At 63.2% G+C, this 56097-nt stretch carries 56 protein-coding genes and 1 pseudogene (2 of these 57 running past the window's edge); 20 read left to right on the top strand and 37 right to left on the bottom strand.

Annotation, left to right across the window (positions count from 1 at the left end):
- The 5 genes from CGLAU_RS07700 to CGLAU_RS07720 form a co-directional block, all read left to right on the top strand.
- Positions 1 to 58: the 3' end of a YaaA family protein gene (locus CGLAU_RS07700; RefSeq protein ID WP_095660183.1), read on the top strand. It extends 614 nt beyond the left edge of the window; 58 of the gene's 672 nt are visible here — the last part of the coding sequence; its start codon lies off the left edge, out of view; it ends in the stop codon at positions 56 to 58.
- Positions 59 to 139: 81 nt separating this feature from the next.
- Positions 140 to 1261, top strand: coding sequence for an ATP-binding protein (locus CGLAU_RS07705; protein WP_095660184.1), 1122 nt, complete (start codon positions 140 to 142; stop codon positions 1259 to 1261).
- Positions 1262 to 1298: 37 nt separating this feature from the next.
- Positions 1299 to 2033, top strand: coding sequence for a DUF1648 domain-containing protein (locus CGLAU_RS07710; protein ID WP_095660185.1), 735 nt, complete (start codon positions 1299 to 1301; stop codon positions 2031 to 2033).
- A 12-nt stretch (positions 2034 to 2045) separates the two neighbouring features.
- Positions 2046 to 2720 carry a thermonuclease family protein gene (locus CGLAU_RS07715; RefSeq protein WP_095660186.1) on the top strand — a complete coding sequence of 225 codons (675 nt, stop codon included), beginning with the start codon at positions 2046 to 2048 and terminating at the stop codon, positions 2718 to 2720.
- A gap of 21 nt (positions 2721 to 2741) precedes the next feature.
- On the top strand, positions 2742 to 3485 hold the full coding sequence (locus CGLAU_RS07720) for an NAD-dependent deacylase (protein WP_095660187.1): 744 nt from the start codon (positions 2742 to 2744) through the stop codon (positions 3483 to 3485).
- On the opposite strand, the gene CGLAU_RS07725 is transcribed toward CGLAU_RS07720, so the two are convergent.
- The 4 genes from CGLAU_RS07725 to cobA all read right to left on the bottom strand — a co-directional run bounded on the left by CGLAU_RS07725 (position 3486) and on the right by cobA (position 5751).
- Positions 3486 to 3740, bottom strand: a complete 255-nt coding sequence (locus CGLAU_RS07725) for a Txe/YoeB family addiction module toxin (RefSeq protein WP_095660188.1) — start codon at positions 3738 to 3740, stop codon at positions 3486 to 3488.
- Entirely contained in the window at positions 3740 to 3991 is a 252-nt protein-coding gene (locus CGLAU_RS07730) for a type II toxin-antitoxin system Phd/YefM family antitoxin (RefSeq protein WP_095660189.1), read from the bottom strand. The genes CGLAU_RS07725 and CGLAU_RS07730 overlap by 1 nt, the downstream gene beginning before the upstream one ends.
- A 64-nt stretch (positions 3992 to 4055) precedes the next feature.
- Complete coding sequence (locus CGLAU_RS07735) at positions 4056 to 5027, bottom strand: class I SAM-dependent methyltransferase (protein WP_095660190.1); 972 nt, start codon at positions 5025 to 5027, stop codon at positions 4056 to 4058.
- Entirely contained in the window at positions 5011 to 5751 is a 741-nt protein-coding gene (cobA, locus tag CGLAU_RS07740) for a uroporphyrinogen-III C-methyltransferase (RefSeq protein ID WP_095660191.1), read from the bottom strand. The genes CGLAU_RS07735 and cobA overlap by 17 nt, the downstream gene beginning before the upstream one ends.
- 24 nt (positions 5752 to 5775) lie before the next feature.
- Between cobA and CGLAU_RS07745 the strand changes: the two genes are divergently transcribed.
- Positions 5776 to 7005, top strand: a complete 1230-nt coding sequence (locus tag CGLAU_RS07745) for a protein adenylyltransferase SelO family protein (RefSeq protein WP_095660192.1) — start codon at positions 5776 to 5778, stop codon at positions 7003 to 7005.
- Here the strand turns inward: CGLAU_RS07745 and mqo are convergent.
- A complete protein-coding gene (mqo, locus tag CGLAU_RS07750) occupies positions 7002 to 8531 on the bottom strand; it encodes a malate dehydrogenase (quinone) (RefSeq protein ID WP_095660193.1) in 1530 nt (509 codons plus the stop codon). The two genes, CGLAU_RS07745 and mqo, sit on opposite strands and share 4 nt — an antisense overlap.
- 135 nt (positions 8532 to 8666) lie before the next feature.
- On the opposite strand from mqo, the gene CGLAU_RS07755 reads away from it, so the two are divergent.
- The 4 genes from CGLAU_RS07755 (at position 8667) to CGLAU_RS07770 (ending at position 12082) form a co-directional block, all read left to right on the top strand.
- Complete coding sequence (locus CGLAU_RS07755) at positions 8667 to 9662, top strand: alpha/beta hydrolase (protein WP_095660194.1); 996 nt, start codon at positions 8667 to 8669, stop codon at positions 9660 to 9662.
- Positions 9644 to 11056: a mycothione reductase gene (mtr, locus tag CGLAU_RS07760; protein WP_095660195.1), complete on the top strand. Its 1413-nt coding sequence runs from the start codon at positions 9644 to 9646 to the stop codon at positions 11054 to 11056. The genes CGLAU_RS07755 and mtr overlap by 19 nt, the downstream gene beginning before the upstream one ends.
- A gap of 153 nt (positions 11057 to 11209) precedes the next feature.
- On the top strand, positions 11210 to 11593 hold the full coding sequence (locus CGLAU_RS07765) for a hypothetical protein (protein ID WP_095660196.1): 384 nt from the start codon (positions 11210 to 11212) through the stop codon (positions 11591 to 11593).
- Between the two features lie 51 nt (positions 11594 to 11644).
- Entirely contained in the window at positions 11645 to 12082 is a 438-nt protein-coding gene (locus CGLAU_RS07770; RefSeq protein ID WP_095660197.1) for a hypothetical protein, read from the top strand.
- Positions 12083 to 12186: 104 nt separating this feature from the next.
- Here CGLAU_RS07770 and map read toward each other — a convergent pair whose 3' ends face one another.
- The 5 genes from map to dxr all read right to left on the bottom strand — a co-directional run bounded on the left by map (position 12187) and on the right by dxr (position 18607).
- Positions 12187 to 13092: a type I methionyl aminopeptidase gene (gene map, locus CGLAU_RS07775; protein WP_095660198.1), complete on the bottom strand. Its 906-nt coding sequence runs from the start codon at positions 13090 to 13092 to the stop codon at positions 12187 to 12189.
- Between the two features lie 50 nt (positions 13093 to 13142).
- Entirely contained in the window at positions 13143 to 14966 is a 1824-nt protein-coding gene (locus CGLAU_RS07780; protein ID WP_095660199.1) for a penicillin-binding transpeptidase domain-containing protein, read from the bottom strand.
- Between the two features lie 61 nt (positions 14967 to 15027).
- Positions 15028 to 16191 carry a flavodoxin-dependent (E)-4-hydroxy-3-methylbut-2-enyl-diphosphate synthase gene (ispG, locus tag CGLAU_RS07785; protein WP_095660200.1) on the bottom strand — a complete coding sequence of 388 codons (1164 nt, stop codon included), beginning with the start codon at positions 16189 to 16191 and terminating at the stop codon, positions 15028 to 15030.
- Between the two features lie 29 nt (positions 16192 to 16220).
- Positions 16221 to 17429 (bottom strand): M50 family metallopeptidase, encoded by a 1209-nt coding sequence (locus CGLAU_RS07790; protein ID WP_095660201.1) that lies wholly within the window; start codon positions 17427 to 17429, stop codon positions 16221 to 16223.
- A 2-nt stretch (positions 17430 to 17431) separates the two neighbouring features.
- Positions 17432 to 18607: a 1-deoxy-D-xylulose-5-phosphate reductoisomerase gene (gene dxr, locus CGLAU_RS07795; protein WP_095660202.1), complete on the bottom strand. Its 1176-nt coding sequence runs from the start codon at positions 18605 to 18607 to the stop codon at positions 17432 to 17434.
- Positions 18608 to 18718: 111 nt separating this feature from the next.
- Here dxr and CGLAU_RS07800 point away from each other — a divergent pair, with 111 nt between their 5' ends.
- The gene (locus CGLAU_RS07800) at positions 18719 to 19258 is read left to right on the top strand and encodes a DUF2631 domain-containing protein (protein WP_095660203.1); all 540 of its coding nucleotides are present in this window, start codon (positions 18719 to 18721) and stop codon (positions 19256 to 19258) included.
- Positions 19259 to 19334: 76 nt separating this feature from the next.
- Here the strand turns inward: CGLAU_RS07800 and rlmN are convergent, their stop codons facing one another.
- From rlmN to frr, 3 genes are all read right to left on the bottom strand, one after another.
- Entirely contained in the window at positions 19335 to 20450 is a 1116-nt protein-coding gene (rlmN, locus tag CGLAU_RS07805) for a dual-specificity RNA methyltransferase RlmN (RefSeq protein WP_095660204.1), read from the bottom strand.
- Between the two features lie 62 nt (positions 20451 to 20512).
- Positions 20513 to 21466 carry a phosphatidate cytidylyltransferase gene (locus CGLAU_RS07810; RefSeq protein WP_415877121.1) on the bottom strand — a complete coding sequence of 318 codons (954 nt, stop codon included), beginning with the start codon at positions 21464 to 21466 and terminating at the stop codon, positions 20513 to 20515.
- A 67-nt stretch (positions 21467 to 21533) separates the two neighbouring features.
- The gene (frr, locus tag CGLAU_RS07815; protein WP_095660206.1) at positions 21534 to 22091 is read right to left on the bottom strand and encodes a ribosome recycling factor; all 558 of its coding nucleotides are present in this window, start codon (positions 22089 to 22091) and stop codon (positions 21534 to 21536) included.
- Between the two features lie 72 nt (positions 22092 to 22163).
- Here frr and CGLAU_RS07820 point away from each other — a divergent pair, with 72 nt between their 5' ends.
- Positions 22164 to 23246 carry an amidase family protein gene (locus CGLAU_RS07820; RefSeq protein WP_095660207.1) on the top strand — a complete coding sequence of 361 codons (1083 nt, stop codon included), beginning with the start codon at positions 22164 to 22166 and terminating at the stop codon, positions 23244 to 23246.
- Here the strand turns inward: CGLAU_RS07820 and pyrH are convergent.
- The 3 genes from pyrH to rpsB form a co-directional block, all read right to left on the bottom strand.
- Positions 23243 to 23986: a UMP kinase gene (gene pyrH / locus CGLAU_RS07825; RefSeq protein ID WP_095660208.1), complete on the bottom strand. Its 744-nt coding sequence runs from the start codon at positions 23984 to 23986 to the stop codon at positions 23243 to 23245. The genes CGLAU_RS07820 and pyrH overlap by 4 nt on opposite strands.
- A gap of 109 nt (positions 23987 to 24095) precedes the next feature.
- Entirely contained in the window at positions 24096 to 24914 is an 819-nt protein-coding gene (gene tsf / locus CGLAU_RS07830) for a translation elongation factor Ts (RefSeq protein ID WP_095660209.1), read from the bottom strand.
- A 226-nt stretch (positions 24915 to 25140) separates the two neighbouring features.
- Positions 25141 to 26121 carry a 30S ribosomal protein S2 gene (rpsB, locus tag CGLAU_RS07835; protein ID WP_232507078.1) on the bottom strand — a complete coding sequence of 327 codons (981 nt, stop codon included), beginning with the start codon at positions 26119 to 26121 and terminating at the stop codon, positions 25141 to 25143.
- 300 nt (positions 26122 to 26421) lie between these two features.
- Between rpsB and CGLAU_RS07840 the strand changes: the two genes are divergently transcribed.
- A complete protein-coding gene (locus CGLAU_RS07840) occupies positions 26422 to 26979 on the top strand; it encodes a M23 family metallopeptidase (RefSeq protein ID WP_095660210.1) in 558 nt (185 codons plus the stop codon).
- Here the strand turns inward: CGLAU_RS07840 and CGLAU_RS07845 are convergent.
- The 13 genes and pseudogenes from CGLAU_RS07845 to rimM form a co-directional block, all read right to left on the bottom strand.
- Positions 26942 to 27844 carry a tyrosine recombinase XerC gene (locus CGLAU_RS07845; protein WP_232507079.1) on the bottom strand — a complete coding sequence of 301 codons (903 nt, stop codon included), beginning with the start codon at positions 27842 to 27844 and terminating at the stop codon, positions 26942 to 26944. The genes CGLAU_RS07840 and CGLAU_RS07845 overlap by 38 nt on opposite strands.
- Before the next feature lie 11 nt (positions 27845 to 27855).
- Positions 27856 to 29025 carry a DNA-processing protein DprA gene (gene dprA, locus CGLAU_RS07850; RefSeq protein WP_095660211.1) on the bottom strand — a complete coding sequence of 390 codons (1170 nt, stop codon included), beginning with the start codon at positions 29023 to 29025 and terminating at the stop codon, positions 27856 to 27858.
- Positions 29022 to 30575, bottom strand: coding sequence for a YifB family Mg chelatase-like AAA ATPase (locus CGLAU_RS07855; protein WP_095660212.1), 1554 nt, complete (start codon positions 30573 to 30575; stop codon positions 29022 to 29024). Before CGLAU_RS07855 ends, dprA begins: the two co-directional genes overlap by 4 nt.
- Positions 30562 to 31005: a YraN family protein gene (locus CGLAU_RS07860; RefSeq protein WP_095660213.1), complete on the bottom strand. Its 444-nt coding sequence runs from the start codon at positions 31003 to 31005 to the stop codon at positions 30562 to 30564. Before CGLAU_RS07860 ends, CGLAU_RS07855 begins: the two co-directional genes overlap by 14 nt.
- A gap of 118 nt (positions 31006 to 31123) precedes the next feature.
- Positions 31124 to 31579, bottom strand: a complete 456-nt coding sequence (locus CGLAU_RS07865; protein ID WP_095660214.1) for a nuclear transport factor 2 family protein — start codon at positions 31577 to 31579, stop codon at positions 31124 to 31126.
- 85 nt (positions 31580 to 31664) lie between these two features.
- The gene (locus tag CGLAU_RS07870; protein WP_095660215.1) at positions 31665 to 31976 is read right to left on the bottom strand and encodes a DUF2469 domain-containing protein; all 312 of its coding nucleotides are present in this window, start codon (positions 31974 to 31976) and stop codon (positions 31665 to 31667) included.
- Complete coding sequence (locus CGLAU_RS07875) at positions 31973 to 32620, bottom strand: ribonuclease HII (protein WP_232507080.1); 648 nt, start codon at positions 32618 to 32620, stop codon at positions 31973 to 31975. Before CGLAU_RS07875 ends, CGLAU_RS07870 begins: the two co-directional genes overlap by 4 nt.
- A gap of 4 nt (positions 32621 to 32624) precedes the next feature.
- Complete coding sequence (gene lepB, locus CGLAU_RS07880) at positions 32625 to 33368, bottom strand: signal peptidase I (RefSeq protein WP_232507260.1); 744 nt, start codon at positions 33366 to 33368, stop codon at positions 32625 to 32627.
- 201 nt (positions 33369 to 33569) lie between these two features.
- Positions 33570 to 33917, bottom strand: coding sequence for a 50S ribosomal protein L19 (rplS, locus tag CGLAU_RS07885; protein ID WP_095660218.1), 348 nt, complete (start codon positions 33915 to 33917; stop codon positions 33570 to 33572).
- A gap of 109 nt (positions 33918 to 34026) precedes the next feature.
- On the bottom strand, positions 34027 to 36297 hold the full coding sequence (locus tag CGLAU_RS07890; RefSeq protein ID WP_095660219.1) for a Tex family protein: 2271 nt from the start codon (positions 36295 to 36297) through the stop codon (positions 34027 to 34029).
- 61 nt (positions 36298 to 36358) lie between these two features.
- Positions 36359 to 37744 carry an anaerobic C4-dicarboxylate transporter gene (locus tag CGLAU_RS07895; protein WP_095660220.1) on the bottom strand — a complete coding sequence of 462 codons (1386 nt, stop codon included), beginning with the start codon at positions 37742 to 37744 and terminating at the stop codon, positions 36359 to 36361.
- Positions 37745 to 38150: 406 nt separating this feature from the next.
- A pseudogene (gene trmD, locus CGLAU_RS07900) lies at positions 38151 to 38993 on the bottom strand (tRNA (guanosine(37)-N1)-methyltransferase TrmD); the annotation flags it as partial.
- A gap of 5 nt (positions 38994 to 38998) precedes the next feature.
- On the bottom strand, positions 38999 to 39499 hold the full coding sequence (gene rimM, locus CGLAU_RS07905) for a ribosome maturation factor RimM (protein WP_095660221.1): 501 nt from the start codon (positions 39497 to 39499) through the stop codon (positions 38999 to 39001).
- Between the two features lie 97 nt (positions 39500 to 39596).
- On the opposite strand from rimM, the gene CGLAU_RS07910 reads away from it, so the two are divergent.
- Positions 39597 to 40178, top strand: coding sequence for a hypothetical protein (locus tag CGLAU_RS07910; RefSeq protein WP_095660222.1), 582 nt, complete (start codon positions 39597 to 39599; stop codon positions 40176 to 40178).
- An 88-nt stretch (positions 40179 to 40266) separates the two neighbouring features.
- Here CGLAU_RS07910 and rpsP read toward each other — a convergent pair whose 3' ends face one another.
- On the bottom strand, positions 40267 to 40818 hold the full coding sequence (gene rpsP / locus CGLAU_RS07915) for a 30S ribosomal protein S16 (RefSeq protein ID WP_095660223.1): 552 nt from the start codon (positions 40816 to 40818) through the stop codon (positions 40267 to 40269).
- Positions 40819 to 41025: 207 nt separating this feature from the next.
- Here rpsP and CGLAU_RS07920 point away from each other — a divergent pair, with 207 nt between their 5' ends.
- A complete protein-coding gene (locus tag CGLAU_RS07920) occupies positions 41026 to 43140 on the top strand; it encodes an acyltransferase family protein (RefSeq protein ID WP_095660224.1) in 2115 nt (704 codons plus the stop codon).
- Here the strand turns inward: CGLAU_RS07920 and ffh are convergent.
- Together ffh and ftsY are read right to left on the bottom strand one after the other, a co-directional pair.
- Positions 43137 to 44756, bottom strand: a complete 1620-nt coding sequence (gene ffh, locus CGLAU_RS07925) for a signal recognition particle protein (RefSeq protein WP_095661122.1) — start codon at positions 44754 to 44756, stop codon at positions 43137 to 43139. The two genes, CGLAU_RS07920 and ffh, sit on opposite strands and share 4 nt — an antisense overlap.
- 159 nt (positions 44757 to 44915) lie before the next feature.
- Positions 44916 to 46679 carry a signal recognition particle-docking protein FtsY gene (gene ftsY, locus CGLAU_RS07930; protein ID WP_415877122.1) on the bottom strand — a complete coding sequence of 588 codons (1764 nt, stop codon included), beginning with the start codon at positions 46677 to 46679 and terminating at the stop codon, positions 44916 to 44918.
- Positions 46680 to 46777: 98 nt separating this feature from the next.
- On the opposite strand from ftsY, the gene CGLAU_RS07935 reads away from it, so the two are divergent.
- The 3 genes from CGLAU_RS07935 to CGLAU_RS07945 are packed head-to-tail and all read left to right on the top strand — an operon-like array spanning position 46778 to position 48964.
- Complete coding sequence (locus tag CGLAU_RS07935) at positions 46778 to 47359, top strand: META domain-containing protein (protein WP_095660225.1); 582 nt, start codon at positions 46778 to 46780, stop codon at positions 47357 to 47359.
- A 20-nt stretch (positions 47360 to 47379) separates the two neighbouring features.
- Positions 47380 to 47922 (top strand): hypothetical protein, encoded by a 543-nt coding sequence (locus CGLAU_RS07940; RefSeq protein ID WP_095660226.1) that lies wholly within the window; start codon positions 47380 to 47382, stop codon positions 47920 to 47922.
- A 19-nt stretch (positions 47923 to 47941) separates the two neighbouring features.
- Positions 47942 to 48964 carry an META domain-containing protein gene (locus CGLAU_RS07945; protein ID WP_095660227.1) on the top strand — a complete coding sequence of 341 codons (1023 nt, stop codon included), beginning with the start codon at positions 47942 to 47944 and terminating at the stop codon, positions 48962 to 48964.
- A 257-nt stretch (positions 48965 to 49221) separates the two neighbouring features.
- Here the strand turns inward: CGLAU_RS07945 and CGLAU_RS07950 are convergent, their stop codons facing one another.
- Both CGLAU_RS07950 and smc read right to left on the bottom strand, forming a co-directional pair.
- Positions 49222 to 49596 carry a hypothetical protein gene (locus CGLAU_RS07950; RefSeq protein ID WP_157731291.1) on the bottom strand — a complete coding sequence of 125 codons (375 nt, stop codon included), beginning with the start codon at positions 49594 to 49596 and terminating at the stop codon, positions 49222 to 49224.
- Positions 49597 to 49620: 24 nt separating this feature from the next.
- Positions 49621 to 53058, bottom strand: a complete 3438-nt coding sequence (smc, locus tag CGLAU_RS07955; protein ID WP_095660229.1) for a chromosome segregation protein SMC — start codon at positions 53056 to 53058, stop codon at positions 49621 to 49623.
- 81 nt (positions 53059 to 53139) lie between these two features.
- On the opposite strand from smc, the gene CGLAU_RS12275 reads away from it, so the two are divergent.
- Positions 53140 to 53325, top strand: a complete 186-nt coding sequence (locus CGLAU_RS12275) for a hypothetical protein (protein ID WP_157731293.1) — start codon at positions 53140 to 53142, stop codon at positions 53323 to 53325.
- 104 nt (positions 53326 to 53429) lie between these two features.
- Positions 53430 to 53975 carry a Fic/DOC family protein gene (locus CGLAU_RS07960; RefSeq protein WP_232507082.1) on the top strand — a complete coding sequence of 182 codons (546 nt, stop codon included), beginning with the start codon at positions 53430 to 53432 and terminating at the stop codon, positions 53973 to 53975.
- 6 nt (positions 53976 to 53981) lie between these two features.
- On the opposite strand, the gene CGLAU_RS07965 is transcribed toward CGLAU_RS07960, so the two are convergent.
- The 3 genes in view from CGLAU_RS07965 to CGLAU_RS07975 are tightly spaced (each overlapping or abutting the next) and all read right to left on the bottom strand, a layout consistent with a single transcriptional unit that may run on beyond the window.
- The gene (locus tag CGLAU_RS07965; RefSeq protein ID WP_095660231.1) at positions 53982 to 54485 is read right to left on the bottom strand and encodes a flavin reductase family protein; all 504 of its coding nucleotides are present in this window, start codon (positions 54483 to 54485) and stop codon (positions 53982 to 53984) included.
- Complete coding sequence (locus CGLAU_RS07970) at positions 54486 to 54770, bottom strand: acylphosphatase (protein WP_095660232.1); 285 nt, start codon at positions 54768 to 54770, stop codon at positions 54486 to 54488.
- A protein-coding gene (locus CGLAU_RS07975; RefSeq protein ID WP_095660233.1) for an alanine/glycine:cation symporter family protein crosses the window boundary here: on the bottom strand, positions 54763 to 56097 show its 3' portion. The gene runs 222 nt beyond the window's last position; the window shows 1335 of its 1557 coding nt (coding positions 223-1557); its start codon lies beyond the right edge, outside the window — the gene reads right to left on this strand; the stop codon is at positions 54763 to 54765. Before CGLAU_RS07975 ends, CGLAU_RS07970 begins: the two co-directional genes overlap by 8 nt.

Here is a 56097-nt window from a genome sequence, read left to right on the forward strand (position 1 = left end):
TCGCGCCGCCGGAATGAACGTTGTTGTCGACGGAACGCAGCTCACGCTCGCCGTCTGATTTATCAATTTATCGATTTATCAACCGGGGCCGATTTATCAATTTATCAATTTATCAATCGCGCCGAGTATTCTCAGGTTCATGGATAACCCGTTCCGCCCCACTTTCGGTGCCAGCCCGCGGGTCTGGGCCGGCCGCGATGCTGTGCTGGAGGATTTCGCTCGCGCAGTCGACGGCGCACCCGGCAACCCAGACCGCTCCATTCTCATCTCCGGATCGAGGGGCATTGGAAAGACGGTGCTGCTGACTGAGCTTGAGGATATCGCGAAGCAGCGCGGCTGGTTGGTGCTGCGAGCATCTGCACGAGAAGACATTGCACGAGTCCTCGTTGAGTCGGCCATTCCAGAAGCGATCGAGAGCCTGGACCGAACTACCCGCCGCAAAGTCACCGGCATCTCCATCGCAGGTATCGGGTCTGTGAGCACCCAGGTGGAAAGCCAGGAACCCTCGAAGCGACTCACTACCCAGCTCCGCGACCTCATCGATCGGCTGCAAGGCGCCGGAGTGCTGATCACCATCGATGAGATCCAGGACGTCTCCGCTGAAGACCTCACCCAGGTAGCAATCGCGTACCAGGATCTGGTCCGAGATGACCTCCCTGTCGCCGTCGCCATGGCCGGTCTGACGCTGGGGATAAACGACCTTCTGAACTTGCCCGGCGCGACCTTTCTTCGGCGCGCCCGACATTATGAACTCGGCCCGTTGACGCTCGCGGACGCGGAACAAGCCTTGGCGGGCACCGCCAAGGAAGGTGGCCTCGAGTTCCCCAGCGCCGCAGATGCCGCCGCGTTTAGTCAGGGCTACCCCTACCTCGTGCAGCTGACGGGGTATCTGGCGTGGGAAAGCGCAGTTGGAATGGGGCTCGATGCGCTAGACAACCGCGCCCTTGAGGATGCAATGCCGCGTGCAATCGACCGCCTCGGTACCCAAGTGCACCAACCCGCACTGCGGGAAGTACCGCACCGCCAACGGGAATACCTTGAAGCGATGGCCTCCATCGCCTTGCGCACACCCGACGGGGTTGTAGCTACCGCCGAAATTTCAGAAGAGCTGGGTATCTCGGCGACGTCGCTGAGCGATACACGCAGCAAGCTCATCGACCGCGACCTCATCACTCCCGCGGGCTGGGGCAAAGTGGAGTTTGCGCAGCCATATCTCGGCGAATACATCCGCGACCAGCGCCGACCGCGCCGAGTGCAGTAGCGAAGCGCGTGTAGGAGGCGCTGCTACCGTAGGTTCCATGCGCGCGAAACCCCTGTATACCGCTGCTGTGATCATTTACCTCGCGGTACTGGCCTATGTGTTTCTGCGGTGGGACGCCATCCCGGATCCAGTGCCGATGCACATCGGCCCCGCCGGCGAGATCGACAGTTGGGCGCCGAAAACTTGGCTGTCGGTCACGGCTGTGACGCTGATCGGCTTAGTGATCACGGTTGGGGTGGCGGCAACGCTGCCGTCGATAAGCTTGGCCCGCATTGGACACGATCAACCTGCAGGCGGCGAACTACCTTTCTCCGAGACTGCCTCGCAACGTGTGGAGCGGTTGCATGAGACGACCAACCTGATGCTGGCCCAGATTGTGCTGGGTACCGCTGTCCTTCTAGCTGTGGTCCAGATCATGCTCATCTTCCCTGACGCGCCGATCTCGACCTGGTCCTTTCTTATTCTGTTTGGCGCGTTCATGGTCTTCACACTCGTGCTTACGTGGCGCTTGCACCGGACCACGAAAGAGAGCTTCGCCCGAATCGAACCGGATCAGGAAGAGCGGATCCGCATTGAGCGCCTGGGAATGAAGGCAGGGATGGGCGTGTACTCAGCGCCGAAGGACACAATGGCCGTGGCTGTGTTGCCGGGTGAACCGAGCAAGCTGCAGATCAACACCTCGCACCCGGCCGGCAAACGTGCGTTGACGCAGATCGCGCTCTCGCTGGGAGGTATGATGATCGGCATTCTTGTCATTTCGATTCTGGCGTAGTGCGGTGAACCAGTGAGCACCCGCAAACCTTTCAACCGCAAGCGGCGCAACGCGAAGCGCGATGCGCTCGTGCTCGGTGCGCTGCTTCTTGTTGTGTTTGCCGTGACCGCAGTGTTGGCAGTGCTGGCAAAGTTTGGCCCGAAGCCCGACCAGGAACTGGTGCTTCGGGTCATCGACGGTGACACCATCGATATCCAGCCCGCCGACGACCCGACGCGAGTGCGCCTGATCGGCATCGACGCCCCCGAGCAGGGCGAGTGCCTGTATGAGGAATCGAAGGAGTTCCTCTCCACCACGCTGTGGCCACGCACGGACATTCGCCTGAAATATGACGTGCAGCGGCAAGACCAGTACGGGCGCGATCTCGGCGCTGTGTTCATGCCGGACGGCACGTTCATAAACGAGGAGATCGTCAAAGCGGGCTGGGCCCGAGCCGTGGAGTACCCGCCGAACGTGAAGTACACCGCCCGCCTCCAGGCGGCCGAGGCTTACGCGAAGCAGCACAACCTGGGCATTCACGCGGTCCCGGACGAGTGCTTGCTCCCGACCGAAGTAGCCAGGGAGGCCAAGGCCCGTTACGAGCAGGACCCGGACCCCTTCTACAAGGACGTGATGCGCGACGCAGTGGAGCGCACGAAGAACTTCACCTACCGCGAGCAGGCGCTGGACTACATCGACTCGCTGTAATTTCGCCCTACACTCGGGGCCATGAGCACCCCCAGCACCCACGACCAAGCACGCGAGATCCTGAGCAAGGCCATCCACATCGAGGTTTTCACCGGCGCTGGCATGAGCGCGGATAGCGGCATCGCCACTTACCGCGACGCCGTGACCGGGCTCTGGGAGAACGTCGACCCGCAGGCCATGGCTTCCATCGACGCGTGGCATATCGACCCGGACACGATGTTCGCCTGGTACCTCTGGCGCGCTCACCTCGCGCAGCAGGCGGAGCCCAACGCAGGCCACATCGCGATCGCGAACACGCCCGGGGCCACGGTCACCACCCAAAACATCGACAACTTGCACGAGCGGGCAGGCAGCAAGGAAGTCGCGCACCTGCACGGTTCGCTGTTCGAGTTTCGCTGTTCGCTTTGCGACGAACCGTACGACGCCCCGATCGACATCCCAACCGAGCAGGTGCCAACCGTCCATCCACCGGAGTGCCCCGTCTGCGGCGGGTTGGTTCGCCCCGGTGTCGTGTGGTTCGGTGAAGCGCTGCCTCAGGAGGAGTGGCAGATCGCCGAGGAACGCATGAATACCGCAGACGCAGTGCTGATCGTCGGCACGTCCGGCGTGGTCTTTCCTGCCGCAGGTCTGCCAATGATGGCGCACGCCCGGGAAATCCCGATCATCGAAGTGACCCCGATGCGCACGGACCTGTCGCGCCTGGCCACCGTGGTGGTCGAGGACACCGCTGCCAGCGCCCTCCCGCAGATTCTTCCGGTGAGCTAGCTAGTAATGGTAACGCACCTGAAGGATCACAAGGTCATTTTCCTGCACGACATACACCAGGCGATGTTCTTGCGTAATCCTGCGAGACCAAGCGCCCTCTGCTCCATACTTGAGCGGTTCGGGCTTACCAATTCCCTCAAATGGGTCGCGAAGAGTCTCAACAATTAGCTGGTTGATGCGTTTGAGAACCTTACGGTCTTCTCGCTGCCAGTACGTGTAGTCCTCCCACGCGTTCCTTTCCCAGACGAGACGCATTAGTCAGTGAGGTCGAGATCGTGGGGTTCAAACCGTCCCGCACGGGCATTTTCGAAAGATTCCATGAGTCTCTTGGCGTTTGCAGGAGATCGGAAGAGGTGCGCAGTCTCCTGCCACGCAGAAAAATCGTCCGCCGACATAATCACCACGTTTCCATGACGCGACTCCACCTCGATAGGCGTTCTGTCTTGATTAACCCGTTCGATCAAAGGAAAGAACGTCCGACGGGCTTCACTCGCGCTGATAGACATTAGCCACCTCCCAAACTGCTGGTACAAGGTTACGGTACAGGTTGGCGGCAAGCGGACGCAATACTTACCGCACCGCGTGCAGCACGGTGAACGTGGCGTTGCGGGCGACTTGCTCCACAGCGCTGAACCGGCGTTCCACCTCTCCCCGGTAACGCAGGTGCGAATTATGCACCATGAAAAGTTGGCCGCCCGGCGCAAGCAGCCGCGCTGCGGCATCGAGCAAGTGCTGCACCTGCGTGGCATCGACCGCGGCACGGTCGTGGAATGGTGGATTCAGCGCGATCGTGTCAAAGGACGCGGCTTCGAATCGCGCACCTGCGTCGTCCCACGTTGCATCAATGCCAATCGCCCGCGCAGACAGCACCGCGTCCGCGTCCGAGTCAGTCGCGGTGACGGACACCGCCCCTTCAAGCCCGCGCGAGACCGAACCGCTGCCGCATCCCAAGTCCAGGAACCGACCCAGCTCTGCCGGCAGTGCCCGCCGCAGCATTGCGCCACCGCGATCCTCTTTCGCCCCCGAGAACACACCGCCGAACGCGACGAACCCATCTGCCCGGCGCGGTTCGTATGCTACGTCCCGCGGCCCGGAGGCGACCAGGCAGCGGAACTTGCCGCGCCCACGCGACGCAGCAACGTCGGTGAACGACGCCGCCAACGTGTCATTCATCGAGCGAGACAGATGTTTGTTGTTTCCACCGAAAACGACCGTGGCGTCAGCAACGCCCGCGGAAGCAATCGATGCCGCAAGGTAGTTCACCCGCCCGAGGGATTTCGACATCTCCCCTACCGCCACCCACGGCCCCTCTACACCCGCGCCGGCAAGGAACTCGTCGAGCCGCGTGTCGCCGGCGACTTTAACCCCATCCGCCGCCGCTTGGCAGCGGGTGTAATCCGAATCCAGCAGCAGCACCTGCGCGCCGGTCTCAAGCGCGGCGCGCTCGAGGTCCCCGGTCGGGTCATCGCAGACCAGCACTGTCCTAGCCTGAGAAAGCGCATCGGCCGCGGTGTCCAGAATGAGGCTATCCAGCGTGCGCAAGCCCAGCCACCTCCCCAATCACGTACACAGCTGGCGAGGTGATGCCTTCGCGTTCCATCACATCCGCCAACGTCGCTGCATCCGCGAAGTAGACCCGTTGAGCGGTGGTCTCGCCATCTTGAATCACTGCCGCGGGTGTCTCCGGGCGCAGTCCGCCGTCGATAAGCGCTTGCGTGATGGCCCGCACGTTGCGCACCCCCATGATCACCACGATGGTCCCGCCGAGCCGAGCCAGCGCGTCCCAGTCCACCAGCGAGCCCGGATGCTGCGGCGAAAGGTGGCCGGTAACCACGCTGAACCCGTGGGTCACACCGCGCTGCGTAACCGGGATGCCGGCAGACGCAGGAACGGAGACCGCGGAGGTCACGCCGGGCACCACGGAGCATTCCAACCCGGCGGCGGCGCACGCCTGGAGCTCCTCGAACCCGCGGCCGAACACGTACGGGTCGCCGCCCTTGAGCCGCACCACGTGCTTGCCTTCGCGCGCGTACGCCACCAGCAGCTCGTTGATCCGTTCTTGGGTCACCTGCCGCGCGTACGGCAGCTTCGCAACGTCGATGACTTCCTTGCCCGCCAAGTCCACAAACTCGGCCAGCTGGTCAGCCGGGCCGAGGTGGTCGGCGAGAATCACGTCCGCGGCCTGCAGCGCCCGAAGCCCGCGCACGGTGAGCAGATCCCACGCGCCTGGCCCACCGCCGACGAGGGTGATGTGTCCGTTCTCCATAGCGAACCAGTTTAGGGTGGAGCCATGACCCGACCTGAGCTCACCCACACGCTTGCCGACACCTTGCCGGACATGACCGTCGCCGTCGACGGCACCAACTTCCCCGAGGCGCGCCTCGTCTTGCTCAACGAGCCACTCGCGCGCGAACTCGGCATCGATCCCGAGTGGTTGCGTACCCCGGAAGGCATCCAGTGGCTCGCGGGCAGCGAAGGCGGGCACGCCACAGCGTATGCAGGCCACCAGTTCGGCCAGTTCGTCCCTTTGCTTGGCGACGGCCGCGCCCTCCTCCTCGGCGATCTTCCCGCAGCCCCTGGCGGGATTGATAGCAGCCGCTACGAGATCCAGCTCAAAGGCTCCGGGCTCACGCCATTCTCTCGGCGCGGCGACGGGATGGGGGCGATCGGCCCGATGCTCCGGGAGTACCTGGTCTCCGAGTTCATGGCCGCCATCGGCGTGCCCACCACCCGCTCACTCGCGGTGCTCGACACCGGCGAGACGGTGATCCGCCAGCAGGGCAAAGTCCCCGCCGGCATCGTTGTACGCGTTGCGCAGTCGCATCTGCGCGTCGGTTCGGTGCAGTATGCCGCGACCCGCAGCGCTGAGCTGGTGCAGGCGGTCGTGGAGGCGGCCGGCTACGACGACGGTGCGCGTCTGCTTGACGACGTGATTACGCGCCAACTCGATTTGGTGTGCCAGTGGATGCGCATCGGGTTTGTGCATGGTGTGATGAACACCGACAACACTGCCCTATCCGGGGAAACCATCGATTACGGCCCGTGCGCGTTCACGGAGCGCTTCGCTAGCGACGCAGTCTTTTCTTCCATTGACACTGCCGGGCGCTACCGGTTCGGCAACCAGCCGAACATCATCGCGTGGAACCTCGCGAGGCTCGCAGAGGCGCTAACCCCAGTGATGGACCACCAAGAGGCGCAAGACATCGTGCTCACCATCCCGGACCGCTTCGCGCAGCACTGGGATACGTGGATCGGCGAGCACCAAACTGGGCTTGAGCAGGCCGAGGACATCGCGACGTACAACCAGGAGCACGGAATCGTCGATAAGCCTGGGCCCCTGTTTCTTCCGCGCAACCGCATGCTTGAAACTGCCATCCAGGAAGCGGAGCAGCGCGGCAACCTCGAACCCTACCTGGAGCTTTTGGCCGCGGTGACGGACCCGTACAACCCTGAAGCAGGCCAGGAATGGATGAAAGCGCCCGAAGGCGCCTTCACATACACAACGTTCTGCGGCACTTAGTCGTGCGCGCCCACCGTCTCGTCGAGGTGGTGGTCCTCATCCAGCTGCAGCGTTTTCTGCGTCATCTGCCACTGCTCGTCGTACGCGCGCTTGTCGCGCTTGAGCGACTTGCCGTAGGTCGGGAACATGTCGTGGAGCTTGTCGCCCCAGTCGATCATGCGCTCGCCGAAGCAGCGCTCGAGCAGCTCCAGCATGGCGGCCGGGGTGATCGATGCGCCCGGGGACGCACCGAGGATGCCTGCGATAGTGCCGTTCTGGTCATTGACCAGGGCGGTGCCGAACTCGAGGGTGCCGAAGTTCGGCGCCGCGGCGGGCTTGATCACCTGCACGCGCTGGCCGGCGACAACCTCGTCCCAATCCTTCGGGTCGGCTTCCGGGTAGTACTCCCGCAGCACGTCCATCTTGCCGTCGAAGTCGCGGAAGACCTCCTGGACCAGGTAGGTCACCAGGTTCAGGTTGGTTGCGGCGACACCCAGGTAGGACGGGATGTTGTCCGGGCGGATGGACTTGAACAGGTCCAGGTAGGAGCCTTCTTTCATGAACTTCGGGGTCCAGCCACCGTACGGGCCGAACAGCAGCGACTGCTCGCCGTCCACCACGCGCAGATCCAGGTGCGGCACCGACATCGGCGGAGCACCGACCTTTGCCTTGCCGTAGACCTTGGCCTGGTGCTTCTCCACCAGCTCCGGGTTGGTGGAGCGCAGCCACATGCCGGAGATCGGGAAGCCGGCGTAGCCGCGGACTTCCGGAACACCAGCCTTGCGCAGCAGGTCGAGAGCGTAGCCGCCGGCGCCGACGAACACGAAGCGTGCGCGGGTGACCTTCTTGTCGCCGGTTCGCAGGTTCTTGACGCTGACCTTCCAGAAATTGCCTTCCCGCTTGAGGTTGGTCACCTCGTGGCCGTAGCGAATCTCGGTGCCGTTTTCCTTCGCGGCGTTGAAGAACTGCTTAGACAGCTCACCGTAGTTGATGTCGGTGCCGGCGTCGGTCCAGGAAATCGCGACTGGCTCGGCGTCGAAGTCGCGGCCCTCAGCCATCAACGGCAGCATGCGGGCGAACTTGTCGTGATCGTCGGTGAACTGCATGTTCGGGAACATGTGGTTCTTTGACAACGCGTCGTACCGGCGGCGCAGGTAAGCGATCTGGTCCTCGCCCTGGCCGAAGGACACGTGCGGCACCGGGTTAATAAAGCCGCGCGGATCCGGGAGCACACCCGCGTTCACTTGGTGAGACCAGAACTGGCGCGACAGCTGGAACTTCTCGTTGATCGCCATCGCCTTCGAAACGTCGATGCGGCCGTTCTTCTCCGGGGTGTAATTCAGCTCGCAGAGTGCTGAGTGTCCGGTACCTGCGTTGTTGAACGGGTACGACGACTCCTGAGCCGGTCCCTCGAGGCGCTCGTAGACCACCTGGCTCCAGCCCGGTTCGAGGGCATGAATCATTGCGCCCAAGGTGGCACTCATAATGCCGCCGCCGATGAGGAGGACATCTACCTCGTCATCGTATTTATCCCGCTTGTTAGCCATTTCTGGTCACCTTTTCGTATGTTTACCGTCCGTCGTGAGTGTGTTTTGCGCAACATTTTGCGTAAAACATTCATGCTTCAGCCACAATACGCTGCCCCGCCCGAGTGCTCCGCAAAGGTGGCTAGTATCGGGGTCATGAGTTCAAAAAACCTGGAGCCGACGTGGATGCCGGACATCTTGGGAGACGGCTATGAGCAGGCCGCGCTTGAGCTCGGTGAGGATCCGGACACCGGGAAAGATGTGCGCGCAGTCCTCGTACGCGCCACCGCAGGCAATGCAAATGCGAAGGCGGACAAACCCGCACTGTTATGGATCCATGGGCTCTCGGATTACTTCTTCCAAACCCACGTTGCGGAGTACTTCACTTCGCAGGGCTACCCGTTCTACGCGATTGATCTGCGTCGTTGCGGACGGGCCCGCACCCGCGGCCAGCGCTGGCACTACACCACAGAAATGGCGCACTACTTTCCGGAACTGACCTGGGCGCTCGAGATCGTCGCCAAGCAGCACGGTTCGGTGGTACCGTTCGCCCACTCCACCGGCGGCCTCATCGCGCCGCTCTGGGCAGATCACCTGCGCCGCGAAGACCCGGCCAATCACGCGAAGCTGAAGGGCATGATTCTCAACAGCCCGTGGCTGGATCTCCAGTTCAATCCGCTCGCAGTCCGTCTCGGACGTCCAGTGATCAAGCTTCTCGGTCGAGCCATTCCGCTTATGCCTCTGCCCAACGGCGGCCTTGGTGCCTACGGTGCTTCGATCCACGAGAGCCAGCACGGCGAGTGGAGGTTCAACACGGAGATGAAGCCGCTCGACGGGCACCGCAAATATATGGGGTGGATCCGCGCGGTCGTGAAGGCCCAGGAAGAGATCCACAGCGGCGAGGTCGATACCGGCGTCCCCACCTTGACCATGATGTCTTCGCACTCCTACCTCGGCGAGGACTACTCTCCCGCTGCAGACGCCGCAGACACAGTTCTCGACGTCGAGCAGATCCGCAAGTGGGCCCCCAAGGTGGCCGAAGTAACGGAAACCAAGACTATCGACGGCGCGCGCCACGACGTTTTCCTTTCGGAACCCTTCGCGCGCGAGGTCGCTTACAAAACCACGACTGAATGGCTGGAGCAACTGTGAGCGCAACGCATTACGACCTGATCATCATCGGCACCGGGTCCGGCAACAGCATCCTGGACGAGCGCTTCGACGACAAACGGGTCGCCATCGTGGAACACGGCAAGTTCGGCGGCACGTGCCTCAACGTCGGCTGCATCCCCACGAAGATGTACGTCCTTGCCGCAGACACCGCGTTCGAAGCCCGCGACTCGGCCCGACTCGGCATCGACCTCGAATTCAAAGGGGCCGACTGGCCCGCAATCGTCGACCGCGTATTCACTAACCGCATCGACCTCATCGCTGCCGGTGGCGAGGAATACCGCCGCGGCGACTCCTGCCCCAACGTCGACGTCTACGACATGCCCGCCCGTTTCATCGGCGAACGCACGCTCTCCACCGGCCAGGCCGGCGAAGCGGCCACCATCACCGCAGAACAAATCATCATCGCTGCGGGTGCGCGCCCGCGCATCCCCTCCTGGGCCGAGGGCGTGAGCTACCACACCAACGACGACATCATGCGTCTGCCGGAGCAACCGAAATCCCTCACTATCGTCGGCGGCGGCTTCATTGCCATGGAGTTCGCGCACGTCTTCGAGGCACTGGGCACCGACGTCACCATCGTCTCCCGTTCGCCCTTCCTGCGCACCCTCGACGCCACCATCGGCGAGCAGTTCAACGACATCGCCCAAAAGCGGTTCAACGTCAAGCGGGGCAGTGTCGTCTCCGCCCGCGAGGTTTCCGGGGGCATCGAGCTTGTGCTTGACGACGACTCCGTGGTCACCTCCCAACACCTTCTCATTGCCACGGGCCGCATCCCGAACGGCGATCTCCTCGACGCGCCCACCGGCGGAGTCGAGTTGGATCCAAGTGGCCGGGTGAAGGTCGACGAATACGGCCGCACCACCGCGGATGGTGTCTGGGCGCTCGGCGACGTGTCCTCGCCCTACCAGCTCAAGCACGTAGCCAACGCCGAAGCACGCGCTGTGGGTACCAACGTGATCAGCGCGTTCAATGGCGAGGCTCCGACCAGAACGATGCCGCACGAGCACGTCCCTTGGGCGGTGTTCACGCACCCGCAGATCGCCACCGTGGGCTTGACCGAAGACCAGGCGGTGGCAGCCGGCTACGACGTTACCGTGAAGGTGCAGAACTACGGCGATGTCGCTTACGGCTGGGCCCTGGAAGATTCCACCGGCGTAGTGAAATTGATCGCGGACCGGTCGAATGGGCGCTTGCTCGGCGCCCACTACATGGGCCCGCAAGCGTCGACCTTGATCCAGCAGGCGATCACGATCATGGCGTTCGATCTTGACCTCCGCGAGGTGCCGCGAAAGCAGTACTGGATCCACCCGGCACTCGCGGAAGTGACTGAAAATGCAATTCTTGGGCTGGATCTTACGTTTACTGAGGGGTAACTCTCAGGTTTCGCTGAACCTTTGAATGAATTCCTATCCCATTAGTGCAAACTTGAGAACTTACCGTTATAGTAATCGGCGACCCCTGGACGTCGGGGGGCTTCCCTTGTGTCCAGGATCCAAGTAAGTACTACACGTAAAGGACTTCGTTTCATGCGTAACCTCCGCAAGGCAGCCTTCGCAGGTGCCACCGCCGTTGCTGTTGCTTTCGGCTCCACCTCTGTCGCTCTGGCACAGGATGCTGCTGCATCCTCCAACAACACCACCAACGCCACCGTGCAGGGCGTCGAGCAGCCGACCAACGCTGAGGGCTCCCTGTCCTCCCGCATTGGCAACAGCCTTGAGTCTGACCAGACTGCATACGGCCCGGCCCTGTTCGGCTCCTCCAAGGGTGAGGCTGCAGGCGAGTCCGAGACCTTCGAGCAGCAGCCGGTTTGGGCCAAGATCCTCTACGGCCTGTCCATCTTCGCTTCTGTCGCAGCTGCGTTCGGCCTGATCGTCGCTCCGCTGTACAACTTCGTTGTCCACGGCCTCTAAATCGCGGATTTCCGCAACCACTTCCACACACCTTTAGAAAGAAGGAATCTGATGCGTAACTTCCGCACCGCAGCTGCCGCTTCCGCGACCGCACTCGCTCTGATCGTTTCCGGCACCACCGCCGCAGTCGCCGAGACCACCCCGGAGGCCGACGCTTCCGACCGCACCGTCCTGCACACCGGCGACCAGACCGACTCGATCTTCAAGGGCTTCGAGCAGGAGACCGACAAGCCGTCCAGCGAGATCATCTCCGATGCTTTCCAGGGCTCCTCCGAGGGCGTTGGCTCCTCCCGCGCACTGCCCAACACCGACACCGAGGAGCGCTTCGACGGCCGCGACGGCTTCGGCAAGGAGACCAACTCCGAGCGCATGCCGCAGTGGGCACGCATCTGGGTTGACGGCACCATCATCGCCGCTATCGGCGCTGTGATTGGCCTCGTTATCGCTGGCGTGAACTTCGCGAAGTTCAACGGCCTGCTCCCGGCCTAAGTGCTTTCGTAGCCCAGCGCTACCCAAGCAAGAAGAAAGCTCCTGTCCAATACGGACAGGAGCATTTTGCTGTCCCGGGTTGCTCTTGAAAAGCGTGGACCCCGTTACTTCGCAGCCCCCAACATATGCTGGCCCGCCGCCAGGTCTGCGTCAGGGATCGTCAGGATTTCGTTGCCGTCCTCAGTAATCACGATGGTGTGCTCGAACTGGGCAGTGTATTCGCCGTCTACATTCTGCACGGTCCAATCGTCGTCCCACACGGTGTGCTCCAGGCTGCCGAGGTTGATCATCGGTTCGATGGTCAGCGTCATACCCGGCTCCAGCACGTCGCGGTAAACATCCGAGTCGTAATGCAGCACGACGAGACCGTTGTGGAAGGTCGTGCCCACGCCGTGGCCTGTGTAATCGGTGACCACGTTGTATCCGAAGCGTTTCGCGTAGGACTCGATCACGCGGCCAATCACGTTGATTTCTCGACCAGGTTTCGCCGCCTTGATGCCGCGCATCATCGCCTCGTACGTGCGATCCACCAAGAGGCGGTGCTCCTCGGCAATTTCCCCAGCGAAGAATGTCGCATTCGTGTCGCCGTGCACTCCGTTCTTGTACGCGGTGACGTCGATGTTGGCGATGTCGCCTTCCCGGATCTCGGTGGTGTCCGGGATCCCGTGGCACACAATCTCATTCAGGGAGATGCAGCTCGATTTCGGGTAACCCCGGTAGCCCAGCGTCGACGGGTACGCACCGTGATCAAGCAGATACTCGTGGATGATGCCGTCGACGTGATCCGTCGTCACGCCCGGTTTGATCTCCGCACCTCCGACCGCGAGGGCATTCGCCGCGATCTTGCTCGCCTCACGCATCGCTTCGATAGTTTCGGGGGTTTGAACAAACGGCTCCCCGACGTTTTCCTGCACCTCGTTCTTCCACGCGTATTCGGGCCGTTCAATCGACTTCGGCACGGTGCGGATCGGTGTCGGTTTGCCTGGGGTCAGCAGTCCACGTTGGTTCATGGGTGCAATGCTAGTCCCCCGATTTCCACTCACTCCGCGGGTGGGGCAGGCTACGGGTTTCGGGCGGCATCCAAGTTGCGCAGCATCGCATCGGTCAACTGCACCGCAATCCCCGATCCGCCGCCGCGCACCACCAAGGTCGCAAACGCGATGTCATCATCCGCGCGGTAACCCGTGAACCAGGCGTGCGAGCCGCCGGTGAACTCCGCCTCACCGGTCTTGCCGCGAATGTCGCCCCCGGCGCTCATTCCGGCCGCGGTACCACCGGGCGCGGTCACAGACGCCATCAAGCGCTGCAGCTGCTCCACCGCTTCCCCGCTGAGCTGATCCACCTGCTCTGCAACCTCAGTGGTCTCACCGGCAATCAGGTACGGCACCGGCATCTGCCCATGCGCGGCAGTCGCGGACACCAAGGCCATACCGAAGGGACTCACCAGGTCGTAGCCCTGGCCGTAGCCCGCCTCCGTGCGCTCAAGCGGGGTCTCGCCCTCCGGGATGGAGCCGGTGATTGTTTCAAGGCCGGGGATGGTGAAATCCAGCCCGAGCCCGAACTGCTTGCCCACGTCCTGCAGCTCACCCGGCGCAAGGCGGGTCGACATATCAGCAAACGTCGTGTTGCAGGAGCGGGCGAACGCGGTTTCCAGCGGCACGCTACCTAGCCCGAAGCCCGCGTAGTTGGTCACCACACGGCCGTAAAGGTCCATCGTGCTCGGGCACGGCACGATGCTGTCCGGTGTGAGGTCTTGGCGCTCCAAGCCGGCGGCCGAGGTAATGATCTTGAACGTCGAGCCAGGCGGGTACTGCCCCATCGTCGCCAAGTTGCCGTCGCGGTCAGCCTCCGCAGTCTGCGCGATCGCGAGCACACCGCCAGTGGACGGGCGAATCGCTACGATCATTGCTTGCTGGCCGCCCACCGCCGTGAGCGCTTCCTCCGCGGCCCGCTGCACCTGGTGGTCAAGGCTGATCTCAATCGCAGGTGAGGGCTCCGGGTCGGATCGCTTCACCTGCTCGTATTCAGCACCATTTTCATTAACGACGGACACGCTCCACCCGGGCTCGCCCTCCAGGTCATCCCCAACGAGCTGGCCCACACGCGCCATGATGTCGGAAGCGAAGCTGGGATCGGCGTTCACCATGGCGGCTTCCTCGTTCAAGCGCACACCGGGAACCTCCCCGAGGGCGGACTCGAATTCGCCCTTTGCGGAGGCGGGGATTACTGCCACGGAGTAGGTGTCGCTCGCGTTTTCCAGAGTGGGTGTCAGGTCTCCAGCGTCGCGCAGTGGCACGGTGGCGTCACTCTCGTGCGCGGCCGCGAGGGCGGACGCGATGCGCTGCGCGGTGTCCGGGGCGGAGCGCATCGCCGACGGCTCTACCAGCACGCGGTAGGCCACGCCCGGACGCAGCAGCTCAACACCGTCGGAAGACACCACACTCGCCTGACGGGCTTGAATCGCTCGCAGTTCGAGGTGCTGGTGCGCACCGAGTTTCGGGTGCATCACCGACGGCTGCCAGCGCGCGGTCCACTCCTCGCCTTCCTGGGTGAGCGTCATGGTGGCGTCGTAGGCGAACTCGCGCTCGCGCGGCAGCGTCCACGTCATCGTGTAGGTGGCGGTGGCCAGCGTGTCGTTCTGAGAGAGGTTGGTGAGCTCTGTGCTCAACGCCTCTGCTTGCAGCCCGCTCCAGGTCGTCTCGATGGAGGATTGCGCAGCCAAGGGGTCGTCGACAAGCGATGGAAGCTCCCCGAACTCGCGCGACGCGATTGCTTCAAGGACTGCCTCAGCCACCGGCTCGGCGGAATTGGGGCGCGGGGTGCAGCCGACGAGCCCTGCCGCAAGGAGCATTGTGCTTGCGAGCAGGGCGAAGAGACGGCGCATGGGAAAAAGGTAACAGCACCGGCGGGCGAACCGGTGCTGTCTGAGAGGTGTCTATTCGCGTCTAGCGCGTAACCTTGACCTCTGCTTTCGCGCCAGAGATCTGCTCGAGGCCCTCCTCCTCGGCGATGCGGTTCGCGTGCGCGATCAGGGTCTCTACGATCTGGTCCTCCGGCACCGTCTCGACGACTTCGCCCTTGACAAAGATCTGGCCCTTGCCGTTGCCGGACGCGACACCGAGGTCCGCATCGCGAGCCTCGCCGGGACCGTTGACGACGCAGCCCATGACCGCGACTCGCAGCGGGAACTCCATACCATCCAGGCCCGCGGTGACCTCTTCGGCGAGCTTGTACACGTCCACCTGAGCGCGGCCGCACGACGGGCAGGAGACGATCTCGAGCTTGCGGGGACGCAGGTTGAGCGACTGCAGGATCTGATCGCCCACCTTGATCTCCTCGACCGGGTCAGCCGAGAGGGAGACGCGGATGGTGTCGCCGATACCTTCTGCGAGCAGCGCGCCGAAGGCCACCGAGGACTTGATCGTGCCCATGAACTTCGGGCCGGCCTCGGTGACGCCGAGGTGGAGTGGGTAGTCGGTGACCTCGGCGAGCTGGCGGTACGCCTCGACCATCAGCACCGGATCGGAGTGCTTTACTGAGATCGCGATGTCGCCGTAGCCGTGCTCCTCGAACAGGCCGGCCTCGTAGATCGCGGACTCAACCAGTGCCTCCGGGGTGGCCTTACCGTACTTTTGCAGCAGGCGCGGGTCCAAGGAACCGCCGTTGACGCCGATGCGGATCGGAATGTTCGCATCCCCTGCCGCCTTCGCGACTTCCTTGACGCGGCCGTCGAACTCCTTGATGTTGCCGGGGTTCACACGCACCGCGGCGCAGCCGGCGTCGATCGCCGCGAAGATGTACTTCGGCTGAAAGTGGATGTCCGCGATCACCGGAATCGGGCTCTTCGCGGCAATCGCCGGGAGGGCCTCCGCGTCGACCGTCTTCGGGCACGCGACGCGCACAATGTCGCAGCCGGCGGTAGCCAGCTGGGCAATCTGCTGCAGCGTGGCGTTGATGTCGTGCGTCTTGGTGGTGGTCATGGACTGCACGGTGATCGGGTAATCCGAACCAACCCCCACGTCGCCGACCATGAGCTGGCGGGTCTTGCGCCGAGGCGCCAGCGTCGGCGGCGGGCCTTCAGGAATGCCTAATCCGATGGGGAGATTCATGGGGCCTACCTTAGCACCGGAAGCGTGCCTTACCCGAAGAGCCGGACCGGGTTGATCACGTCCGCGACCATCACAAACACGCCGACGCCAAGGAGCAGAATCGCCATGGTGTACGTCAGCGGCATGAGCTTGCGGTAGTCCACGGGCGCGCCCGGCGGCAGGCCTCGCAGACGGCGGACGAATTCGCGGATCTTCTCGTAGAGGATCACCGCGATGTGCCCGCCGTCGAGCGGTGGCAGCGGTACCAGGTTGAACAGCGCAAGGAAGAAGTTCATGCTGGCCAGCATCATGAAGAACACCGGCCAAGCCTGCCGCTCCACCAGCTCGCCACCAGCCCGCGAGGCGCCGATCACGCTCACCGGGCCTTCGATGTCGCGCTCCGCACCAAAGATGGATGCGACCACGCCCGGAATCTTCGACGGGAAGGAGATGATGCCCTGCACTGTTGCTCCGAGCATCTCGCCGGTGAACTTCGCTGTTGCGGGCACCGCCTCAAGCGGGCCGAACTGCTTCACCGGATCCTTGACTGGCGCCGCAGCTACGCCGATCGCGCCCGCTTCGATCACCTCGCCGGTCTGCAGGTTGATTCGGGTTACGGGATCGACCTCGACGTTGGCGGTGCTCACTGCGCCGTCGCGCTCGTAAGCGATCTCGACTGTTTCCCCGGGATGGGCAAAGACGTAATCGCGTACCTCGTAGAACTGCTCGACTTCTCGGCCGTCAACGGCAAGGATCACGTCCCCTGCGCGCAGTCCGGCACGCTCCGCGGGTCCAGGGCCTGAGCAGTCGGCGAGCGTCTCTCGGTCGATCTGGTCCGAGGTGCAGGTCAGCTCCCCCACCCGCGGCGAGTAGTCGGCGTCAGGGTTCGGGATGCCCGAGAGCACCGCGACAAGGTAGAGCGTGACCACGCCGATGAGCAGGTTCATCACAATGCCGCCGATCATCACGGCAATGCGCTGCCACGCGGGCTTATGCATCATCGCGTGCGGCGCCTCTTCCGGCGTCACCGGATCCATCGCCGTCATGCCGGCGATCTCGCAATAGCCGCCGAACGGAAGCGCCGCGATGCCGTATTCAGTGTGGCCCTTGGTGGTGGACCACACCTTCGGGCCGAACCCGATGAAATACCGCCGCACCCGCATGCCGAACGCACGCGCGGTGAACATGTGCCCCGCCTCGTGCAGCGCGACGGAGGCCGCGATGCCGAGCGCAAAAAGAATGATGCCGAGCGCTCCCACGGTTAGCGCCCAGCCTCGATGCGCTCAATCACCTCGGCCGCAGCCTCGCGCGCTCTGCCGTCCACAGCCAGGATCTCCTCGACACTGCCGGGCACGCGGGCGTACTCCCCCGCCGCCCCGACGACCTCTGCAATCACATCCACAATCTCCGGGAACCTGATCCGCTCAGCGAAGAACGCGTCGACGGCGACCTCGTTCGCCGCGTTGTAAATCGCCGGGTACGGATCGCCCTGCTTCACCGCGCTGCGCGCAAGCTCCACGGCCGGAAATGCCTCGTTGTCCACCGGTTCAAACGTCCATGAAAACGCCTCAGAGAAATCCAGCGCAGGCTGCGCACCGTTCACCCGACCAGGCCAAGCGAGCGCGTGCGCAATCGGCATCTTCATCGACGGCGGCGAGGCCTGCGCAATCGACGCCCCATCCACAAACGTCACCATCGAGTGGATGACGGACTGGGGGTGCACGGTGACGTCGATAATGTCCGGGTCGATATCGAACAGCAGCGCGGCCTCGATGAGCTCCAACCCCTTGTTCACCATCGTCGCGGAGTTGATGGTGTTCATCCGCCCCATCGACCAGGTCGGATGCGTCACCGCCTGCGCCGGAGTCACCTCCATCATCTCCTCGCGGCTCCAGCGCCGAAACGGCCCGCCGGAAGCGGTCAGCACAAACCTCGCTACTTCCTCAGCTCGCCCAGCTCGCAGGCACTGGGCCATCGCGGAATGTTCGGAATCCACCGGCACCAGCTGGTCGGGCTGAGCTTGCTTGACGACGAAGCGTCCACCCGCCACCAGTGATTCCTTATTCGCCAGCGCGAGGACGGAACCTGCGTCCAGGGTCGCGATGGTTGAGCTCAAGCCGGCAGCACCCACCAGCGCATTGAGCACCACGTCGGCAGGGTGAGCCTCGATCAGCTGACGCGCGGCGTCCTCGCCTGAGATCACCTCGCCACCGAGAGCCTCAGCGACCTGCTTTGCGGCATCGCTGCGCGACACTGCCACCTGATCCGGACGCAGATTGAACTCCCGGGCTTGGGCGATGATCGCGTCCGGATCGCTGCCGGCCGCAGCGATCCCGGCGACCACGAATGCCTCGCGATTAGCTCCGATGACCTCAAACGCCTGCGTGCCGATGGAGCCCGTGGAACCCAAAATGAGAACTGTTTTCACGCCGTTCATTGTGGCACGCTTTCGCGGCGGTAAAACTTTCGGTGGTTTAGGGGGTATTCGTTGCCATACGTCGCCGTGGGTGTGAGACAATGGCGCCAATACTGTTCAGATAAAGGAGAGATGGCAGTGGCCCACCACGACAACACCCGTCAGCCGCAGGTCTACAACGGCGTTTCTGAAGCAGATGTGCCTTCCGCGCGCTTCGGTTGGAGCGAGATGGGTCGCGGCGCAGTGCAGGCTGCGGGCTGGATCTCCGTGCTGGTGCTCGTTGCCTACAACTTCGGCAACCACCAGGGCCACGTTGAGACCGTCTGGCTCATCTCCTTGGCTGTCCTGATGGCGCTTGGCCTGCTCATTCACGCGACCCAGCCGAAGCTGAACCAGGTTCGCACCGTCACTGCCCACAACAAGCCGATCGGCCACCAGGAGCCGGACTGGGCATACGACCAGAAGACCCTCTCCGGTGTCTACGAGAACCTCGACGAGCGCCAGCTGCGCGCGCTGAACATCGACCCGTCCCGTATCGCTCACCTGCGCACCGGCTCCGCACAGCAGGGCGTTGCTGGGCAGCAGCGCACGCTCGCGGGCGCACCGGTCCACGAGACCGAACAGGTTGAGGTCGTCCGCGTCGAGCCTCGCGAGCGCGCCACCCGCCGCTAGCCGCTCAGCGCCGAAACGCTTAAGGCCCGGATCCCCGTTGTTGGGGACCGGGCCTTCGTCGTCAAGCGAAAAACTCTTATCCTGCCTTCTCGTCAGCGGCGAGCTGGCCGCAAGCCGCTGCGATCTCCTGGCCCTTCGTGTCGCGGACGGTGCAGGTCACGCCCTGCGCAATGACGCGGCGGACGAACTCGTCCTGGCGCGCCTTAGGCGAAGCATCCCACTTTGAACCCGGCGTGGGGTTGAGCGGGATCAGGTTGACGTGCACCTTTGAACCGAGCGCCTGGTGGAGCTTCTTGCCCAGCATGTCCGCGCGGAAGTCGTGGTCGTTGATGTCGCGAATCAGCGCGTACTCGATGGACACGCGGCGTCCGGTCTGATCGGCGTAGTAGCGCGCGGCGTCGAGCACATCTGCGACTGAGTGACGGTTGTTCATGGGCACGAGCTCGTCGCGCAGCTCGTCGTCCGGGGTGTGCAAGCTCACGGCGAGTGTGCAGGACAGGTCCTCGTCGGCGAGCTTGCGAATCTGCGGTGCGAGCCCGACGGTGGAAACGGTGACGTTGCGCTGAGAGATGCCGAAGCCGTCCGGCGACGGCTGGGTGATCTGGCGCACCGCGGAAACGACGCGGTTGTAGTTGGCCAGCGGTTCTCCCATGCCCATGAAGACGATGTTGGACAGGCGAGAGCCTTCCGCCTCCATCATCGCTGCCGCTTCGCGGACCTGGTCCACGATCTCTGCGGTGGAGAGGTTGCGGTCGAGGCCGCCTTGGCCGGTGGCGCAGAACGGGCACGCCATGCCGCATCCGGCCTGCGAGGAGATGCACAGGGTCGCGCGGTCCGGGTAGCGCATGAGCACCGATTCCAGCAGGATGCCGTCGTGCAGGCGCCAGAGCGTCTTTGTGGTGTCGCCTTCGTCCGTTTCTACGGTGCGCACCGGGGTGAGCAGGGTGGGAAACAGCGCGTCTTTGACCAGCTGGCGCTGCGCCTCCGGCAGGTCCGTCATGGTCAGCGGATCGGCCTCGAACTTGCCGTAGTAGTGGCGTGCGATCTGATCAGCGCGGAACTTCGGCAGGCCGAGCTCTTTGAGCGCGTGGATGCGTTCTTCTTTAGTAAGGTCCGCGAAGTGCTTCGGCGGCATGCCGCGCTTCGGGGCAAGCAGCTGGATGGTGGGGATGGTGCCCTTGGTTTCGCTCATAATGTGCCCCATTGTGGCACGTCACGGGCCCGCCCGGCCAATCCATTCGGGCGGGGCGCAGTTTAGAACGGGTTCATGATGACCGCGGCGTTGAGCAGCGCGTAGGTGGCAGCCGCGGCGGGCAGCATGCCGTCGAGACGGTCCATGAGACCGCCGTGGCCCGGAAGCAGGTTGGACATGTCTTTGATGCCCAGCTCGCGCTTGAATTGGCTTTCCACCAGATCACCCATGGTTGCACAGACCACCAGGGCGATACCCATGATGATGCCCATCCACCACGGGCCTTGAATGAGGAAGTGCACCACCAGCGTGCCGGTGATGATGCCGAACACGATGGAGCCGGCGAATCCTTCCCAGCTTTTGTTCGGGCTCACCGCGGGCGCCATCGGGTGGGACCCGAACATCACGCCGGCGACGTACCCTCCTACATCGCTCGCCACCACGCAGAGCATGAACGCGAGGATGAAGTTGGAGCCTGGGATACCGCCCTCGTCGATAAGCGAGATCATCGCCGCGAACGATCCGAACAGCGGAATCCAGGTGAGCACGAAGATGCCCACCGCCGTGTCGCGCAGGTAGTTTTCCGGCTTCGCTTCCCTGCCGTTGTGGAACAGGCGCCAGAACATCAAAAACAGCACGGTGATGGCGTAGGCACCGACCAAGCCGCCGGAGGCGTAGACGGAAGATGCCCAGAGCATGATCTGGCCGAGGATGATCAGCAGCGTGCGGGGCTGCTGGTAGCCGGCCTCACGCAGGCGGGTCAGCACCTCCCACATTGCCAGGGCTACGGCGACCGCTACCAGCGGGTACCAGGCCGTCGGGCCGACATACACTGCGCCGATAACCAGCGCGCCAAGCACCACACCGGTGATGATTGCCGCAGGCAAGTTGCGTCCCGCCTTGTTCTTGGGTTTTGGTGTTTTGAGCCGCGGAGTCGACGGCCACCGGCTGGGGTTTGCGCCGTTGGCGCTTGCCCCAGCAGTGGCGGCGATTCGATCGGTGCGCGATTCAGTCACAGGCAGTGCTTTCGTACGGGATGAGACGTGCTGTTTGAGTGGGGGTGGATGCAGAAAAAGCGGGAGGTTAAACCTCCATGAGTTCGGCTTCCTTCTTCGCCACCAGATCATCGATCTGAGCGACGTAGGTCTGCGTGGTCTTGTCCAAAGACTTCTCTGCGGTCTGCACCTCGTCTTCGCCGGCGTCGCCGTCCTTTTGGATCTTTTTCAGCGCTTCCATGCCCTGGCGGCGAACGTTGCGAATGGCGACCTTGCCTTCCTCGCCCTTCTGCTTCGCCTGCTTCACCAGGTCCTTGCGGCGCTCCTCGGTGAGCTGCGGGATGGTCACACGGATCACCTGGCCATCATCGGTCGGGTTCACGCCGAGGTCAGAGTTGCGGATCGCGTTCTCGATCTCGCCCATGGTGGACGCGTCGTAGGGCTTGATGATCAGCATGCGCGGCTCCGGCACCGAAATCGTCGCCATCTGGTTGATCGGGGTGGGTGCGCCGTAGAAATCCGCCATCACGCCGTTGAACATCGCCGGGTTCGCGCGGCCGGTACGAATGGTGACCAGCTCGTCGCGGGTGTGATCTACAGAGGAGGTCATGCGCTCTTCGGCGTCGAGCAAAACGTCATCAATCATGGGGTTTCCTACCTTCTTCTACAAAATGTTCCCCTTCAATCTACCAGCGGGCCCGCCCCCTAGACTGTTGCCATGCACCACCCCGCGTTTACCTTTGTCGCACCCGAGCCGCTGCGAAGCTCTGGTGACGGGAGGCTCGCGGGCTGGAAGATCCCTATCAAGGACTCCACTGATGTCGCCGGTTTTCCCACCACCGATGGCAACCCGCTGCGCTCGCGTATCGCAACCGAGAACGATCCGATCGCGGGCATGCTTCTCGACGCCGGGGCCGCGATCTCCGCCAAGACGCTCACGTCCGAACTCGGCGCGACTTGCTATGCAGAGCGCAAAGGGGTGCCCGTTTTGGAATCGCCCGCCTACCCCGGATGCACACCAGGAGGGTCTTCCACCGGTGCCGGTGTGGCGGTCGGTCTGGGCCTAGCCCGTGCAGCCCACGGCACCGATGCCGGCGGTTCGATTCGCGTTCCCGCAGCTGCGTGCGAGGTGGTCGGTTTCAAAGGCCGCAGTCACAGTGTGGCCGCCCACGGGTTTCTCACCCGCACCGTCGCCGACCAGTTCACCATCCTTGGGTGGCAGCGCCCCGCTTATCGACGCTTGCGGATCGGCGTGCTCACCGAGGCGCTGTTCGTTGAGGCTGAGGTGGACGGGCGGCGCGGGGAAATCGTCGATAAGCTTGCGAGATCCCTTGACCACGATGTGGTGGAACTTCACCCCTACCCTGAGGCCCGCGAGACCTTCGAGCACTTTTCCGCACGGATTAAGCGGGCCTTCGCAAAGACTGACCCACTGGACAACGCGTATCTTGCGTGGCTGAAGGCTGCGGGGCAGCGTGTTGCGGCGGAGGATATGGCGGCGGCGCAGGAGCACTGCGAATCACTGCCGGCGCTTCTGGCGCACCGGTGGGGTGTGGATGTGCTGCTCTCCCCCACGCTGGCGTGCGACCCGCCGAAGCTGGGGTACTTCTCCTCCCTGAGTCCGGAGGAGAGCTTTTACCAGCAGACGGTGTGGTCGCCGTGGTGCTCGCTGTTCAACGTCACCGGGGCGCCCGCGATTGCGCTGGGGCCGATCCACCTCGGTGCGCTGACTGTCAACGGTGCGGAACTGCTTGCGCTCGCCGCAGAGGTTGAGGCAATTTTAGGCGGAGCTGAGCGCTAAGCGACGAGCGTGCCCACCTGCTCGCCGGCCACGGCACGGGCGATGTTGCCCTCTTTGAGCAGGTTGAAAACCAGAATCGGCATGTTGTTGTCCATGCAGAGCGAGAACGCGGTGGCGTCGGCGACCTTCAGACCCTGCTCGATGACCTCGCGCGGGGTGATCTGGTCGAACAACTTCGCATCCGGGTTCGTACGCGGGTCGGAGTCGTAGACGCCGTCCACGCCCTTCGCCATAAGCAGGACCTCGCAGCCGATCTCCAGCGCGCGCTGCGCGGCGGTGGTGTCCGTGGAGAAGTACGGCATGCCCATACCCGCGCCGAAGATCACGACGCGGCCCTTCTCCAGGTGTCGGGCTGCACGAAGCGGCAGGTACGGCTCGGCAATCTGGGCCATGTTGATCGCGGTTTGCACGCGGCAATCCACGCCTTCTTGCTGCAAGAAGTCCTGCAGCGCCAGGCAATTCATGACCGTGCCGAGCATGCCCATGTAGTCGGAGCGGGCACGGTCCATGCCGCGCTGCTGCAATTCCGCGCCGCGGAAGAAGTTGCCGCCGCCGATCACGACGGCGATTTCGGCGCCAGTCTTGGCGACCTCGGCGATCTGCGCGGCCACGCTTTCCACCACGTCAGGGTCGATGCCGACCTTTCCGCCACCGAACATCTCACCACCCAGCTTCAGCATGACTCGTTTGAATCCTTTGCGTTGGGTGTTCGGCTCAGTCACCGCGAGACACTCCTTCATCGATGTTGCGTAAGTGGTTGGCAAGTCCGGTTCGATCTTAGTCGTACTGGGCATGACAAAGCCCCTCGCCCTCCGTGGAGCAAGGGGCCGTCATCAGGCTTTGCAGGGCTTATGCCTGGCCGACTTCGTAGCGCACGAAGTCGGTGATCTGGATGCCAGCCTCATCCGCGAACTGCTTCACGGACTTCTTGGAGTCAGCCAGGGACGGCTGGTCGAGCAGCACAACATCCTTGAAGAAGCCGCCCATGCGGCCCTCAACGATCTTGGCGATGGCAGCTTCCGGCTTGCCCTCGTTGCGGGTGATCTCTTCCTGAACTGCGCGCTCCTTCTCGATGACGTCAGCCGGGACGTCCTCCTGGTTGAGGTAGCGAGCCTTCATTGCAGCGATCTGCAGCGCGACCTGGTGCGCAGCTTCAGCGTTGTCGCCGGTGTAGGCAACCAGCACGCCCACTGCCGGCGGCAGGTCTGCAGCCTTCTGGTGCAGGTACGCCTCGATGTTGTCGCCCTCGATGGTGGCGGCGCGGCGCAGCTCCAGCTTCTCACCGATCTTCGCGGACAGGCGCTCGAGCACGTCGTGTGCGGTTTCACCGTTCACGTCAGCGTTTGCCAGCTCCTCCTGGGAGTTCGCCTTCGCTGCAGACGCAGCCTTTGCGATCTCGGCGGCGATGTCCTTGAACTCCTGGTTCTTTGCCACGAAGTCGGTCTCGGAGTTGATCTCAACGATGGTGTTCTCGTGAACTGCAACCAGGCCCTCAAGTGCGTTGCGCTCAGCACGCTTGCCCACGTCCTTCGCGCCCTTGATGCGCAGTTGCTCGACGGCCTTGTCGAAGTCGCCGCCGGTTTCCTCGAGTGCCTTCTTGCAGTCGAGCATGCCGGAGCCGGTGGTCTCGCGGAGCTTCTTGACATCTGCTGCGGTGTAGTTCGCCATCGGGGCGATTCCTCCTCAATATGGATGGTGTTTAACGTAAGAAAGAGTAGTCGAAGTCGACTTGCCCGGCAGCGGTGGGTCCAGGCTAAGGGCGCTCATCACAGGGCGCGGCCGCTTCCGGGGGACGGTTGTAAAGCCGCAAGCGTAAAGCCCCGCACGCGCTGCTTCGAGAACAGCGTGGGCGGGGCTTGTTAGAACGCGGGGGGCGTTTTACGCGGCCTTCGGCTTACGCCTGGGTCGCGGACTCGGTGCCAGAGATCTGGATACCCTCGTCAACCTTGCCGGTCTCGTTAGCCGGAGCGGCCTCTGCCTGCTGTGCAGCGCGAACTGCTGCCGGCTGCTCAACCTCTTCAACAACCTGCGGTGCGGTTGCCTCAGCAGCGGCAGCGGCGGCACCGGCGTCAGCAGCAGAGACCTCCTCCGATGCAGCTGCCTCAGCAGCGGCCAGAGATGCTTCAGCCTGGATCTTGGCGTCAGTGTCGCCTGCAGCCTCGCGAGCCTTGGCCAGCTGGCGCTCCTCGCGCTGCTGCTTGCCCTCGATAACAGCCTCGCCCACGATGTGGGTGAGCAGCTTCACGGAGCGGATTGCGTCGTCGTTGCCCGGGATCGGGTAATCGACAACATCCGGGTCACAGTTGGTGTCCAGCACGGCCACGACCGGGATGCGCAGCTTCTGAGCCTCGGAGACAGCGATGTGCTCCTTGTTGGTGTCCACGATCCACAGCGCGGACGGTGCCTTGGTCATGTCCGAGATGCCGCCCAGCACGCGCTCAAGCTTGATGCGCTCGCGGTTGAGCATGAGCACTTCTTTCTTACCGCGGCCTGCGTAGCCCTCCTCGGCTGCATCCATGGCCTGCAGTTCCTTCATGCGGGCGATGCGCTTGGACACGGTCTGGAAGTTGGTGAGCATGCCACCGAGCCAACGGTGGGTCACGTACGGCATGCCGACACGCTCGGCCTCTTCCTGGATCGGCTCCTGAGCCTGCTTCTTGGTACCCACGAACAGGATGGTGCCGCCGTGTGCGACAGTCTCCTTGACAAACTCGTATGCCTCGTCGATGTAGGTCAGCGTCTGCTGCAGGTCGATGATGTAGATGCCGTTGCGGTCGGTGAAGATGAAGCGACGCATCTTCGGGTTCCAGCGACGCGTCTGGTGGCCAAAGTGCACACCCGCGTCGAGGAGTTCGCGCATGGTTACAACTGCCATGGGAATGATCTCCTTCGGAGAAAAATCGTTCGGTTTTCCTAGTCTTGCTGCGCGGGTTTTTATCTCGCGCCCTGGCACCGGGCCACCTCGGCACCCTAATCACAGGGACCGTTGCTGAGCTGGCATTATCGGCGCGCGTAGTCAGCCTTTCCAGACTGCCCGCATTACTCTACCCACCACCTGAGAGAAAACCTAATTGAACTGCGAGATTGTGGATAACCTTTGCACCGTTTCGCGGTTATCCACAGGAGGGCAGTCCACGCGCTTGGCAGGGCCCAAAGTTTGCGGTTTGCTCGCTTCATGGGCATTCGCTTAACGACGATCCTCTGCACCGCCGCCATCCTCTTCTTCACCCCCGCAACCGCACTCGCTTGGGTTGACCCGACCACCGGGTTATCCCATCCGACGCATGTCACTCGCCGCGCCGAGATCCCGGAGAAGAACTGGCATCCGGGCCACCGCGGCGTCGACTTAGCTGCTCGTCCCGGCGCGCCCGTGATGGCCGCAGGCGGCGGCACCGTGGTGTTTGTCGGTGTCGTGGCCGGCACCCCGGTGGTTTCGATCGATCACCCGCCCTCGGAAAGCTACCCCGAGGGACTTCGCACCACCTATCAACCCGTCAACAGTTCACTGTCGGTCGGTGACTCCGTTGACGAGGGCCAAGTGATCGGCACCCTCGCGCGCCCCGTCCCTGCCCACTCAGGTGAACACGGCGGCCTGCACTGGGGAGTCCGCACCGGTCCCGACGCCTACATCGACCCGTTGACGCTGCTCGACGCCCCGCGTATCCGCCTCAAACCAGCCACGCAGGGCGACCGACCTACGCGCGCGGATGCGCTTGGTCGTATACCTTCTTGAGGCGCTGCGCCGACACGTGCGTGTAGATCTGCGTGGTCTGCAGACTCGAATGCCCGAGCAGTTCCTGCACCACGCGAAGATCAGCCCCGCCCTCGAGCAGGTGCGTGGCCGCGGAGTGGCGCATGGAGTGTGGCGTCACGTCGGCCGCACCCGCGCGCTGCGCAGCACGCTCCACTACCCTGCGCACCTGACGAGGGTCGATCCGCTTGCCCCGACTGCCTACAAAGAGCGCGACTTCACCCTCTTCGGCGAGCTCCGGGCGCCCGCCATCGAGCCACGCTTTGACCGCGCGCTCCGCAGGTGCACCGAACGGCACCACGCGTTGCTTGTTGCCCTTGCCGGTGACCTTCGCGAGGTTGCGTCCGAAGTCTAAGTCGCCAACTTCAAGACCGGTGAGTTCGCCCACGCGCATGCCCGTGGCGTACAGCAGCTCGAGCATGGCGCGGTCGCGCAGCGACTCCGGCCCTGACGCACGCTCTTCTTCCGTAGCCTCCCCGGACACCATCGTTTCTGCCGTCTCGGGGCGAACCACAGTTGGCAGCGGTCGGTTGATCTTCGGCGTCACCAGGCGCGCGGCAACATCAGCCTCGATGTAGCCCTGGTGATACGCCCACGTAGAGAACGCCCGCACCGACGCAGTGCGACGCGCCAGCGTCGAACGAGCTTTGCCTTGCGCAACAGCATCCGCAAGCCACAAGCGCAGGTTCTCCAGCGTGAAGTCAGCAAAGTGATCGATGACTCCCGTAAGCAGCGCGAGGTCGGATTGATAGGCGCGCACAGTGTTTTCGGAACGACCGAGCACCAGGCGGGCATGTTCGGCAAAGTCCTCCACCGCCGCCTGGATTTGGCCGCTTTCTTCACTCACGTCACAGGAGTTTACTCCAGCGTCTCGTCGCCAAGCGGCACCCTGCGCCAGAGCCGCTTGTCTCGGGCAACCAGCTTGCGCTGCTCCAGTTCAAGCAACAGGTGAACGGTAATCCCCACGGCCATCCCTGCTGCAGCAGCAACGGTTTCTGCGTCGGACGCTCCGCGGCCAATGGGCGGCAGCGAATCGTAGACGCGTAACTCGTTGTAAGACAGCTGCTGGAGCGGGCTAGGTTCGTGTTTGAATTCCAAGGCCATCTGCGCGTCGACCTCGCCGACGGGGCTTAAGAGCTCGTGGATCTGATCAGCATTGAGCACCATCTGCGCTTCTTTGTTGTAGATCAGCAGGTTCGTGCCCAACGAGCCCTGGCTCATGATGGAGCCTGGCACTGACATGCACACACGGTTGAACGTCCTAGCCCACTTCATCGTGTTCAACGCCCCCGAGCGGTACGCCGCCTCGATGACCACGCTGCCTCGTGACAGCGCGGCAATGAGGCGGTTACGGGTGAGAAAACGATGTCGGTCAGGAGTCGTTCCGGGAGGGTATTCCGAAATGATTGCCCCGCCCTGTGTTGCGACTCGGTTGAAGAGGCGCTCGTTCTGCCTCGGGTACGTCACTCCCGGCCCGCACGCAGTAACCACTACGGAAGGCGTTCCCGCAGCCAATGCCGTGTCATGGGCCACGGTGTCAATGCCCAGCGCCCCACCGGAAACAATCGTGTAGCGATGCTTAGCCAGCCCGCCAACGAGATCCGCGGTGGCCTGGTACCCGTACACAGACGCGTTGCGGGTACCGACAATCCCTACCGCCGCATCAAATAAGCTCGGCAGGTTTTGGTTGCCGCGCACCCACAACACGTGGGGCTCGCAACCACGTTCAAGCTCACCTGAATTGGCCGCGCTGAAACTGCGCTGAATTGCCTCGCTCGGCCAATTCGAGTGCTCAGGCGTGACCAGGTGGTAGCCCAGCTCCGCCGCCTCGCGCAGATCGTCCTCCGCTCGTTCAATTTCGAAGCGCCTCTCGGTGGGACCTAACAAGCCACCGATCCACCTCTCCCTTTGGCGCACGCCACGGGCGATCTCGTCCGCATCGTGCCCGGCGCGCAGCAACGCTTGCAGATGCGGTGAAGGCCCCTCCACGACCCGGCTCAAGTACGCCCACGACGCAAGCGAACTCATGCGCTCACCACCTGCATTAACCCGCCGCGCAGCGCAATTGCCTTATCCACGTGGTCGATATGCGGGAGGTCCTCGCCAGCTAGATCAGCAATGGTCCAGGCCAGCTTTAACGTCCGGTCGACGCCACGTTGTGTCAGTTCGCGGCGATGCAGCATGCGTTGCAGCGTCACCATGGACTCCTCATCGGCGGTGAAATCTCGTCGGATGACGGTGGACGGCACGCGTGCATTCACTGAAACCTCAAGGCCCGCCTGCTGCCAGCGCCACGCCGCCCGTTCACGGGCTTGCGCTACCCGCTGCGCGATCTCGGCGGAACTTTCCGCGCCCTCCGGGCTGACGATCGCCGACTGGGATGAGGTGAGCAAGAAAATGTCCAGCCGATCACGCAGCGGTCCCGAAATGTTCGCCAAGTGATTCGACCGGGCAGTTGGGTGGCACCGGCACTCCGCTGCCTCCTTACCGCACGGACACGGATTCGCGGCGAGGATGAGCTGGAAATCCGCTGGGAACATGTGCTCGCGGTGGTGACGGCGGATCACCACACGGCCGGTTTCAATCGGGATGCGCAGCGCGTCCAACACTCCCGCATTGATCTCAGAGGCCTCGTCGAGAAACAGCACGCCGTTATGCGCTTGGCTCACCGCGCCCGGCTGCGGGGTGCCAGAACCGCCGCCAATGAGCTCAACCTTCGTCAGCGACGGGTGCGGCGCGATAAACGGCCGTCGCACCACGATCTCACCGCGAGAGATTCCCGACGCGGAATGCAACGCGGTCGTGGTGATCTGTTCGTCTATCCCCAGCGGCGGAAGGATCGTCGGCAAGCGTTCAGCGAGCATCGATTTCCCTGACCCGGGTGGTCCCACCATGAGCATGTGGTGCCCGCCCGCAGCCGCGACCTCCATCGCTTCTCGCTCGAACAGTTGCCCCGCAACGTCAGCGAAGTCTGGTCCACCGTCAACCGAGCCTGACGCCTGCGCAGCGGACGCGGTTTCGAGTTCAACCTCTCCGAGCAACCACCGCCACACCTGCGGAAGCGAGTCCCCCACCAAGATGTGGCCGTGATTGAGCAACGCCGCCTCCTGCGCATTCGCCCGCGGCACGACAACCGTGTCGATCGCGCGTCCACCCGCAGTGTCCCCGGTTCCATCCTCGCCCAGTTGCTGCAACTTCAGCAGCATTGGCAGGACGCCTTCGACGCGTCGCAAAGAGCCATCTAGCGCGAGCTCGCCCATGATCATGGTGCGCTGAAGCCGCGCTTGCGCCCGCGGATCCAAACTCCCGAGCACACTCAAGGCGATTGGAAGGTCGAAATGCGACCCACCTTTACGCAGGTGCGCAGGCGACAGAGACACCATGATCTTGGTGCGCGGCCACGGCAGCGCGGCGTTGGCTACAGCGGTACGGATGCGTTCCCGCGACTCCTTCACCGCGGTGTCCCCTAAGCCAACCATGTACATCCCGGGAAGTCCCGGCCCCACATTGGCCTCGACGGTGACGATGTGCGCCGTCACCCCTTCAACGGTGGCGCTCCAGGTGCTAGCAAGCGCCATCGTCGACCCCCTCATAGCGCCGCGCGGTGAACGCTGCCCCATCGAAGCGCACATCCACCACGTCAAACCGCACCGGCCTTTGACCTGTCTCAGGGTGGCGTGACAGCCATTCTGCGGCGCACCGTCGCATGGTCGCGAGCTTCTTCGCGGTCACAGCTTCCGCTCCACCGTACTCGCCGCTTCTGCGGGTCTTCACCTCAATAAACACCACGGTGCCGTCGGCATCCAGCATGATCGCGTCGAGTTCGCCAGCGCGGCACTGCACGCGCGCGCCGAGCAGCCGGCACCCCATTTCCTCGTACCAGCGCACCGCAGCGGCTTCGCCTGCCTTGCCCAGCGCATATTGATCGGCGATCGGGCTATCTGGATGGCCTGGCGGCTGGCCGGTGTTGCCGCGGGTGGTGGTGGATGGCATCTGCTGTGTGGTCACAGCGACTCCCCCTTCGTCGAATCTTCGTGAGTACGTTTCACTCACTTAGACCGACGTTTGACCCCCTCGGTTCCGCAACAACCGAAATTCGCTTAGGAGGCTATCCGCCCTAAAGCTCTTAGCCGATAATTGGCGGCGCGAGGGCTTCCTCGTTTCCTGCCTCGGCAACCGCGCGAAGTGCGCGCTCGAGAACCTGCAGATCCTCAACCGTCTCTACTGACACGACCTTTCCCCATTTGAGCGTCATGAACTGAAAGACGGTGTTTTCGTACCTCTCGCCATCCGGCAGAGGCCCGCTGACCTGTGCCCGCACAGCGATGCGGGTGTTCCAGGGTCCGCCGCTGACCAGGACGTCACGAACGTCGAACTTCGCACCGGGAAGGAGACGGAACACGCGCTCCCACCAGCGATGCATCGCCTCCTTGGAGGTTCGTCGACCGCCGAGGGCGTGTTCACCATGGAAGATGTACTCGAACGGTGTTCCGAGCCCATCCACCATTGGCTGATAATTGCCAGCATTGATCTGGTCGAAGATGCTTCGCACCTTGTTCCGCACGATCATCGCGTAGACCATGTTTCTCGTGCCCCCTTCGAATAGCCACTGTAGGTTGTCGGCGGTGGTGAGGCCCTATCCTAGCGACGCCATGAAGTAAGAGGAGCTACGCGCGATCCGGGAACGTCAGATCGGGCTTGTCCAGCTCCTCGATGTTGACGTCCTTGTAGGTGATCACGCGCACGTAGCGCACAAAGCGCACTGCGCGGTACATGTCCCACACCCAGCAATCCGACATGCGCACTTCGTAGTACACATCCTTGCCCTCGGTATGCGGGATGAGCTCGACAGCATTCGCCAGGTAGAAGCGCCGGTCAGTCTCCACCACGTACGAGAACTGGCTGGCCACGTCGCGGTATTCGCGGTAAAGAGACAGCTCTACTTCGGCTTCGTAGTTATCCAGCTCTTCAGCGCTCATCTGGCAATCGACCCTTCGTAAACCTCGTTGGCTTCACGGATGTTTGCATAACTATAACGGTGCTGCACGCTCGCGCCGTGGCGGCGCACCGCGTCCAGATGCGCACGCGTGGAGTAGCCTTTGTGCGCCTCTAAACCGTACTGCGGAAACTCCTCAGCCATCGCGGTTATCAGGCGGTCGCGGCTCACCTTCGCCAGCACACTCGCCGCAGCAATGCAGCGCGCGGTGTAATCGCCGCCCACAATCGGCAGTTGGGGCATCGGCAGGCCAGGAATCCGAAACGCATCCATGAGCACATAGCTTGGCGACGGCTCGAGCAACGCCACCGCCCGCCTCGCACCGTCCAGATTGGCAGCCTGGATCCCACGCCGGTCAATCTCCGCCGCCGAGATATGCACGATGGCGAAAGAGGTGGACGCTGTCACGATAGCGTCGTAAAGCAACTCCCTTTTGCCGGCCGTGAGCTGCTTAGAATCGGTGAGCCCCTCGAGCGCTTTCACCGGGCGAGGCGGCAAGATGCACGCGGCGACGGTCATGGGGCCGAAGCACGCGCCGCGGCCGGCTTCATCGACGCCGGCCACCGGGCCGAAGCCTGCCTTGTCCAGCGCGACTTCGTACGTGCGCAGCTGTTTGAGGCGGCGCACGGTGTTACTGCTGGATCTCCGGGTTGGCGACGCCGCCGATGCGGTCGAACGGGAAGACAATCGCCTGGACCTTGCCGCGCAGGTTCTCCTCCGGGATCGTGCCCTGGTACTCATCGCCTAGGTGGTAGCGCGAATCCATGGAGTTGGTGCGGTTGTCGCCCATCATGAAGTAGTGGCCCTCCGGCACCTCGACGGGGCCGAAGTACTTGCCGCCGCAGGCCTCTGAACCGGTGGAATCGTCCACCTCGTAGGTCGGAGGCGTGAGGATGTAGGACTGGTCGATCGGCTGGCCGTCCACCATCACCGCTGGGTCGCCTTCCTGGCAGGAGACGGTCTGGCCGCCCTCGGCGACGATGCGTTTGACCAGCGTGTTCTCATCCTTGGGCACCAGGCCGACCCAAGATCCGACCTCCTGGATCCCACGCACAAAGGTGTTGCTGGAGCGGTTGGTGGAAAAGCCGGTGTTCCACGAATCGGTGCCCGCGAACACCACCACGTCACCCGGCTCCGGGTCGGTGAAGTAGTAGCTCACCTTTTCCACGAAGATGCGGTCGCCGGTGCCGTTCGCGCCGTGCAGCGTCGGCTCCATCGAGGACGACGGAATGACGTAGAGCCTGCCAATGAACGTCTGCATGACAAAGAGCAGCAGTAACGTCAGCAGCACCACCGCCGGGATTTCGATGTACCACGGCGTTTCCTGGCGCTCCTCGGCTTGGCGCTCTTCGGCTTCGGGAGCCTCCTGCAGCACCTCTTGCGCCGGGGTGCCGGCAGGTTCGTTCGGGTTGGTCACGCGCAACACTGTAGCACTGCACTCACTTCAAACCGGTATCGGAGGAGAACCACTGCACCATTAGCCAACCTGCGGTTTTGAACGCGAAACCAGGAATGCGAAACGCCCCGGCTACCGGGTGTGGCAGTCGGGGCGTAGACGTCGATAAGCAGAAAGTGCTTAGCGGCGTTCCTTGATGCGGGCAGCCTTGCCGCGCAGGTCGCGCATGTAGTACAGCTTCGCGCGGCGAACCTTACCCTTGCGGACAACCTCGATCTTCTCGATGTTCGGGGAGTGAACCGGGAAGGTACGCTCCACGCCGATACCGAAGGAGATCTTGCGAACGGTGAAGGTCTCGCGGATGCCGCCGCCCTGGCGGCGCACGACGAAACCGGTGAAGATCTGGGTACGGGTGACGTTGCCCTCGATCACCTTGACGTGCACGTCAAGGGTGTCGCCGGGGCGGAAGTCGGGGATGTCGTCGCGCAGCTGGCCTGCGTCGACAAGATCGATGACGCCGTTGGACATAACAGCATTCCTTTACTTTTACGGACAGAGGACCCGAGCGGCCTTTGATGGAAGGCTCGACTGGTTCGTATCGTGTGCAATAACCTTTGGCATCTTACATTTGGCCCGCTCAGTTCCCAAATCCGGCTTGCTTCAAAGCATCGGCCAAAGAGCCAGTTGCTTGTCGACGGTCCCCCGCGCCCCGCTTCGTCTGCTTTCCGCGGCCGTTCTGCGGTTTGCTGGGTTTGCGGCTCGCTTGTCCAGGTTCATCGTCGAGCCGGAGGCTCAGGCCGATGCGGTTGCGGGCGACGTCCACTTCCATCACCTTGACCTTGACCACCTCGCCCGAGCGCACGATTTCGTGCGGGTCGGAGACGAAACGGTTGCTCATCGCGGAGACGTGCACCAGCCCGTCCTGGTGGACGCCAACGTCGACGAACGCGCCGAATGCGGCCACGTTGGTCACGGTGCCTTCGAGGATCATGCCGGGTTTGAGGTCTTTGACCTCGGTGACGCCTTCCTTGAAGGCGGCGGTCTTGAACTCCGGGCGCGGATCACGGCCGGGTTTGTCCAGCTCCGCGAGGATATCGGTCACCGTGGGCACGCCGAACTGCTCGTCGGCGAATTCTTCCGCGCGTAGCTTGGACAGCACGGCGGTGTTGCCGATGAGCTGCTCGGTGGCCAAGCCCGTCGCCTGCGCGACGCGCTCCACTACCGGGTAGGCCTCCGGGTGCACCGCGGAAGCATCGAGCGGGTTCGCGCCGCCTTGGATGCGCAGGAATCCGGCGGCCTGCTCGTACGCCTTCGGCCCGAGCCGCGGTACCTTCGCCAGCTCCTTGCGGGTGGTGAATCCGCCGTGCTCGTCACGGTAAGCCACGACGTTCTTGGCCACCGTGGGGCTCAAGCCTGCGACGCGCTCGAGCAGGGGCACGGATGCGGTATTCACGTCCACGCCGACGGAGTTCACGGCGTCTTCCACCACCGCGTCGAGGGTCTGCGCAAGCGCGGTCTGGTTCACGTCGTGCTGGTACTGGCCCACGCCAATGGATTTCGGGTCCACCTTCACCAGCTCCGCCAGCGGATCCTGTAACCGGCGCGCGATCGAGACCGCCGAACGCAGCGAGACATCCATATCCGGGAACTCCTCGGCCGCGATCGGGCTGGCGGAATAGATCGAGGCACCGGACTCGCTGACCACCACCGGCGTGGGGCGCTTCCCGCCCGCTTGGGCGATCATGTCCGCGACCTCGCCGGCGAGCTTCTCCGACTCGCGCGAGGCGGTGCCGTTGCCCACGGCGATCAGTTCAACGCCGTGTTCTGCGGCGAGCCCCGCAAGTTCGTTGCGGGCGGCATCCCACCGGTTCTGCGGCTGGTGGGGGTAGACAATGCCGGTGGCCAGAACTTTGCCGGTGCCGTCCACCACCGCGCACTTCACGCCGTTGCGGTACCCCGGGTCCAGCGCAAGGGTCGCGCGCTGCCCCGCAGGCGCGGCCAGCAGCACGTCGCGCAGATTGGTCTTGAACACCTGCAGGGCACCCGTCTCCGCGACCTCTTTCAGGCGCATCCGGGTATCCAGGTTCGCTGCCACCTGCAGCTTGGTGCGCCAGCCCCAGCGCACTGCCTTGTTCACCCATTCGCTGTCCGGCAGGTCGAAGGCGCGCACGATCATGCCCTCGTAGATGGCCTCCTCACCTGGGTCGAAGTCCAGAGTGAGCACGCCTTCCGTCTCACCGCGCAGGAGCGCGAGGATGCGGTGGCTGGGCAGCTTGGTGAACGGCTCGGAGAAGTCGAAGTAGTCAGCGAACTTCGCACCTTCAGTTTCTTTGCCGCTGACCACCGAGGCACGGAGCGTGCCCTGCTCGAAGACGCGGTCGCGCACCTCGCTGACAAGGTCCGCATCGAGCGCGAAGCGGTCCACCAAGATCGCCCGCGCTCCCTCTAGCGCGGCTGCCGCGTCTGGGAAGCCTTCCGAGGTGAAGTTGGCTGCTGCAGTGATGGGGTCGAGCGTGGGGTCGTCGATAAGCAATTGCTCGAGCTCCTCGAGCCCAGCCTCTCGTGCAATGTCCGCCTTGGTCTTGCGGCGCTTTTTGTACGGCAGGTAGAGGTCTTCGACGCGGGCTTTTGTGTCGGCGGCGAGGATGGCCTGCTGGAGCTCATCGGTGAGTTTGCCTTGTTCTTCGATGCTGGCGAGCACGGTGTCCTTGCGCTCTGCGAGTTCGCGCAGGTAGGTGTTGCGCTCCTCGATGTGGCGCAGCTGCGCGTCGTCGAGCCCGCCGGTGGCTTCCTTGCGGTAGCGAGCGATGAACGGGACGGTGTTGCCCTCCGCCAAAAGCGTAAGCGCCGCCTCCACTTGGGAGGGGCGCACGTTGAGTTCTGTCGCGATGGTGTCTGCGAAAGTCATTCGGGGAAGTCTAGCGCGTGGACACCCGCGACAGCGTTTGTGGCTGCGTCTGCGGCGGCAGCTACAGCAGCACTTGAGCGAGTAGCGAGCCGACCACGCAGGACGTGAACACGGAGATCGCACCTGGGACCAGGAACGAGTGGTTGATCACGTACTTGCCAATGCGGGTGGTGCCGGTGCGGTCGAAGCCGATGCACGCGAGGTCAGACGGGTAGGTCGGCAGGATCCAGTAACCGTATGCGGCGCCGTAAAAGCCGACAATCACCTTCGGGTCGATGCCCAGCGCCAAACCAATCGGGGCGATGGCCACCAGCGCGGCTGCCTGCGAGTTGACCAGCTTCGACACGATCAGCAGCACGATGGCGTACGCCCACGGGGCCTGCTGCACGATGCCGCCGAGGGACGCCTCGAGCTGGTCGATGTGCGCGGCGAAGAACGTGTCCGCCATCCACGCCACACCGAAGACGGAGAACACCGCGGTCATGCCCGCCTTGAACACCGGGGTGGAGGCGATCTTCTTGTGGTCTGTCTTGCAGAACAACAGGATCATCGCACCGGCAAAGAGCATCACCATCTGGATGGTGAGGTTCATGGACAACGGCTTGAGGTCGCCCGCATCGTCCGGCCACGCGGGACGTAGCGCTTCGAACGCGCCCAGCACAACCACGAACGCAATTGCGCCGAGGAAGATCCACACCGAGTTGTACGCGGACTTTGGAAACTGCTCCCCCAGCAACGAGTGGCTCGACTTTTGGATCGACTCAGCAAACGCCGGGTCCTTCATGCGCTCCTGGAACACCGGATCATCTTCTAGATCCTTGCCGCGGCGCAGCGACCACACGGCGGCAAGCAACACACCGCTGAGCGATGCCGGGATAGCCACCATCAGAATCTGCGGAATGGAATATGCCTGGTCGATCACGCCTGCGTTCTCCGCAAGGATCGACGCGAGCGAGACTGTAGCCACCGACACCGGAGAGGCGGTAATGCCCATCTGCGCCGAAGTGGAGGCCACCGCCATCGGCCGCTCCGGGCGGATGCCCTTTTTCAGCGCAATGTCTTCGATGATGGGAAACATTGTGTAGACCACGTGGCCCGTGCCGCACAGCACGGTGAGAAACCACGTGGTCAGGGGCGCCAGAATCGTGATGCGTTCAGGATGCGCGCGAAGCACTTTCTCCGCCTGTTGCATCATCACCTCAAGGCCTCTGGCCTGCTGTAATGTCGCCGCGCAACCGATCACGGCGATGATGGTCAGCATCACTCCGACGGGAGGCTCACCCGGTTCGAGACCGAAGATGAACACCATGATCATCAAGCCGATGCCCGAGATCAGACCAAGGCCGAGCCCGCCGTAGCGAGTACCCAGCAACAGGGCGCCGAGAATGATGAGGATCTGCAGAACGATTGCGATCGTGGATGTGGGATCAAGTATTGATGCCAGCATGAGAACCCTTTCTTTCTAGGTCATACCTAAAGGGTAGTTCTCAGCTTCTCCCCAGTTCCCGGCAATGTTAGGTGATTTCAACCACCCTCGTCGATCCGTACCAATCCACCCCGCGCGGCAACCCCGCGACCACGGCTTTCGTCGCTTCGACTACCGGCAGCGCAGTGCGGCCCCGGATAGTGAGCTTCACTACCGGCTCAGTGCTCGGCCGCCCCTCGCGCCGCTCAAATTCTGTCTCCAGCATCGACGGCCCGAAGCACACATCCGCGCCGCGCTCCTCCCACTCGATGGAATCGACCAGGTAGCCAGCCTTCCGCAAGTGCTTTCGCAAGTGCTTATCGACGCCCCTTTGCACCCGCCCCAGCACATCCAGTTCCGTAATCACCTCTCGCGCATCAAGGGTGAATCGGTCTTCGTCGCTGAGTTGACCGGCTGCTGCCGCCGCATCAATGAGCTCGGGGCGCACCGCCTTGGTGCGCTTTAACGCCTCATCGCGACGGAAGCGCGCCACCTTCGCATGGTCGCCCGAGGTGAGCACCGCCGGCGCCTCGATCCCGCGCCACACCCGCGGTTTGGTGTAGCTCGGCCCTTCGAGCAGACCGTCGGAAAAGCTGTCTTCCTCATGGGATTCGGTATTGCCCAGCACTCCGGGGATGAGGCGCGTGACCGCTTCAGCGATGACAAGAACCGCTACTTCCCCACCGATGAGCACGTAATCGCCAATCGAAACCTCGCGCACCCGGTAGCGCTGCGCGGCGTCTGCGAACACCCGCTGGTCAATTCCCTCATAACGCCCGCAGGCGAACACCAAGTGCCGCTCATTCGACCACGCCCGTGCTTGCGCCTGGGTGAACGGGACGCCGGCCGGAGTGGGCACTATGAGCAGCGGAGCGTCTGGATCTTCACCCTTGCGCACGTCGCGCGACTCCGTATATGGCCTTGCGGCGACCTCCGAAACATCGTCATGGCGCAGTTTGTCGTTGCGGTGTGCAGCAGACGTGGTGAGCGCGGTGCCAGTATGTCCGGCCGCGATGCTATCCAACGCGGGTCCCCACACCTCCGGCTTCATCACCATGCCCGGTCCCCCACCAAGCGGCGGCGCATCTACTGACTTATGCCCGCCAGTGGCCCAGTCGCGCAGATCATGCACACCGACCTCAAGGATGCCCTGCTCAATCGCCTTGCCTAACAGTGCGTGGCGCAGCGGCTCGAGGTACTCCGGGAAGATGGTGACCGCGTCGATCCGCATCGCGCTCACAGGTCGAGCAACCCCTCGGGCGGGGTGATTTCGAGGTAGCCCTCGTCTAGATCGACCTCGGGCACGATGTCCATGACAAACGGGATCAGCACCTCGCGGCCTTCGTAGGCCACCTCCAAAATCTTGCGGTTCGGAGTGTCCATGACACCGGTCACCTCGCCGGTTTCGGCACCGTCCAGGTGCACCTTGAGGCCGATGAGTTCGTGGTCGTAGTACTCGTCCGAATCCTCGTCGCGCTCCAGCGGTGAGGCGTAGAACTTCATACCCCGCAGCGAATCTGCGGCGGTGCGGTCCGGAATCTCCTCGAAGCTCACCAACAGACGCTTTTGGTGCGGACGCAAAGTTTTAATCGTTAGGTCCTGTTCTTTGCCCGCCTGCTTGCCGTGCAGCACTTCACCGACGGCGAAGCGCGATTCTGCTTCGTCAGTCAGAAGGTCGACGGCGACCTCACCTTTAATACCGTGGGACTTCACCACCCGGCCGATGAGCATTTCCATGGGGAACAAGGCTACCAGCCGCTGAATACCGCGAACGTTGCCCAGCAGGCGGGTACAGTCTCTCTGCCGGGCGCGCCTCCGTGATGAAAGGAGAACCATGGGCCTAGTCAAGTTTTACGGAAAGAAGCTCGTCATCGCGCTCTTCGGGCTGGCGCTGCTCCTGCTGCTGAATACCTACGCGGGTGTGTCCGTGATGCGAGCCGTCGGAAGGATGGCCGAGTCCGGTCCCTTCGGCCTCGCAGCGGCAGCCCTGCTCGGTTTCATCCCGCCGATCCTCGCTATGTGGAAGGATTTGCGGCGCTACGAAGGTCTGCCCGGACGTCCGGCCCCGCCGGTGCCCGACCGGAGAGATCTGATTTCCTGGCCAATCGTTGCGTTGACTGCCGCCATGTTCTTTGTGGCTACATCGCGGTATGTGTTCGAGCCATCCAAATGGCATGAGGCCTCCATCAACACCATGTCCCTCCATCTGGGCAGTTGGGCCCCCGGTTTGACCGAGCTCGGTGCCATCGGCACGATGCTCGGCCCCCTGATCGTCGGGTATTTCTTCCTGCAGCTCACCTTCATCCGGGCACCGAAGCACAAAGACGATGTACTGTACGGTCGCACCTGGCCGTGGATTGCTGCCGGCCTATGGCTTATTGGCGGGGTGGCAGGCGTGTTCTGGCTTTCGCGCTGATGGTGTGGGGTGTGGGTTGAAGGGGCCGTCGAAAAGCAAAATGCCCAGCGAATCACGCTGGGCACTGTGCGAATGGGTTGAGTGAGGCTTAGTTGTCCTCGGACTCCGCTGCTGCGTCGTCCTCGGCGACTGCCGCAGCCTCAGCTGCGTCCTCTGCAGCCTCGACGTCGGTGGACTCGCCCTCAGCCTCAGCTGCCTCTGCAGCTTCAGCGGCGGCAGCCTCAGCAGCAGCCTTGGCCTCTGCCTCTTCCTTGGCCTTCTTGCGCTTCTCGGTGATTGCCTCTGCGGACGGGCCGTTGTTGGCCTCCTCGAGCGCCTGGTTGAACAGGTCGAGCTTGCTCGGCTTCTCCTCGGCCACCTTCAGGGTGCCCTCGGCGCCAGCCTCGCCCTTGAACTTCTGCCAGTCGCCGGTGATCTTCAGCAGACGCTCCACCGGCTCGGTCGGCTGCGCGCCGACGCCCAGCCAGTACTGGGCACGCTCGGAGTCGATGCGGATGAGCGACGGCTCTTCCTTCGGGTGGTAGATGCCGATGTTCTCGATGTAGCGGCCATCGCGGCGGGTGCGCGCATCAGCAATCACCACGCGGTACTGCGCGTTACGGATCTTGCCAAGGCGCTGCAGCTTGATCTTTACAGCCATGAGTTTGTTCCTTACGGTCACTGGGTAGTTCAGGCATTCATCGCTTATCGATGAACCGGTTCAACCCTTTGGATTAACCTGCGCGTGACTGGCCGGGCGAGCGTACTCGGATCCGGCGCATACGCAGTGTGCATGTCGCAACCTTTGACACACTACCCTGGCCTCCGCGTTGGCTCCAAAACGCGGGCGGAGGTAACCTCAGGCCCCATGAACTCACCAGCGCCAGTGAAAAAGGGCGCATCCGTGTACAGAGACGACCTTGACGGCCTGCGCGGTTTCGCTATCGCGCTGGTGGTGTTTTTCCACGTATTCGTCGGCAGGGTTTCCGGCGGCGTCGATGTGTTCCTATTGCTTTCTGGTTACTTCTTCCTGGGCAGCCAAGTTCGTTACGCACTTCGCCCATACCCGTCCTTGAACCCGTGGTGGCCGTTCTGGCGTACCGCGCGTCGCCTGGTCCCTGCGCTTGCGGTGGTGCTTGTGGCTACGCTGCTGGGCGTACTGCTCCTGGTACCGGAGCTGATGTCGTGGGATCTTTCTGGACAGTTCACAGCCTCCATGCTCTACATCCAGAACTGGATGCTCAGCCGCCAGGAGGCCGCGTATGCCGCAGCCGGGGTCGAGACCTCCCCGCTGCAGCACCTGTGGTCCATGAGTGTGCAGGGGCAGTTCTACCTCTTCGCCATCCTGCTTGGGCTTATCGTTGCGACCGCCGTGAGTAAGTTCCGCGCGCACCCGCAAAAGGCGCGCGCTATTACCATCATTGCGCTCGCGGTAATCACCGTTGCGTCGTTCCTGTACGCGTCGCGCTTCGGACTCGTTGGTACGCCCGAGAACTACTACTCGTTCTTCTCGCGCATGTGGGAGATGACCCTCGGTGGCATCCTGGCGCTGATCCCGCGCAACATTACTGTGCCGCAGCGGTACTCCGCAGCGACTGCCGGAATCGGAATGGCGATGATCGCCATCACCGGCGTGGTCATCCCGACCTCACTCGCCTTCCCCGGCCCGCTGACTCTATTGCCGCTGACCGGCGCGGTACTGGTGATCGTGAGCTCCCCCACCAATACAGTCTCGCAGGTGCTTTCGTCCCCGCCATTTCAGTGGCTGGGCAAGAGCGCGTACTCGCTCTATCTCTGGCACTGGCCGCTGCTGATCCTCTCGACAGCTGTCGGCGGGTACGAGACCCCTCCGGCCTGGCTCGGCATCGCCGTTATTGCTGCATCGCTGGTGCTCGCCCACCTCACTCATACATTCGTAGAGGAGCCGCTTCGCCAGCACAGTCCGAGGCCGCTCGCGATTGACAAACCGGTGTCGAAAGCGCGCGCCAGCTTGCGAACGACCGCGGGCCGTGGTCGCATGGTCGGCGGGATCGCGATCTGTTTACTGGTTGCCACCACACTTTCCGTCAAGCCGTATTGGGACAACCAGATCGACGACGCCGCGCGTCCGCTCGATCCCAAAACCCACCCCGGCGCGGGCGTTCTCCTTGGTGCGGAGGCACCTGACGTCGAAGCACTTCCCGATCCCGAGCTCATCGCCGGCATCTACCCGCCGATTGGCGATGGCTGCATGGTTTACCTGGACGAAGGGCCCGATAGTTTCGTCCCGAACGACTGCGTCTACGGCGACCCAGACGCCGAGACCACCATCGTGCTCGCTGGCGGCTCGCACGTGGAGCCGCTCGGCATTCCATTTGATGAACTTGGTCAGCAACACGGTTTCAAGGTCATCCCGTACGTGCGCCAGGAATGTCCGATCATGCTCGGCGAGTTCGAAGACGACACCGTGAGCGAGGTGTGTCGTGAGTGGTCGATCAACGCCTTTAACCGCATTGTTGACCTGGATCCAGATCTGGTGATCTCGACCTCGACCCGCCCAGAAGGCCACGCCGGCGCAGCAGTGATGACCCTCGACATGGTTCCCGATGGCTACCTGGGCTTCTGGGAAGCCCTTCGAGAAAATAACATCCCGTTCATCGGGTTGCGCGACAACCCGTGGATCTTCGACGGCGCTGGCGATCCGATGGATCCGAACTACTGCCTGAACGCGGGCGAGGCATTCGAAGATTGCTCGATACCGCGCGATTTCGTCTACGAACCGGTCGACCCGGCCGCTGAGTATCTCGACGGCACCGACGGCATGTTCAGCGTCGACACCTCAGATTGGTACTGCATCGGCGATACTTGCCCGCCAGCAATCGGCAACGTGTACATCTACCGCGACCAGAACCACATCTCGAACGCGTACGCGGAATCGCTTGCGCCCGTGATCTGGGAAGTGATGAAGCCGATTCTGGATAAGCTGCGCGTCTCCTACACCTAGAAGCCGCGCTTGCCCATCCGCTTCATCGCTTCGTTGAAGTCGAGGTTGTTCAGGTCCATGCCTTGCATACCGGCCGGGAGCTGTTCCTGCAGCTTCTCCAGCTCCTTCATGTCCGGCATCCCTGGCATCCCGGGCATTCCCGGCATGCCACCCGGCATCTTAGGCATGCCCCCGCCTTGACGCTTCGGCGGCTTGCGCTTGCCACTCTTGGTCTTGCGTCCCTTCGGCTTCTTCTTCGTCGCGGAACGCCCGCCGCCCGCACCGGGCATGCCCGGAAAGCCAAACTGGTTGGAGAGCTGCTCCATCATCTTCTTCGCCTCGAAGAAGCGCTCGACGAGGTTGTTCACATCGGAAACCTCGACACCGGAACCTTTGGCAATACGCTTCCGTCGAGAAGCATTCAAGATCTTTGGATCATTGCGCTCTTGCGGAGTCATACCGCGGATGATGGCCTGGATGCGGTCGAGCTGCTTCTCGTCGACCATGTCAGCCATCTCGTTCATCTGCTTGCCGCCCGGCATCATCTTGAGCAGGTTGCCGATCGGGCCCATGCGACGAATCATCAGCAGCTGATCGAGGAAGTCCTCAAGGGTGAGCTCGCCGGAGGTCATCTTCGCCGCGGCGGCTTCAGCGTCCTGCTCGTTGAAGGTCTGCTCGGCCTGCTCGATGAGCGAGAGCAAGTCGCCCATGCCCAGGATGCGGCTGGACATGCGGTCAGGGTGGAAGATGTCGAAGTCGTCGAGTTTCTCGCCTGTCGACGCGAACAAAATTGGCTTGCCGGTGACCTCGCGGATCGACAGCGCCGCGCCACCTCGGGCGTCGCCGTCGAGCTTGGTCAACACGACGCCCGTGAAGTCCACGCCGTCCGCGAACGCCTGGGCGGTGGTGACCGCGTCCTGGCCGATCATCGCGTCGATGACGAACAGCACTTCGTCCGGGTTTACAGCGTCGCGGATGTTGCGAGCCTGCGTCATCAGCGTTTCGTCGATGCCCAGGCGACCCGCGGTATCGATGATGACCACGTCGTTCTTCTGCTGCTTGGCGTACTCAACGCCCTGCATAGCAACGGCAACCGGGTCGCCGTGCGAGGTACCCATGTCGTGGTCGTGAGAATCCAGCGACGTACCCGGATCGGGCGCGAACGTGGGCACACCGGCGCGGTCGCCGACGATCTGCAGCTGCTGCACCGCACCCGGGCGCTGCAGGTCACATGCCACCAGGATCGGGGTGTGGCCCTGCTGCGCCAGGTGGTTCGCCAACTTGCCGGCAAGGGTAGTTTTACCCGCACCCTGCAGACCGGCGAGCATGATCACGGTCGGCGGGTTCTTGGCCAGGTTCAGGCGGCGGGTCTCGCCGCCGAGGATCGCGGTGAGCTCCTCGTCGACGATCTTGATAACCTGCTGGGCCGGGTTTAGGGCCTCAGAGACATCGGCGCCGAGCGCACGCTCTTTGACGCGGCTAATGAATGCGCGCACCACAGGCAGGGAAACGTCCGCTTCAAGCAGCGCGAGTCGGATCTCGCGTGCGGTGGCGTTGATGTCGGCCTCGGTGAGTTTGCCTTTGCCGCGCAAACCCCCAAGGGCAGTTTGCAAGCGATCGGACAATGACTCGAACACGGTGGGCACTCCCTCTATTGCTAAATCGGTTCGCCCCAGCCTAACGCGTCAGCCCGCCACGAATCACATCTGCTTACGCGATCGGGGAGGTTGTCCGCCGCGCGGACAACCCTCAACCCCCGCTTCAGGGTTGTCCGCCGCGCGGACAACCCTCAACTGCTACCCAAGCAGCGCGTCGACGAAGCTTTCGACCTCGAACGGCGCCAGATCATCTGCGCCCTCGCCGAGGCCAACGAGCTTCACCGGCACTCCGAGCTCCTCCTGGACCTGGAACACGATGCCGCCCTTCGCGGTGCCGTCGAGCTTGGTCAGCACCACGCCGGTGATGTCCACGACGTCGCGGAACACACGCGCCTGGGTGATGCCGTTCTGCCCCACCGTCGCGTCGAGCACCAGCAGCACCTCGTCGACGTGGCTCTTCTTCTCCACCACGCGCTTGACCTTGCCCAGCTGATCCATTAGGCCGGTCGAGGTGTGCAGGCGCCCCGCGGTATCAACCAGCACCACGTCCGCACCCTGGTCTACACCGGTTGCCACAGCGTCGAAGGCCACCGATGCCGGATCTGCGCCTTCCTTGCCGCGCACGGTGGAAGCGCCAACGCGACGGCCCCAGGTCTCAAGCTGGTCGGCTGCGGCGGCACGGAACGTATCCGCCGCACCAAGCACCACGGTGTGGCCCATCGACACCAGCACGCGGGCAAGTTTGCCGGTCGTAGTCGTCTTGCCGGTGCCATTGACACCCACAACTAGGATCACGGCAGGCTTGCCGTCGTTAGGCATGGCCTTGATCGAGCGATCCATCTCGGGTCGACCTGCCTCGATGAGCGTCTCGCGCAGCATTGCGCGAGCCTCTTCCTCACTGGATACGCCGCGCTCGGCGATCTTCTCGCGGAGGTTGTCCACCACCTTCATGGTCAGCTCGGCACCGAGGTCCGCCATGATCAGCGTGTCCTCGATCTCCTCCCAAGCGTCCTCATCAAGGTCACCAGCGGTCAGAATGCCCAGCAGTCCTTGGCCGATCGCATTCTGCGAACGCGACAGACGTCCACGCAGCTTGCCAATTCGACCAGCAGCCGGCGCGATCTGGTCAATCTCAGAAGCAACCTCGGCCGAAACTTCCGGCTCCGACACGATCGCATCCTCGGAGACGACCGCTCCCTCTTGGCGAGCCTCCTCCGCGACCTCAGCCGTCACCGCAGCAATGCCAGCGGCTTCTTCAGCCTCATCGCGCAGCTCGTCCTCAGTAGCAAGCTCATCGGCCGCCGCCTCATCCGCCAGCTCACCCTCGACGATCTCCGCCCCCTCGTCGGACAGCCCCTCCACCACCGGGGCTTCCTCCACCGCAAGGTCCTCGTCGGCATTGAGGTCCTCGACAGTCTCGGCTGCATCGTGGGTCAGCTCAACCTCACCAGGAGCAGTTTGCTTTTCGACGACCAGGTCTTCCGGCGCTACCGGCTCGTCAGCGTCTACAAGGCGCGACACCGGTTCCGCGGGCTTGGGCTCCTGGGGCGCAGGCTCAGCTGGTGCCGGTTCTGCTGGCGCAGGCTCGGCAGGCTCTGGCTCGGCCGGTGCTGGCTCCGGCGGCACCGCCGGCTGCGGCTTCGGTTCGGCCGGTGTCGGATCCACCGGCGGGGCTACCTTCGGCTCTTGAGTTCGAGGTGCCTCGCGCCGAATCGGCTCGGGCTTCTTCTCCTCCGCGTCGACCTGAGCGAAGTTGAATCCGCCCTTGGCCTGGTAGTTGCCCGACTTCTCCTGCTGCGTGAGCTGCTTCGGCTCTTCAGTCTCCACCGGCTTCTCGAACGAGACGGTTTTCGACTTCTTCCGCTGATTGCCCACGACAACAGCGATGCCGATGACGATCAGGACGACCAGAATGATCGCAAGAACGATCCACAGTGTTGGCGATATTGTCATGTCGTCCATAGTGCCAGCTTCACCTGGGCGCGTGCGAGCCCGGTCGGTAGCTGTGAGTTTTGACCGATTTGTAGACCAAAACCATTTCAGCTGCGCATAATTAGGCCATGCTTCAATCCATCGTCGCGTTCTTGTTCACCGTCTTCTCTTTCTTCGCTTCCCTCATTGGTCTCGACGACGTGCCGCTCTCGAGCGGCAACTCCAGCTCCGACTACACCGTCACCAGCAGCAACCCTCCGCAGATCTCTCCGAAACCAGGGCTGACCCCGGCTGGGGCTGTACCGGCCTCCGCGACCCCCGCGACCACCGAACAACTCAACGATTTCCTCGCTTCAACGTGGAAGCCGGAGCCGTCCTTCCAGGGAAACACGATCACCTTCTCGGCCTTCTCGGCTGTGAACCAGGACCGTTTCCCGGACTTCGCCGGCGACGGACGCTTCCAGGTGAACGCACCAGGCACCTGCAACGGGGCCGCTGGCGCGATCGCGGTCGTTGAACCTCAATTCAAATCCGCCACACTAAAGAAGATCGGTTGGCTCGCGGTCACTGAGATGGCATGCCCAGGCCTGGAGTATGAAACGGACCTCTCGAAGCTCTTCGCAGATGACCTGGAGGTACGCTTTGACGGACCTGACACCGTTTACCTGGTGAACTCCAACGTCGCTCTCAAACTCAACCGGGAGCGCTGACACATTAGAAAGAGGCCCAAATGCTGCTCCAAGTTCTCGGAGGAATCGCCACCCTCATCACCACTATCTTTGCAGCGCTTGGACTGGCCCTAGGCGTGCCAGCGGAAGCGTCGTCAAGCGAAACGAGCTCCCTCGGATCGAGCGAGCTGGGCACGCTGACCAACCCAGCACTCACTTCACTGCCCGCCTCCGCACGGGTGGCGACGCCGGAGGAAGTGGATGAGATCCTCGCGACAGAATGGGAAACTCCCCACACCCCGGTGGTCTTTCGAGAAGCCTCGGAGAATTTTCGGTCGAAACCCGAAGCGACCCATACTTCAATTTTCCGAGTATGCAACAGGAATTGGGTAGACCTCGTCGTAGATCGGGAAACGGCTAGTTACAAAGTGGTAAACCGTGGGAGCACGCTTGCTGGATGCTCGGCGTTCTTCCGTTATAAAGAACGGCTTGACTCCGCCTACGCAGGAGCCATTGCTCAGGGCAGCACGTTCTACGTCGGAGACGAGAACACTGTGTACCTGGCCGGCCCAAGGGGTGCAGTCAAACTCACCCGAGTGAACTAACCGGACGAAGGACAGCAAAATGATCTCCCAAGTACTCAACGCCATCGCTGCGTTCATCATGTCCATCGCCGCCGCACTCGGATTGACTCTGAGCGCGCCGGAGGTGGGGTCATCGACGTCGAGCACGAGTAGTTCCTCTAGCTCGCAAGGTTCGAGCGAGCTTCGAGGGGTGTTCCCTCCCCTGAACCTCCCCAAGAGTGTGCTGGCTTCTCTGCCGGAGAGTGCGAAGCGCGCTGCGCCTGAGCAGGTTGACGACATTCTGGCCTCTCAGTGGGACGCTCAGTTCACCACCGTCAGCTTCTACCCTCTTCGAGCTGAGGATCTGTACCCCTGGGACGGGGATTCCACCCACTACGCCAGCTTCAGCGTTTGCAACCACTACACCGTAAGTCTTGAGGTCGACCGCAGCACAGCTGCTTTCATTACCCACGGAGGAAGTACAACGAAGATGGGTTGTGAGCAGTGGCGGATGGACCTCGACGAAAAGTACTTTGCAGCATTGCACCAATCCGAAGCGTTCTACGTCGACGGCGCGGACACCATATACCTCGCTGGACCGGAAGGCGCACTCAAGCTGACCCGCTCTAAGTTGCCGGCACCACCTGTCCAACTGCCCACGGAGCCGCCCACCGATCTGCCTGAGAACGTACTGGAGCCACTACCTGCCACCGCGCGGAAGGCCTCGCCAGAGGAACTTAAGCGCATTCTCACCCAAACCTGGAAGGCAGGGTACAGCACCCTCGAGTTTTCTGAGTGGGACCAGACGTACCCGCCCCGGCATCCCGGAACGACTCATCTTTCGCAGCTCAGGGTGTGCAACTACGCGATCACCGAGCTTGAGGTGGACTTGGAAACGGCATCTGTTACTCGTCACGGAGGGCGAGTTACCGACGCGGGTTGCCAGCAGTGGCGCCACGATTTGGACGACACTTACCGCAAAGCCGTCGACACCACCGACACGTTCTACGTCGACGGCGCGGACACCGTCTATCTCGCTGGGCCGGAAGGCGCGCTGAAGTTGACTAGAGCTGACCAGGGCTAACTAAAACTAAGTAGTCGCCTCGAGCGGCTGCATGCGTTGCCCGCCCGGGAACAGCGTGGCGAACACCTTCGGAAACTTCTGCTCCACGTCGCGCCAGGCGTCGGTGCAAGATGGCGTGCCCGGGGGTGGAGTACGAAATGAGGCTCACGGAGTTTTTCCGCGCAGGGTGCAATCGTGCTTGTCGACGGCCCCGATACCGTTCAACTCACCAACCCCAAGGCCGCGTTGACGCATACTCGCACGAAGCAGTGGGGCGGTTATTGCTTTGTCAGCACCGTCTCAGAGCCCATCCCGAGACGGATATCGCCGTTCGCGGTTCGCTCGAATGGAACCTCAGCTTCGCTGTCGCCAGAGCGGAACACGAGGGCATTGTCCCCTACTTGGCATTCCTGCTCCATCTCTTCGCCTGCCACGTCCCCGTCAGCCGCGGGCACTGCTCGGTCCAGCAGCACACAATCGGCGCCATTAATCGTGAGCTGCGTGAAAATCTGCGAGGAATCGGTCGCGCTCGGATTGGATGCAACGTGGGTGTAGGTGCCGTCGAGGGCGGCATCGTCGGCGCAGCCCGCCAATGACCCTAGAGCCAATACCGCAGCAACACCAGATCCCATCAACCGAAAGTTGGAATTCATGCTCTCACTCTAACAGGGCAGCAGTTAGGACGTCGGCTGCATGCGCTGCGAAATCACGCGCGTGACACCGTCGCCACGCATAGTCACGCCGTAAAGCACGTTGGCCACGTCCATCGTGGGTTTCTGGTGCGTAATCACGATCAGCTGCGAGTCCTTGCGCAGCTCCTCCAGCAGTGCGATAAGGCGTCGCAGGTTGACGTCGTCAAGCGCTGCCTCCACCTCATCGAGCACGTAAAACGGGCTCGGACGCGCGCGGAAGATTGCCACCAGGAACGCGAGCGCGGTGAGCGACTTCTCGCCGCCAGAGAGCAGCGATAGCCGCTTGACCTTCTTGCCCGGCGGGCGTGCCTCGATTTCGATGCCGGTGGTGAGCATGTCCTCCGGCTCAGTAAGGATCAGCCGCGCCTCACCACCCGGGAATAGTGTGGCGAACACCTTCGGAAACTCCTGCTCAACGTCGCGCCAGGCGTCGGTGAACAGCGTTAGGATCTGGGCATCCACCTCGTCGATCACGCCGGTGAGGTCCTTGCGCGCTTGGATGACGTCGTCAAGCTGCGTGCTCAAGAACGAGTACCGTTCCTCGAGCGCCTTGTACTCCTCGAGTGCGAGCGGGTTGACCTTGCCCAACGCGCGCAGGTCCTTCTCCGCCTCCGCAAGACGCGCCTGCTCAAGCTCCAGGTCGAAGTCCTCGCCCGGGGTGTACTCGGCCACCAAGTCAGCCACTGCGATGCCGAGCGATTCGGTGACCTTGGCCTCGGCTTCATCGATGCGCACCTGCGCCTGCGAGCGCGCGATGTCGGATGCGTGCGCCGAATCGGTCAGCCGCGCAAGGTGCTGGCGTGCGCCACTGACCGCGCTTCGCACCTCCTGGTGCTGGGCCCGCAACGCGGTGACCTGCGACGCCAACTCATCGCGCTGAGCAGTCGCCCGCGCAATCGCGTCCTCGATCCGCGCGACCAAATCGCGGGCGTGCCCGGCGACCGCCTCGGCAAGTTCAGCCTCGGCGCGGCGGCGGGCTTGCGCCGCGTCGTGGCGCGCCTTGGCCTGCCGCTCGTGCTCCGCCTGCCTGCGCAGCGCGTCGCCGCGACCCACGGTTTGCTCGGCAGCTTGTTGCGCGGCTCGCGCGGTCAGCACCGCTTCCATTTCCACGGCCTTCACGTTGTCTAGCGCGGCTTTCGCCTGGTCGCGCTCGGCGGTGGAGGGTTCCTCGGCTCCAGGTTCGTCCTCCACTCGCGCAAGCCGGTCGCGGGTCTCAGCCAATGCTTGTCGACGCTCAGCCACACGCCCTTCCGCTTCCGTCACCCGCCCCGCAGCGCGCTGGTGCTCCGCCGTATTCACTTCCGCTTGCTTAACCAGGCGAGCGTGATCGCGGCGCCAGGACTCGGCTTCTGTGTCATGCTCGCGCAGCGCCGCCTTCGCTGCCGCGGCCGCCACGCGGGCGTCTTCCGCGGCAAGCGTCGCACCCTCGAGCGTGCCGGAGAGCTCCTCCAGCTGCGCTCGCGCCGCGTCCAGCTCGGCACGCGCGGCCTCAATCTGCGCTGAGACCTCAACGGTGGTCGTGCGCCCAGAACCGGCCGCGACCCAGCCCTCGCCGACCAACGTGCCGTCGCGGGTCACGGCACGCAGGCGCGGATCCTCGGCGACAATGCGGCGGGCATCGGCGAGATCATCGGCCACGGCGACGTCGACAAGCAAGCGAGTGACTGGCCCGGCCACCTCGGGTACGAGGGCGAGGTGATCGAGCAACCACTCCACCTGGGCATCGGTGTCCAGCCGCCAGGTGGCGCCGCCGAGCGGATCGATGAGCACGGTGCGCTCCACCTCGGCGAGCTTCGCAACCGTCTCCGCTGCTGCCTCGCCCACGAGCGCCTCGCTGTACGGGCCAAGCGCAGCGGCCAGCGCCTTCTCCAACCCCGGCGACGCGGTCATCAAGTCAGCGAGCGCGTCGACCTCGCCGAGCACGTCGCGGGCGGGGGCTTTCGGCGTTTGCTCTGCGAGCGTGGCAATGCGCGATTCGAGCGTAGCTACTGCCCGCTCGCGGTCCCGCTGAGCGTCGCGGAGCTGCGCAAGGCGCTTCTCGGCGGCGCCGGATTCGGTGTACGCCCGTACGTGCGCCTCGTCGAGCGGGCCGCGGCCGGCCTCAACGTCGGCGAGCTTGTCGGCTACCTCGTCAGCCTCGCGCTGCGCGGCTTGGGCGCGTTCGAGGGTTTCCGCGAGGGTTTCGGCCAGGCGATTGACCTCGTCTTCCGCAGCCTGCAGCGCTTGCTGCTGGGACTCCTCCTGAGCGAGCAAGCGCACCAGCCCCTCACGGCGGTCAGCGATCGCGCGCAGTCTCGCCATGTGCTCGTGCTCCGCAGCATCGAACGCTTCTTGTGCCGACTCCACCTGCTCGCGCACCGACTCCAGATACGCGCTCGCCTCTTCGGCGGCTTCCTGGTTCTCGGCGTGCTGCTCGTCGGCGAGGTTTGCTCGCGCCAGTAGGTCTTCGGGATCTTGGCCCGCGTACGGCACTGAAGCGCCGGCGTTTCGGGATCGCTCGGTGGCGATGCGCACTGTCGCGCTTGCCCGCTCCGCCAGCGTGGAGAGCGCAAACCACACCTGTTGCGCGTCCTCCGCCTTGGGTTGTACTTGTGCTTGCAGAGCCTCGATGCGTTCCTGCTCTGCGGTCGCGTCCTCGAGTGCGCTGGTCGCCGTCTCCACTTGCGCGGCGAGCAGTTTCGCGCGCTCGGTGGCGTCGTCAAGCGAACTGCGAAGGGTGACCACCTGGTGCCCTGCGATGCGCAACCGGGCGTCGCGAAGCGTCGATTGGACGGTGGCCGCGCGCTTTGCTGCCTCCGCCTGGCGTGCGAGTGGTTTGAGTTGCTTGCCCAGCTCCTCGGTGAGGTCGGTGAGCCGGTCGAGGTTGGCCTGCATGCCGGTGAGCTTGCGCTGGGCTTTTTCTTTTCGACGCCGGTGTTTCAGCACACCAGCGGCTTCCTCAATGAAGGCGCGGCGCTCCTCCGGACGGGATTCAAGGATCTCCGAGAGCTTGCCCTGGCCAACGATGATGTGCATTTCGCGGCCGATGCCGGAGTCGCTGAGCAGCTCTTGAATGTCCATCAAGCGCGCTTTGGCACCGTTGATCTCATACTCGGAGGCGCCGTCGCGGAACATGCGACGGGTGATGGCGACCTCGGTGTACTCGATGGGCAGCTTCTTGTCCGTGTTGTCGAACGTGAGCGTGACCTCGGCACGGCCGAGCGGTTTGCGCTCGCCGGCGCCAGCGAAGATGACGTCCTGCATCTTGCCGCCGCGCAGGTTCTTCGCACCCTGCTCCCCCATCACCCACGCGAGCGCGTCGACGACGTTCGACTTACCCGAACCGTTCGGCCCGACCACCGCGCAGATGCCCGGTTCGAACTTCATCGTGGTCGCCGACGCGAAGGACTTGAATCCTTTGAGGGTCAGCGACTTCAGGTGCATTGTGTGGATTTTACAGGCCGGTGATGCTTGGCCCGTAGCCCACGCGCGCAATAGGATGGGTGTGGTTGGAAGGAGGTAGCAATGACGCAAACCGTTGGTCACAGAAGCGGGATAAAGGACTCATTGCGTGCTGCGGCTGGAGCGCTCGCGCTCGCTGGCCACTCTATCGACGACCCGCGCGTTGACGAGGTTGTCCAGCTAGCTGCCACTGGTGAGATCACCGTGGACGAGATGCTCGATCGAGTGAGTGCACTCCCAGACAACTAGCTATGGGGGCGAACTCGAGGGGGATCAAATCCTGGGATGACTACTTCATTCCTGGCACGCGGACTCTGAAGAATCTCGTTGGGCGACCATCAGAGCCCTATGGGGTGGAGGATCCAGTCAAGCTCGCAGTCCTCGAGCAAGCTGCGAGCACGGTTCGTATCGCGGAGCTGCAACGCGATCCCCTCCAAGGCGACTTCGACTACACCCATTTCAAAGCCACCCACCGATACATTTTCCAAGACATCTATGAATGGGCCGGTGAGGAGCGCGTTGCTCCGACTGACCGGTGGATGACGAAAGATGGTCACGCATACTACCCCGCTGGTCCGGTACTGACCGAAGCCGCAGAAACGCAGTTTCGGAAGCTGGAGCAGAAGGATCTACTGCGCGGGCTCGCTATGGAGGCGTTTGTCTCTGAACTCGCAGAAATCTGGGGAGAAATAAATGTAATTCACTCGTTTCGTGAAGGGAATACTCGTACCCAGGTTGTGTTCTTCGCGGACCTGGCGCGCAAGGCAGGCTTCGAGCTTCCCCTGGCAGCGTTTCGGGACAAGGACCTCCGCGATGCATTCATCGAAGCTCGTTTTCACAGTCAAGACACCGGCGATAACACCCCTCTAGCAGAGGTGCTGCGCCGCGTTGTGCGGTAACTGCGCCTACGTCTCTACAGCCCGCGCCTTCACATCGCCCGGCTCAATCGCCCCATGCGTGCCAAACTCGCGCTGCCAGTAAAGCAGCGGCTGGTTTGAGTTCACCTCGGCGCAGCAGACGTCGACAAGCACGAGTGTATGATCGCCCGCCTCGATCATCCGCGAAACCGTGCCTGCCACCCACGTGTGGTTGTTCGGCAGCTTCGGCGCACCGTCGGCCATGCACCAGTCAATGTCCGCGAACCGGTCAACCCGCTTGTCCGCGAAGCGCCTCGCCAGCGCCCCCTGGTTCGTAGAGAGCACGTTGATACCAATCGCAGAGCCCACCTCAAGCTGTGCGAGCAACGACGAGCGCTGATCCAAACTCACCAGCACCATCGGAGGATCCAGCGACAGCGACATGAATGCACTGACCGTCGTGCCGTGCGGCGCCTCCTCGCTGCCGGTAGTCACAATCGTCACCGCCGCAGCAAGCTGGCTCATCGCATTTTTGAACCGCTGTTCGTCCACCTAACGCTCCTCAAAACCTTGCGCACCGCGCGGCTCGCCGTACTGTTCGTGCACGGCTTCCACGGTGCCAGGCCGGTCGGTAGAGCTCGGGTTTTCTCGCAGGAGCTCAAGAAGCTTATCGACGTCCCCCTGCGCTCCCTCAGCAACCACCTCGACGCGGCCATCACTGAGGTTCTTTGCGTACCCGGATAGCCCCAATTCCAGTGCACGGGAGCGGGTCCACCACCTGAATCCGACTCCCTGGACGTGTCCGTGGACATGGGCAGTCATGCGTGTATCAGCCATGGTTCGCCGAACCCTCCTCGAGGCCGCCGAGATCGTTGTCCTCGCCGGCGGCCTTGGCCTCGCGGGCAATCACGCGGTCATCCACGCTGCGGCGGGTGACTGGGTCGGAGCCGTCCCAGAACTCGACGTTCTTCAGCTCCGGCAGCATGTCGCGGTGGAATACCGGGTCAATGCCGTGGCGGCGCTGCTCGTTGAAGTTCTTCAGCAGTTTGATGGCCACCCCGCCCAGCGGGATGATCGCGACGATGTTGAACAGTGCCAGCAAGCCGGCCATGGTGTCGCCCAGCGCCCACACCAGCGGCACGGAACCGAAGGCGCCGAAGATGACGAAGCCGATGACCACGACGCGAAAGACGGTCATCGCTGTCTTCGAGTCGGTGAGGTACTCCAGGTTCGCCTGCGCGAGGTAATAGTTGCCGATGATGGAGGAAAACGCCAGGAAGAACAAGATGAACGTCACCGCGTGCGCACCCCAGGCGCCGACGGAGTCCGCCAACGCGGACTGGGTCAGTGCGGCGCCCTGGATGTCATCGAAGCCGTAGTTCACGGCCGGGCCGAGCAGCACGATGAACGCGGTGATCGTACACACGATAAGGGTGTCGAAATAGACGCCGAGCGTTTGCACCAGGCCCTGCTTGACCGGATGGGACACCGTCGCAGTCGCCGCGGCGTTCGGGGCGGAGCCCATACCGGCCTCGTTGGAGAACAGTCCGCGGCGCATGCCCTGCATGAACGCCGCGCCGACAGCAGCGCCGGCGACCTGCTGTAGACCGAGCGCGTGGCCGACGATGAGGGAGAACATGGCCGGGATCTCATCGATGTTCACGATGAGGACCCACACGCCCAGCAGGATGTAGGTGCCGGCCATGAACGGCACGATCACCTGCGTCCAGGACGCGATGCGGGTCACGCCGCCGAAGATGACCAGCGCGGTCAGGGTGGCCAGCACCGCGGCGACGATGCCCTTCAACAGGGTCGAATCAGTGCCGAGGGAGCCACCGACGGCCTCGACGATCGAGTTGGTCTGGATCGCGTTGTAGACGAAGCCGTAGGTGAGAAAGAGAAAAACGGAAAACAGCGTGGCCAGCGGAGCCCAGCCCAGGCCGCGCGTCATGTAGTAGGCCGGGCCGCCGTGGTAGTTGCCCTCGTCGTCCTTGGTCTTCCACAGCTGCGCCAGCGTGGACTCGACGAAGGACGTCGCGCCGCCGATCAGCGCGAGCATCCACATCCAGAACACCGCGCCCGGGCCGCCGATAGAGATGGCCAGCGCAACACCGGCGATGTTGCCGGTGCCCACGCGCGAGGCGGCAGATATGGTGAACGCCTT

The sequence above is a fragment of the Corynebacterium glaucum genome, from assembly GCF_002287505.1.
GTDB classification, from domain to species: domain Bacteria; phylum Actinomycetota; class Actinomycetes; order Mycobacteriales; family Mycobacteriaceae; genus Corynebacterium; species Corynebacterium glaucum.

Bases quoted from the DNA above. Each gene is read 5' to 3' on its own strand.
- CGLAU_RS07730 (WP_095660189.1), bottom strand. From the start codon at position 3,991: ATGTCTATCAGCGCGAGTGAAGCCCGTCGGACGTTCTTTCCTTTGATC.
- dprA (WP_095660211.1), bottom strand. From the start codon at position 29,025: ATGAGTTCGCTTGCGTCGTGGGCGTACTTGAGCCGGGTCGTGGAGGGG.
- CGLAU_RS07865 (WP_095660214.1), bottom strand. From the start codon at position 31,579: ATGGTCTACGCGATGATCGTGCGGAACAAGGTGCGAAGCATCTTCGAC.
- CGLAU_RS07910 (WP_095660222.1), top strand. From the start codon at position 39,597: ATGGGCCTAGTCAAGTTTTACGGAAAGAAGCTCGTCATCGCGCTCTTC.
- rimM (WP_095660221.1), bottom strand. From the start codon at position 39,499: ATGGAAATGCTCATCGGCCGGGTGGTGAAGTCCCACGGTATTAAAGGT.
- CGLAU_RS07705 (WP_095660184.1), top strand. From the start codon at position 140: ATGGATAACCCGTTCCGCCCCACTTTCGGTGCCAGCCCGCGGGTCTGG.
- CGLAU_RS07770 (WP_095660197.1), top strand. From the start codon at position 11,645: ATGCGTAACTTCCGCACCGCAGCTGCCGCTTCCGCGACCGCACTCGCT.
- ftsY (WP_415877122.1), bottom strand. From the start codon at position 46,679: ATGGACGACATGACAATATCGCCAACACTGTGGATCGTTCTTGCGATC.
- smc (WP_095660229.1), bottom strand. From the start codon at position 53,058: ATGCACCTGAAGTCGCTGACCCTCAAAGGATTCAAGTCCTTCGCGTCG.
- CGLAU_RS07935 (WP_095660225.1), top strand. From the start codon at position 46,778: ATGCTTCAATCCATCGTCGCGTTCTTGTTCACCGTCTTCTCTTTCTTC.
- CGLAU_RS07895 (WP_095660220.1), bottom strand. From the start codon at position 37,744: ATGCTGGCATCAATACTTGATCCCACATCCACGATCGCAATCGTTCTG.
- CGLAU_RS07950 (WP_157731291.1), bottom strand. From the start codon at position 49,596: ATGAATTCCAACTTTCGGTTGATGGGATCTGGTGTTGCTGCGGTATTG.
- pyrH (WP_095660208.1), bottom strand. From the start codon at position 23,986: ATGAAGGAGTGTCTCGCGGTGACTGAGCCGAACACCCAACGCAAAGGA.
- CGLAU_RS07765 (WP_095660196.1), top strand. From the start codon at position 11,210: ATGCGTAACCTCCGCAAGGCAGCCTTCGCAGGTGCCACCGCCGTTGCT.
- cobA (WP_095660191.1), bottom strand. From the start codon at position 5,751: ATGGAGAACGGACACATCACCCTCGTCGGCGGTGGGCCAGGCGCGTGG.
- CGLAU_RS07755 (WP_095660194.1), top strand. From the start codon at position 8,667: ATGAGTTCAAAAAACCTGGAGCCGACGTGGATGCCGGACATCTTGGGA.
- CGLAU_RS07855 (WP_095660212.1), bottom strand. From the start codon at position 30,575: ATGGCGCTTGCTAGCACCTGGAGCGCCACCGTTGAAGGGGTGACGGCG.
- mqo (WP_095660193.1), bottom strand. From the start codon at position 8,531: ATGGCTAACAAGCGGGATAAATACGATGACGAGGTAGATGTCCTCCTC.
- CGLAU_RS07940 (WP_095660226.1), top strand. From the start codon at position 47,380: ATGCTGCTCCAAGTTCTCGGAGGAATCGCCACCCTCATCACCACTATC.
- rlmN (WP_095660204.1), bottom strand. From the start codon at position 20,450: ATGAGCGAAACCAAGGGCACCATCCCCACCATCCAGCTGCTTGCCCCG.
- CGLAU_RS07890 (WP_095660219.1), bottom strand. From the start codon at position 36,297: ATGACTTTCGCAGACACCATCGCGACAGAACTCAACGTGCGCCCCTCC.
- CGLAU_RS07725 (WP_095660188.1), bottom strand. From the start codon at position 3,740: ATGCGTCTCGTCTGGGAAAGGAACGCGTGGGAGGACTACACGTACTGG.
- CGLAU_RS07920 (WP_095660224.1), top strand. From the start codon at position 41,026: ATGAACTCACCAGCGCCAGTGAAAAAGGGCGCATCCGTGTACAGAGAC.
- dxr (WP_095660202.1), bottom strand. From the start codon at position 18,607: ATGAACGGCGTGAAAACAGTTCTCATTTTGGGTTCCACGGGCTCCATC.
- CGLAU_RS07800 (WP_095660203.1), top strand. From the start codon at position 18,719: ATGGCAGTGGCCCACCACGACAACACCCGTCAGCCGCAGGTCTACAAC.
- tsf (WP_095660209.1), bottom strand. From the start codon at position 24,914: ATGGCGAACTACACCGCAGCAGATGTCAAGAAGCTCCGCGAGACCACC.
- rpsB (WP_232507078.1), bottom strand. From the start codon at position 26,121: ATGGCAGTTGTAACCATGCGCGAACTCCTCGACGCGGGTGTGCACTTT.
- mtr (WP_095660195.1), top strand. From the start codon at position 9,644: ATGGCTGGAGCAACTGTGAGCGCAACGCATTACGACCTGATCATCATC.
- CGLAU_RS07820 (WP_095660207.1), top strand. From the start codon at position 22,164: ATGCACCACCCCGCGTTTACCTTTGTCGCACCCGAGCCGCTGCGAAGC.
- CGLAU_RS07970 (WP_095660232.1), bottom strand. From the start codon at position 54,770: ATGGCTGATACACGCATGACTGCCCATGTCCACGGACACGTCCAGGGA.
- CGLAU_RS07745 (WP_095660192.1), top strand. From the start codon at position 5,776: ATGACCCGACCTGAGCTCACCCACACGCTTGCCGACACCTTGCCGGAC.
- CGLAU_RS07720 (WP_095660187.1), top strand. From the start codon at position 2,742: ATGAGCACCCCCAGCACCCACGACCAAGCACGCGAGATCCTGAGCAAG.
- CGLAU_RS12275 (WP_157731293.1), top strand. From the start codon at position 53,140: ATGACGCAAACCGTTGGTCACAGAAGCGGGATAAAGGACTCATTGCGT.
- frr (WP_095660206.1), bottom strand. From the start codon at position 22,091: ATGATTGATGACGTTTTGCTCGACGCCGAAGAGCGCATGACCTCCTCT.
- ispG (WP_095660200.1), bottom strand. From the start codon at position 16,191: ATGAATCTCCCCATCGGATTAGGCATTCCTGAAGGCCCGCCGCCGACG.
- CGLAU_RS07780 (WP_095660199.1), bottom strand. From the start codon at position 14,966: ATGCGCCGTCTCTTCGCCCTGCTCGCAAGCACAATGCTCCTTGCGGCA.
- rpsP (WP_095660223.1), bottom strand. From the start codon at position 40,818: ATGGCTGTAAAGATCAAGCTGCAGCGCCTTGGCAAGATCCGTAACGCG.
- CGLAU_RS07840 (WP_095660210.1), top strand. From the start codon at position 26,422: ATGGGCATTCGCTTAACGACGATCCTCTGCACCGCCGCCATCCTCTTC.
- map (WP_095660198.1), bottom strand. From the start codon at position 13,092: ATGAACCAACGTGGACTGCTGACCCCAGGCAAACCGACACCGATCCGC.
- CGLAU_RS07945 (WP_095660227.1), top strand. From the start codon at position 47,942: ATGATCTCCCAAGTACTCAACGCCATCGCTGCGTTCATCATGTCCATC.
- rplS (WP_095660218.1), bottom strand. From the start codon at position 33,917: ATGTCCAACGGCGTCATCGATCTTGTCGACGCAGGCCAGCTGCGCGAC.
- CGLAU_RS07710 (WP_095660185.1), top strand. From the start codon at position 1,299: ATGCGCGCGAAACCCCTGTATACCGCTGCTGTGATCATTTACCTCGCG.
- CGLAU_RS07870 (WP_095660215.1), bottom strand. From the start codon at position 31,976: ATGAGCGCTGAAGAGCTGGATAACTACGAAGCCGAAGTAGAGCTGTCT.